Origin of the sequence: Acinetobacter nosocomialis NIPH 2119 (assembly GCF_000368085.1) — a bacterium.
Taxonomy (GTDB): Bacteria; Pseudomonadota; Gammaproteobacteria; order Pseudomonadales; family Moraxellaceae; genus Acinetobacter; species Acinetobacter nosocomialis.
The window spans coordinates 900268-940971 of the sequence record NZ_KB849239.1 but is presented as its reverse complement, the minus strand read 5'-3'; the positions used below and the strand labels follow the sequence as shown (position 1 = coordinate 940971).

Genomic DNA, 40704 nt, shown 5'->3' with positions numbered 1-40704 from the left:
TGTCCTGCGGTACCAAAACCACCAATCAGAATGGTTGCACCATCTTTAATCTGCGATAAAACCTCGCTTAGTGAGGACTTACTTTTGTCAATCATTAGACAACTCCATTGTGCTCATTGAAGAAGAGATAGGTAAGAGAGTTAGGCACACTGAGGCGAGAAGAATAGATAAATATTTCACTCAATCCCGAGTGTTTCCCTTAGATTTCCCTTTTAATCATTTTTGATAATTTTCGTATTTTGATCTAGTAAGCTATATATAGTTTTGTTCGATTTAGGATTTTTTTGTTCGACTATCGAACATTATCTCAGTAAATTACTTAATCTATCTTATAAACTCAAGTTGTAAAGAAATACCAATAATTTTGGATAGATATGTATAAAACAACATATTTGCTTAGGCTATTTCATAAATAAAATAACCATCAGCACTGTATATAAAACCTTAAGACTGTGATTGTAAAATTAAACGAGCAAGTTCCAAATCATCAGGATAAGTAATTTTTATATTATCAGAGCGCCCCATGACCACTTGTACACTTTCGCCCACAGATTCAAGTGCACTCGCCTCATCGGTAATGGTCAAATTATTTTTTAATGCTGTTTCTATTGCTTTTTTAAGCGTGCCAATTTTAGCAATTTGGGGAGTTTGTGCCTGCCACAAAAGTTCCCGACTCACAGTTTTATTAATTTGGTATTGTTTAGTTACTTGTTTTAGCGTATCGCGTACAGGAATTGCCAAAATAGCACTCTGGTTTGTTTCAACTGCGGTTTTAACAAGAGCACTAAGACATTCAAAAGTCACACAAGGTCGTGCAGCATCATGTACTAATACCCAGTCATTCTCATCCGCTATCTGCAATAGATAATTTAGAGCGTTTAATACTGAGTGCACACGTTCAGCACCACCATTACAAAAATGAGCCTTATATTTATCCTGAAAAGCTAAAGTCGAGGCAAAATTATCCTGTGCACCAATTGCTAAAACATAGCCACTTAATGGAAGTTGACTTAAACGTTTAACCGTATGTTCTAAAACAGTAGCGTCTTGAATGTATTGATATTGCTTTAATTCAGTTTTGGAGAACCGACTTCCCGAACCAGCAGCAGGGATAACTGCCCATAATTTAGTCTGGGATGTCTGGCGATGGAGGTGTCTCATTAGTTTCCAAATCTACTTTAGCGTTCGGGTCAATATAAATAGGCTTATAATTGGTACTAATTGTACTCATTTGAACAAATGTTTCATGAGGCTTAACTAAACCAAGATCAAGACGAGCATGCTCTTCTATTGCTTCTGTACCGTTTTTTAGGTCAAAAACCTCAGCTGCCAAAATGCGGTTTCGCTCTTTAAGCTCATCATTTACTTCGGCTTGCTGTTGGATCTGTTGCATAAGCGCTTGATGAGGAAAATAACCACCCTCACCTAACCAGAACTGATATTGCAATATAGCTACTAAAACAATAACCAGTAGCAATATAAGTTTGCTTGAAGTGGATCGAAATACTTCTAACATAGCATTAAGAGCTTTAATTAAAAACTTTTATTAAGTTTTTGTATTGTATGACAATTTACAAGCGACATGCAAAATTCCTGCAAAATTCCTGCAAAACGATGAATGATCATATTACTTTAAATTGACCATCGTTACATGTTTCATTTTGTCAAAATTAAACTCAATTGGAAAGGAAAATAATGTTTATAAACACAACTGTTTATAAATCAATCTATGCATATAAAAGTTACTCTTAAGAATGAGTAAAAACTGCAAATATCATAGAAAAACCAGCAACCGCTAACATACAATCTAGCAATAAATTAAAAGTTTCCTCAGACATCTTTATTACAAATGTTTTACCAATATAATTACCAATGATTAAAGAAAAACCAACCGCAACTCCCGCAATTAAAATATTTTTCTGTAAAACACCTAGCACACCAAAAGTTAAGCTTTTTGTTACGTAAATTCCAAATGAAGCTGCCGCCTCTGTTGCCAAGAGAGCTCCCTTAGTTAAACCAAAACCATTAAAAACCGGAAGTAATAATGGACCTGTGGAGAATACTACACCAGTGATATAGCCAAGCACTCCACCTGCGACTATCATTTGCCATGAATTAAATTTAAAATTATGGCGTTTGGCATAATGCCTAATCGGTATTAAGCAAAAGAAAAAGAAACCTATACATAAGTTGGATAATATCGGTGACATAACCCATAAAGTATTGGCTCCCAGTATCGTTGCGGGTATGCCCAGACTCGTAAACAACATAAATGCTTTAATATTAAGCTCTTTACGCCACATCACTACACGTGAAATATTCCCCATGATTGCGGCAATTGCCATAATAGGTACTGCAAGCTTCGCCCCAAAAATATAAGAAAGTATAGGCAACAAAATAATAGATGACCCAGTCCCTACTACCCCACTAATCAGTCCTGATAGAACCCCAATAACAGCAAGTGCTACATAGATCATAGGCCTAACCAAAATAATTATTCTTAAGAGTCTACAATAGTCTAGGTTTTAAAATGGTACTATAGCTCTGTTCTGTTTTAGTATTTAAAATTTGCATTTTAAAATACTTAATTACTTATCCAATTAGCCCTATAAAACTTATTAAATTTTTATTTGAAGCTATATAAAATCACATATTTCTTATATTTTTAACCAATAACTACCTAAAAAGTATACTTTTTTGCTTTCCATTTTGATAAGAATTTTAAATGTATTTTTGATACATATTTTAATAAGTGAGAAGAAGATGGATCTTTCTAACATTTTTATAGGTGACACAACGTGGACCTTTGTTTTAGAAATTTTAATCCGATGTACTGTGATGTTTATTATCATTATTACTTTTTTAAGACTATCTGGTAAACGTGGTATTCGACAACTTTCCTTATTCGAACTGGCTATTATTTTATGTTTAGGATCTGCTGCTGGCGACCCTATGTTTACTAAAGACTTACCTATTGCTCATGCATTTGTTGCTTTTGTAGCTATTATTTCTTTATACCGCCTCGTTACTTGGGGTATGGTAAAAAATAAAAAAATTGAAAATTTATTAGAAGGACGAGCGCTCTGTGTCGTTAAGGACGGTCTCTTAGTTTATAAAGATTTCCAGAAACAAACATATTCTCATGACGAGTTTTTCTCGGAAATGCGCCAACAAAATGTAGAGCATTTAGGTCAAGTCCGAACAGCCTTACTTGAATCTGATGGTATTTTGAGTTTGCTTTATTATGAAGATGAAGATGTTAAATGGGGACTTCCTTTATTTCCAGATGCTTACCGCAAAGCTGATGTACTTAAAATTAATACTTTTTATTCTTGTATGAAATGCGGTGAAACAAAAATTTTAAACAAACTCGACCAAGAATGTTCTCGCTGTCATCATCATAGTTGGGCTGAATCTTTAAAAACTCGACGTTTAGGATAAATAAAAAAGTGCTATTCCCAAAAAAGAAATAGCACTTATATTTTAAATATTAATTTGTCATCAATATTTAAATCAGCAAAGTATTATTCAAAAGATTAGTTTAAACCTTTGAACTCAGCTTTACCGCGGTAAACCGCTTTAGTCAACTCTTCAATACGAAGTAATTGGTTATATTTAGAAACACGGTCAGAACGGCAAAGTGAACCAGTCTTGATTTGACCTGCTGCTGTACCAACTGCTAAATCAGCAATAGTTGAATCTTCTGTTTCACCAGAACGGTGAGAAATAACAGTCGTGTAACCATTTGCTTTAGCAAGGTAGATTGCATCTAAAGTTTCAGTCAATGTACCAATCTGGTTATATTTGATCAGAATTGAGTTACCTACTTTCTCATCAATACCACGTTGTAAAATCTTAGGATTAGTTACGAATAAATCGTCACCAACCAATTGGATTTTATCACCAAGAATTGAAGTTAAATAGCTCCAGCCTTCCCAATCAGACTCATCTAAACCATCTTCAATAGAGATAATTGGATATTGCTTAACAAGACCAGCTAAGTAATCAGCAAATTGATTGCTTGTAAAAGACTTGTTGCCTTCACCTTCAAGAATATATTGACCATTCTTGTAGAATTCTGAAGATGCACAGTCAAGTGCAAGCATCATATCTGAACCAGCTTTATAACCCGTTTGTTCAATTGCTTGAAGAATTACAGTAATTGCTTCTTCGTTTGAACGAAGGTTAGGTGCAAAACCACCTTCATCACCTACAGCTGTATTCAAACCTTGTTTTTTAAGAACTGATTTCAAAGAATGGAATACTTCTGCACCAGCACGTAATGCTTCAGCAAATGAAGTAAAACCAACTGGCTCAATCATGAACTCTTGAATATCAACAGTGTTGTCTGCGTGAGCACCACCGTTCAAAATGTTCATCATTGGTACAGGCATAGTCAAAGTAGTTTGACCACGTAAGTTAGCAATATATTGGAACAATGGAAGTTTTTGTTCAGCTGCTGCTGCGTGAGCTGCTGCCAAAGATACTGCCAAAGTTGCATTCGCACCTAATTTAGATTTGTTTTCAGTACCGTCAAATGCAATCATTTTTTCATCAAGTGCTTTTTGATCAAAAACACTCTGACCAACAAGCAATTCATGAATTGAGCTATTTACATTCTGAACAGCAGTACGAACGCCTTTACCCAAGTAACGTGATTTGTCACCGTCACGAAGTTCTAAAGCTTCACGAGAACCAGTTGAAGCACCAGATGGTGCACATGCACGACCAACCACCCCAGATTCTAAGATGACGTCTGCTTCGATGGTTGGGTTACCACGAGAGTCCAAAATTTCACGTGCACGAATGTCAACGATTTGGCTCATGAACAATTCCTCAGTTGAATGAATAACGCGATGCAAGTTCCTGCATCAATGAGTATCTAACTTTTTGAATCCTTTAACTAAAGTATCCAATTCTTTTAGTTGTGCCAAGAATGGCTCAAGCTGCGACAGGCGCAATGCAGATGGTCCATCACATTTTGCTTTGTCTGGATCTGGATGAGACTCTAGGAATAATCCCGCTAAACCTGTTGCCATACCTGCACGCGCCAAAGTTGTAATTTGAGCACGGCGACCGCCAGCTGAGTCAGAACGACCACCTGGAGTTTGTAAAGCATGAGTCACGTCAAAGAATACTGGTACATTCATTTCTTTCATGATGTCAAAGCCAAGCATATCTACAACTAAATTGTTATAGCCAAATGCTGAGCCACGCTCACAAAGAATAAGTTTGTCATTTCCAGCTTCCAAACATTTATGCAAAATATGACGCATTTCATGAGGAGCTAAAAACTGTGCTTTTTTAATGTTGATAATAGCTTGAGTTTTAGCCATTGCTTCAACAAGATCAGTTTGACGACTTAAGAAAGCTGGAAGCTGGATAATATCAGCGACTTCGGCAACTGGTGCTGCCTGATATGGTTCGTGAACGTCGGTAATAATTGGAACATTAAAATGCTTTTTAATGTCACCTAACCATTCAATACCCTTTTCAAGTCCAGGACCACGGAATGAATGCAAACTAGAACGGTTTGCTTTATCAAAGCTCGCCTTAAATACATAAGGAATATCTAGGCGTTTACAAATATCAATATAAGTTTCAGCAATTTCAAAAGCTAAATCTTTTGACTCAAGTACGTTCATTCCGCCAAATAATACAAATGGCAAATGATTTGCCATTTGTATATCGCCTAAACGTACAACTTCTTGTGGTTTTAATTGTGACATTTAAACTTTCCCAGTTTATTTAAAATCGCATTACTTACTTTTTTGATGCTGTGTTTTTGCAGCGTCAATAAAACTAGCAAATAATGGATGTCCATCACGTGGTGAACTTGTAAATTCCGGGTGGAATTGTACAGCAATAAACCAAGGATGGTCAGGAATTTCTACAGTTTCAACCAAATGTTGTGCTGAAGAATAACCAGAAATCTTCATGCCCGCTTTTTCAATCGCCTCAATGAAACGATTATTCATTTCATAACGGTGACGATGACGCTCAGTAATTTCAGCTTTTCCGTAGACTTCACGTGTTTTTGTGCCTTCAACCAATTCTGATTTTTGTGCACCTAAACGCATTGTTCCGCCTAAGTCAGACTCAAGGCTACGCTGTTGTAATTCACCACGCTCATCTAACCATTCAGTAATTAAACCAATGAGTGGATATTTTGTAGAACGGTTAAATTCTGTAGAAGATGCTTCTGGCATACCTGCAACATGGCGAGCATATTCAATAACTGCCAATTGCATACCTAAACAGATTCCCAAGAAAGGAATACGATTTTCACGTGCGTATTGAATAGCTTTCATTTTGCCTTCAGTACCACGTTCACCAAAACCACCTGGTACTAAAATTGCGTCAGCTGTACTTAAAATAGATACGTCTTGGCTTTCAAGCTCTTCAGCGTTGACATAATCAATTTGTACTTTTACACGATTTTTAATACCCGCATGTAACAATGCTTCGTTTACAGATTTATAAGCATCTGGTAACTCAACATATTTACCAACCATAGCTACACGTAAAGTGTATTCAGGGTTCAGTAATGCTTCGACTACATTGTCCCAATCTTCTAGATTTGCTTCTGGAAGATCATTAAATCCAAAACGCTCACAAATTAGATCATCAACGTTTTGTTCATAGAAGGTACGTGGAATTTGATAAATCGTTTTTGCATCTTTACATACCACTACAGCACGTGCTTCCACGTTAGTGAATAATGCAATTTTGCGTTTAGTATCAACATCCACATCATATTCAGTACGGCAGATAAGAATGTCTGGCTGAATACCGATTGAAAGTAACTCTTTTACAGAATGCTGAGTTGGTTTAGTTTTTAACTCTGCTGCCGACTTAATATATGGCAATAAAGTTAAATGCATAAGCATGGTACGTTTATGACCAAGCTCAACCATTAACTGACGAACCGATTCCATGAACGGTAAAGATTCGATATCACCTACGGTTCCACCAATCTCTACGATAGCAACATCGTAGCCCTCACCTGCGCGAAGAACACGTTCTTTAATATTATCGGTAATATGAGGAATAACCTGAACTGTACCACCTAAGTAATCACCACGACGTTCTTTATTTAAAACGTCTTGATATACACGACCACTAGTGAAGTTATTTAGTTTGGTCATTTTCGCGCGACGTAAGAAACGTTCGTAATAACCCAGATCCAGATCGGTTTCTGCACCATCTTCGGTAACAAAAACTTCACCATGCTGGAATGGGCTCATTGTCCCTGGATCGACATTAATATAAGGATCCATTTTAACCATTGTGACTTTTAAGCCACGAGCTTCCAAAAGTGCAGCAACAGAAGCAGCAGAAATACCTTTACCTAGCGATGAAACCACACCACCAGTGACAAAAATAAAATGGGTCATTAAGTTTCTCGTACAATCAAGCCGAAATCGGCCTACAATGTTTGGCAATTTTACTGTACTCTGCCCCTATAAAGCAAAGTCAAACCGCATCAATTCAAAGAACAATAAACAACTGGTTATTCTATCAGCATTTTTAATAAAAAATTAGCTCAATCTGACATGATTTTTTCATTGCTATTTACTGTTATAATGCCAATTCCTCAATTAAATGTTGTTTAGGGCAATGGCAAATAAAAAACTTTTAATCTGTGCTGCAATTGCGGCTGGACTATTGTTAACCGCATGCGTTAAAAAAGAGACACCGAAAGAAGAAGAGCAAGACAAGGTTGAAACTGCTGTTTCAGAACCTCAACCAGAGAAGCCTGCAAAATTTGAATCTTTAGAGAGTGTAGATACTCATCAAGAAGCTCAAGTTCCAGCGCAACCACAAGTTGAAGTTGAACGTGAAGAAACAACTAATACTACAACTGAAATTCGCCGAGAAACCCGTCCTGCGCATTCTGCTGAATCTTCACAGACACAAGTTGCTGAACAACCTAAATCTGAGACACCAAAGGTAGAACCTAAACCTGAAAAAAAACCTGAGCTTAAAGCAGAACCTAAACCTGAAAAGGCTCAGTCTAAACCAGCTAAGGCAACTGAGCCTGCGAAGACAGAAGATGACGCAGTTGCTGCTGCAATTGCTGCTGCAACACCAGCACTTAAAAACTAAGCTTCTGTTTTATAAATGCCCAAATTAATTTTTTGATTTGGGCATTTATACAAAATTCATAATAAAAACAGATTAAATTCATTTAAATTTCAATTTAAACACTTGGAAAAATGAAGCAATACCGCTCTTATTTTAAGATATAAAAATAAAGCCCAAAATTTGAGCTTCACTTATATATATTCAATAATTATCTATTTATTACGTTCAATTAGAAAATAATCAGACATAAGACGTGCTGCCCATGACGTACTGCGCCATCCTTCATAAAATGCACAATGACTTCCCTTTTTAGTTGTGACTACAGCAACAGTACTCATTTGCTGAATTGGCTCTTTATAAGGTTCTAAATTTTTAATAGAGCAAACAGGGTCATCTTCTGCATTAAGAATCATTAATGGAATTTTGATATTTTCAAACACATAAATCGGGTTAATAGATTTACAGTAAGTCTCGTAATCTTGAAAACCTGCCATTTCAAAGTATTCTTTTTCAAATTCTTCTAAATTGGTCGTCGATAAGACTTTTTCTAAAGATGCTATTTTGCTCCACGTATTTTGATACGGATAAATAAAATACTTGAAGAGTTTTTTCGTCATCATTTTACTGTAAAAAGGATGAACATTTTTAAAACCAATTTCCGTGTTATAACCCGGGCACATCGCAAAAGCAGCTTTAAAAGGTGTATCTTCGCCTTGTTCACCTAAATAACGAACAAGCAAGCCAGTACCTGCTGAAGAACCTACTGCATATAAATCTGATGTCGGAAATAAACTTTGAATATAGTTAAGCTGTTCTTTTAAATCACTGGTAGATCCAAAAAGAGAAATTTGCGGCACAGGCATTGGCAAACCTGCGTGCCCACGGCGCAGGCATAGTGCAATGCGCCAGCCTGTATATTGATTCAAATCACGTACTAACTCACGCATACTTTCAGGCGTACCTGTAATAGTATGCATAATTACAATTGTTGGAGTATCTGCCGGTAAGTCATATCCATACCAAGCTATAGCAGTAATCCCACCATCACTCATGGTTAGTTGATCAATGCGGTCATACTCTAATTTTATTGATTGTTTTCTAATAAGATCAAAATAGAGTAAATGGACATGACTGTTGGTTAACCAAGGCGTAGGTCGATATTTCTGTTTGAGTTGAGGAAGCTTCTCCAACACATCTTTTATTTGCCCTTGAGGATCATAATAAACTTTTGGATGCTCAGCACCTAACACTAAATCAAACAGCTCTGAACCGAAATCTTTAATTTTACTAAAAACAGATATGCCCATGTCCAATGACTACCTCTGACTATGAGTTAAATGATTGCCGCACTAAAGCAGCAACCTGCCTTCCCCAAATTGCGTAAACTTCTTTACTTGGATGAAAACCATCACTTGCCATTGTCAAATTCATGGCTTGAAAAGTTTCAATATCGTATTGAAGAAACTTAAACTGGCTCTGCGGTGCTAACCATTGTTGTAATTTTTGATTCATTTGCTCTGCATATTGCCCAAATAACCAAGCTAGTGGATTGGGTAAAGCAGGGAAATGTTGCATTGGAGGCACACCGGAAACGATAATCAACTTTGGCTGAAAACGTTTCTGTATGTGCTCAAATAATTGCTTCTGTTGTTTAATCCATGATTTAGCAGAAGTAAGTTTCGTAACATCGTTTACACCAATAGATGTCACAATCACATCATACTTCTGCTCGTCTAAATGCTGTAAAGCATTAAAAACTTGTCGAGTTGTATCACCAGTTTTAGCATGAAGTTTCCATTGCAGGGCAAATTCATTTTGCAGTTCTTGAATAATAGCACCAGACAAGGCATCTTTCTGATTTTCTACACCAACACCTGCTGCAGCAGAATCTCCCAAAATAAGCATGGATAAAGGCTTGCCTTGACCAATACAACCTTCTCGTTCACCTTTGGCTTCTGCTAAACGTGGCGTGTTCTTTCGAACTTTACTACCTTGTACAAATAATATGGGCAATAAAAGCAATGTTGAAAGTTTTAACCACATTTTATATATCTCAATACTCTTAGGCTATTTAACAAAATTATTGAGGTTTAAATTGAGCTATTCTTATACCCATTTGCTCAGCTAATGCAGCTAAACCACTCATTGGACGAATCATTACTTCAAAATCAATAATTTTACCCTGTTCATTAAAACGAATCATGTCAATCCCTTTTAATGATTTATCACCTACATTCGCACTAAACTCCAGTACTACATTTTCACCATCTTCTGTGTAAAACTCTCTGTGATAGGTAAAATTTTGGAATACTTGAATCACATTAGTAAGAATAAAGAAAACAACTTGTCTTCCCTCATAAGGTTTATAAGCGACTGGTGAACGGAAAACGACTTCATCTGCCAGCAAATCATTTAAGTTCGATAAGTCATTTGATTTAACCATGTGATGCCATTTTTCTAATGACTGTTTAGTTGTTTCGAGTGTCATTTTTTATTTTTCCTTCGAATAGTTTTTAGTCATGAGCACTCTCTTACCCAAGACAGTGCTCATTGAAATCATTAAAGAACCGCTGCTAGTTCAGCACCTTGACGAATAGCACGTTTAGCATCTAGTTCACCTGCTTCTTTAGCACCACCAATCAAATGAACATTCTTACCATCTGCTTTTAATTGGTCATACATTGCAGTAAATGATTCTTGGCCTGCGCAAATCACTACGTTATCAACTTCAAGCACTGTTGGTTTTCCATCAACAGTAATATGAAGTCCTTGATCATCTACTTTGTCGTACTGTACACCTGCCAACATTTTCACATTTCTGTTCTTAAGCCCTGTACGGTGAATCCAACCTGTTGTTTTACCTAGTCCCGCACCGACTGAAGAAGCTTTACGCTGTAACAAATAGATTTCTCGTTCAGAAGCTTCAACTTTCGGCTGCTTTAAACCACCAACGTGCTCATAGTGAGTATCAATCCCCCATTCTTCATAGAACTTTTCAGGATTTAAACTGCCACTTTCACCTTCATGGGTTAGGTACTCAGCTGTATCAAAACCAATACCTCCTGCACCAATAATGGCAACACGCTGACCTACAGGTACACGCTCTTTAAGTACTTGTAAGTAGCTCAGTACTTTTGGATGATCGATACCTTCAAATTGCAATTGACGAGGCGTTACACCAGTTGCAACTACAATTTCATCGAAGCCTGATTGGCTTAACTCTTCATAAGTTGCTTTATGATTTAATACGAGCTCAATGTTTGGGCGTAATTCAATTTGACGATTAAAATAACGTAGTGTTTCGTAGAACTCTTCTTTACCAGGCACAGTTTTAGCAATATTAAACTGTCCACCAATTTGATGACTTGCTTCAAAGATTTTAACTTGGTGTCCACGATCTGCCGCATATACAGCAAAACTTAAACCTGCTGGTCCTGCACCAATGACAGCGATATTCTTCTGATTTTGAGTTTCTTTAAAAATCAGTTCAGTTTCATAACATGCACGAGGGTTAACTAGACATGTTGCGATTTTCATAGAGAAAATATGGTCGAGACAGGCTTGGTTACAACCAATACACGTATTGATTTCATCACTACGGCCTTCACTGGCTTTTAAAACAAACTCGGGATCTGCAAGCATTGGACGTGCCATTGAAACCATATCTGCATGACCCGATGCCAATACATGTTCAGCCATTTCTGGGGTATTAATACGGTTTGAGGTAATTAATGGAACGGAAACTTCACCTTTTAATTTTTCAGTGACCCAAGTAAATGCAGCTCTTGGAACTTTAGTGGCAATTGTTGGTATACGAGCTTCATGCCAGCCAATACCCGTATTAATAATCGTAGCGCCAGCTTTTTCAATCGCTTTAGCAAGTTGAATCACTTCTTCTAAAGTAGATCCGCCTTCAACTAAATCAAGCATAGATAAACGGTAAATAATAATAAAGTTTTCACCCACTATTTCACGTGTACGTTTTACAATCTCGATAGGAAAACGAATACGGTTTTCATAGCTACCACCCCATTCATCATCACGATGGTTTGTTCTTGCTGCTATAAACTCATTAATTAAATAACCTTCAGAACCCATAATCTCAACGCCGTCATATCCAGCGTATTGAGCAAGCTTCGCACAGTTTGCAAAATCATCAATCGTTTGTTGAACCTCTGCAGAAGTCATTGCTTTAGGTTTAATTGGATTAATCGGTGCTTGAATTGCCGAAGGTGCAACAATCTCTGGCTGATAAGAATATCGACCCGTATGTAATATCTGTAAAGCAATCTTTCCGCCAGCAGCATGTACAGCTTCGGTAATGACTTTATGTTTTTCGGCTTCTTCTGTGCTATCTAGCTTAGAAGCATGAGCAAAGGTTAAACCTGCCTGATTAGGTGCAATACCGCCAGTAACAATAAGACCAACCTCTCCTTTAGCACGTTCCGCATAAAAAGCCGCCATGCGCTCATAACCACCTGGCGCTTCTTCTAGACCAACGTGCATAGACCCCATCAATACGCGATTTTTTAATGTCGTAAAACCTAAATCTAATGGTTTTAATAAATGTGGATATAACGACATAACAACTCCTTGGCTTGCTAATCTGCTTGCTTAATGCAACTTGTTGCACAAATTTATAATCAAATTTTGACTTTTATGCAACATGTTGCATAATCTTATGAGTCACACTTTACTTTTGCTTACAAACGGATTGCCATGTCACTTCCCCATGTTTTACTAACCAGCTTACTAGAACGTCCAAGCACTGGCTTTGAACTCGCTCGCCGTTTTGACCGCTCTATGGGCTTTTTCTGGAATGCCACACATCAGCAAATTTATCGTGAACTCAATAACATGCTAAAAAAAGGCTGGGTTTCTACTTTAGAAAATGAGATGGATAGCGGCCGAAAAAAAACTTATCAAGTCGAACAACTTGGGCGTATAGAACTTGCTTCATGGATGACACAGCAAAGTGAACCCGCTCAGCTTAGAGATGACTTAATGGTAAGATTGCGTGCCGAGGCACAATTGGGCAATAATCAAATATTACCCGAACTGTTACGACATCTTGGCTTACACCAAGAAAAGCTTAAGCTTTACCAAAATATTTACGATAAAGATTTTAAAGATAGTGATGACTTGAATAATCGAGTGTTATATATCCACAAAATGATCTTGGAACTCGGTATCACTATGGAAACTGAGTGGATCAAATGGTTAGAACAGGTCATCCCACAATTAAAACTTTTTGCTCAAGATAACGCATCTGGAGAATAACCATGCCTTATTACACCATGCCCGATCAGGAAAAATTATTTGTACGCCGTGTTGGTCGTGGTGAACCAGTATTAGTATTATCCGGTCTAGGTATGCAAAGTTGGCAATGGCTACCGTTTATCTACGCAAATCGTAAAGAATATGAGTTCATTATTCCTGACTGGCGTGGTTTTGGCGGTTCAAAAAACTGTGCTATTCCCGAGCAAGATGCCATATCAAGCCACTGGCAAGATGTTGCTCATTTAATTGAACAACTAAAACTTGATAACTTTATTTTAATGGGCTATTCAATGGGTGCTACCACTGCAATGCATGGTATGAAGCATGCTCATCTTGCTCAGCAGTTAAAAGCTTATTTACATATTGATCAAACGCCTAAAATATCTGTAGATGCGACATGGCAATATGGTTTATTCGGACCATTACATGCCCAATTTAAACAATTACTCAATGATATTTATCAATTATTATCAAAACATAAAAATGCTAAATATCTTTATGAGTTATCACTTCCAGACCGTCAAAAATTGGTACGTTTGTGGGTAGATTTTATTGAATTGCAAAGTAGCAATCCTTTTAGTCCATTCGTTTTTAAAACTGCGTTAAAACAGCCATTTTTACAGAAATACTTATTACCGATTCAACGCTTAGACTACTTATTTTGGTACGTCGAAAATTATCTTTTTCACAATGAAGACTATCGTGAGGCATTGCAACAATTACAGTGCCCAACAACTTTCTTTATTGGCCGTAATTCAACACTCTATCCAGAAACTGGTCAGACACTGATTGCACATAGTGTCGAACATGCAAAAACAATTTATTTCGAGCGTTCTGGCCACACGCCATTATTAACCGAACCGAAAAAATTCGGTCATGAAATCACTACATTCTTATCCGAACTCAAACATGCTTCATAAAAAAAGAGATCTGCAAAAACAGATCCCTTTTTTAAACCATAAATCATTAAGCTGAATGAGCTAACTCATTTACTTTTAACTGTTCAGCAACATTTAACAAAAGTTGTTCAGTTTTATCCCATCCTAAACAACCATCTGTCACAGACTGACCATAAGTCATTTCACACGAAATTTTCTGATTACCATCAACTAAATGACTTTCAATCATGACACCCTTTACCTGAGTTTTTAAGCGTTCAGCAACGATTTGCTGCAAAACCTCTGGCTGACGTAAAGGGTCTTTACCACTATTGCCATGACTACAGTCAATGACTAAAGGAGGAAGATTTTGCTTATGTTTTTCACGTATTGCCTGAATTGAAGCTAAATCATAATTAGGGCCATGATTCGCTCCACGCAAAATTAAGTGTGGTAATGGGTTGCCGGCACTCTGAATAACAGAAGGTAAACCTTGCTGATTCATTCCTAGAAATTGATGCTCATTTTGTGCCGACTGAATAGCATCTAAAGCAATTTGAATCGAACCATCTGTACCATTTTTGAAACCAATACTGTATGGCATATGACTTGAGATTTCACGGTGAATTTGAGACTCGCTGGTACGTGCACCAATTGCGCCCCAAGCCAACAAATCATCAAAATAACCAGTTGCCATTGGACTTAAAATTTCGCTCGCAATCGGCAAACCCTTTTCAATAATTTGCAAATAAAGCTCGCGTGATTTTTCTAAACCTAATTGTAGATTAGATGAACCATCAAGGTTTGGGTCATACATGTACCCCTTCCAACCTACAGTTGTACGCGGCTTTTCAATATAAGCACGCATCACAATGAATATTTGATCTTTAACTTTTTCTTGTAATTTTTGCAGTTTTTCTGCGTATTCAAGAACCGCAACTGGGTCATGAATTGAACATGGTCCTGTAATAACCTTTAAACGCTGATCTTTACCAGCAAGAATATTTTGAATAATTTGACGGTGTTCTGCAATTTGACGTGCGAAGGTCTGCACAAGCGGATATTTAGCTTTTAACTGAAGAGGTAAACTAACTGGTGTTTCTTTTGTATTACTTTGAGTTAGTAAAGTATTTAAAGCATTCATTGGTCTTTTCCTTTGGACTGAAACCGAATCAGTCCGATCATTTATTTGAGCGTTTTGGATCTATTCGTTGGCAAAGGTAGGCAAAAGTAAAACCAATAAAAGTTGCTAAAGTATGAATAAGTCATGTTGTTCATTTTGAGTTCCTCGATTTGAAAAAGATAAAGCATAAAAAAACCTGATCGGGGTTGCCGATCAGGTATTAACTGTGATGGGCAACTTTCATGCCCGAATACGCTCAGGCAACTATCTAAATTGCCAGAAATAAAAGTAAGCGTTAGAATTCACAGATTGATTTAACATCTTTATCTCAAATATTAAAAAATGTTCCTTAAATCTAAAATACGCATTGTTGATGAATTTGACAAGTATTTTTTGCGAAAAAATTTCTTATTTTTTAGTTAAAATTTAATTGCTCACTTCATTATTAGCGAATTAATCCTTGCGGCTGCAAAATAATCAAACTTGCACCACAAAGCACTATAAAACCACCTAAAACATCCCATCTCGTTAAAGCGACCTGATCGACAAAACGAAGCCACATGAGTGCAGTAAAAATATAAATACCGCCATAAGCCGCATAAATGCGCCCAGAAGCAGCTGGATGTAATGTAAGTAACCAAACAAAGATCGCTAAGCTTAAGGCTGTAGGGATCCACAACCAAGCAGACTTCCCTTCTTTTAAAATAAGATAAGGAAAGTAACAGCCTAAAATCTCAGCGATCGCAGTAATAATAAATAACCCGAACACACTAAGTATTCGGGTTATAGAAAGACTATCAATTAACATAAATTAAGCTGGTTCTGCCGTATGGTGATCTTCAAAAACTTCAAGTTTTAGACCAACTGCCTTGCCATCTTCTTTCTTCACTGATACCGCCACATTACCACCATGATCTGCAAGTTCACCAAACAGAATCATTTCAGCTAATGGTTTCTTCAAGTGTTCTTGAATGAGACGTTGCATTGGGCGAGCACCCATTAAACGGTCATAACCATTGGTTGCTAACCAGTCACGCGCACTTTGATCTACATCTAGAACTACACGTTTTTCATCTAACTGTGCTTGTAATTCTGTTAAGAATTTATCAACTACAGATTCAATCACTGTGGTTGGTAAAGCTTTAAACTGAATAACACTGTCTAGACGGTTACGGAACTCTGGAGAGAATGCACGCTTCATAGCTTCTTGGTTATCCGAGCTATGGTCTTGCTCAGTAAATCCAATGCTTGCACGAGAAATGCTTTCTGCACCAATGTTTGTCGTCAATACAATAATGACATTTCTGAAGTCTGACTTACGACCATTATTGTCAGTTAACGCACCATGGTCCATGATTTGCAACAACAGGTTAAACACATCTGGATGTGCTTTCTCAATTTCATCGAGCAATAAAACACAATGCGGATTTTTATGAATCGCATCTGTGAGCAAACCACCTTGGTCATAACCAACATAGCCTGGAGGAGCACCAATTAAGCGTGAAACAGCATGACGTTCCATATATTCAGACATATCGAAACGGACAAGCTCTACACCTAAAAGTTTTGCTAATTGCTTAGTGACTTCCGTTTTACCAACACCCGTTGGACCAGCAAAGACGAAGCTACCAACAGGCTTGTCTGGTGATTTCAAACCAGCACGTGATAACTTGATTGCAGAAGCCAATGCAGTAATTGCCTCATCTTGACCAAATACAACACGTTTTAGGTCACGCTCAAGATTTTCAAGTACTGATTTATCATCTTTAGACACTGTCTTAGGCGGAATACGCGCAATTTTAGAAACGATGTCTTCGATATTTTCTACAGTAATTAAGCTGTCTTCACTTTCTGCTTTTAAGCGGCGTTGTGCACCTGCTTCATCAATGACATCAATCGCTTTATCCGGCAAGAAACGATCATTAATAAATTTCGCAGAAAGCTCAACCGCAGAAACTAAAGCTTTGTCGTCATACTGTACGTGGTGGAAATCCTCAAACTTCGTTTTCAAGCCACGTAAAATATCAATAGTTTCAGAAATGCTTGGTTCATTTACGTCAATTTTTTGGAAACGACGAGATAACGCATGATCCTTTTCAAATACCTGACGATATTCTTGGAAAGTCGTTGAACCGATACAACGTAAAGTACCATTTGCCAATGCTGGTTTAATAAGATTCGATGCATCCATTGTGCTGCCCATACTTGAGCCTGCACCAATGATCATATGAATTTCATCAATGAATAAAATCGCATTTGGATTTTTCTTCAAAGCATTTAACAGTTGTTTTAAACGTTTTTCAAAGTCACCACGGTATTTTGTACCAGCAACCAATGCGCCTATATCTAGGCTATAAATCTCTGCGTTGCTAAGTGGTTTTGGTGCTTTACCATTTACAATGAGCCATGCAAGGCCTTCTGCAATTGAAGTTTTACCTACCCCTGGATCACCGACTAGTAATGGGTTGTTTTTGCGTCGGCGGCAAAGAATTTGTGCTGTACGCTCAATTTCTTTTTCACGACCAATGAGTGGGTCAGTTTTACCCTTTTGCGCTTCAACATTTAAATTAAGCGTATAAAGTTCTAATGGCCCAGCATTGCCTGAGTTGCTTTCACCCTCAATGTCTTCAACTTCTTCTTCAACCTGCACTTCGTCTTTACGTGTCCCATGAGACAAATATTGAGTCAAAGTAAGTCGATTAATTTGATGACGTTTAAGTAAATAAACAGCAAAAGAATCACGCTCTGAGTACATTGCGACCAAAACATCCGCACCTTCAACAGTACGATCACCACCACTTGATTGTACATGGAAAATTGCACGTTGCAAAATGCGGTCAAAACTTTCTGTTGGATGTGGAGCTTGCTCGCTATTTTCGCCAAGCTTAGGAGTATGTTGTTCTACATATTCTTCTAATTCTTTACGTAAAGAAACAATATCAGCGCCGCATGCTTTTAATGCATTCACAGCCGAATCGTTATCGAGTAAGGCTAATAGTAAGTGTTCAACTGTAAGAAACTCATGTCTCTTTTGACGAGCCATGCTAACAGCCAAACGTAATGATACTTCTAATTGACGACTGAGCATGTGACCCCCTTATGCTTTAGGCTCAATCTGGCAAAGTAATGGATGACCTTGCGATCGAGCGTAATTATTAACAAGGTTTGCCTTGGTTTCCGCGATGTCTCTTGGATATACCCCGGCAGTACCTTTACCTTCATAGTGTACTGTTAGCATTACTTGAGTTGCTTGGTCAAGATTCATTGCAAAGTATTGTTGTAAAATTTCAATTACAAAGTCCATTGGCGTGTAATCGTCGTTCAATAATACTACCGCATATAAAGGAGGACGCTTGAGTTCGGGAGGTGCTGTTTGAACAACAACCTCTCCGTCATGATCTTCGTTTTGCGAATCACTTAAGCGTGGATTGAAGTGCCAATCGACATAGCCAGACTGCTGAAAAGAAGCCTTAATATCTTTTAAATTTGTTTGACGCTTATTTGTTCGCATATGATGTTACTATTGTGAATTTGCTTCAGCTTGAGGAATTTCTGCAACAAAAGCAGAAGGTGTTTCGACAGGTTTACCGCGCTGCCAACTAAAACGTTTAATCACTGGTGTTTCAGAACCACCTATTAAACGTACTTCAATATACTGAGGTGTGAAGCCCTTAGGCATTGTCCATCGGCCAGTCAAACGCTCAAAATCAGTGAAGTTAAAGTTCTTATCTTCAAGTGGCACAACCAAGACTTCAGTATCTTTAATCAGTCTTATTTCAACTGAACCTGAAGCACGGCGTTTATTTGGACTCACCTGCACCAAATCAAGCTGATATTCATAAGCGTTTTCTGGTAACGGTTTAATTGCCAAATCCTGAATGGTTAAGCTTAATCCACCACGTTGTCTTAAAATTTCACGGTAGATATTACTCATACCTTCTTGTTGCGTTTTATCAGCATTGGCTTGATTAAGTGCTGTAAACAAGTCATTTGCATTTGTAACAGCAACATCACGCTCTTGCACAGCAGCATTCAGGCTTTTGTTAACTGCATCTAACGCTGTTTTTTGTTTTTGCACTACTTCAACCAATTGCTCTGCATCTGCATCGTAACCTACAACAGTTAAACCTTGACGGTGCCCAATTGTATAGCCGAGCGCAAAACAACCACTCATTAAAATAGCAGCACCAATAAACAAAGGCTTATTGGTGTTTAAAAATTTTTTCTTTTGCAACGAACTTTCTACAGAAGTCGTCTGTTCCGAGTTTTGCATCGTCATCTCAGTGTTTAAGATCAGAGTCAAGACACACATTTAAATCGAAATTTAAATGTGTGTGAAGCAAAAAAGAGTTTTTTATGGTAATAAACCAATCCCTTGTAAGCCTTCATCTTCATTAAAGCCAAACATAAGGTTCATATTTTGTACAGCTTGTCCAGATGCTCCTTTTACAAGGTTATCTTGAGCGGCCAAAATAATGAGTTTATTTGGTTGTGGTTTATACAAAGCAATGCGTAATTCATTTGCCCCACGTACACTACGTGTTTCAGGTGAACTATTGGCAGGCATGACATCTACAAATTTTTCATTTGCATAGAAGTTTTCATACAAAGCTTGTATATCTGTTTGTTTCCCTGCCTCTGTCAAGTCCACATAAATTGTACTCAACATACCGCGAATCATCGGTACTAAGTGTGGAACAAACAAAAGACCTTCAAAAACATCTTTTTCGCCTGCAATATTTTCCAAAGCTTCTACAATCTCAGGATGATGGCGATGTCCCGCAACACCATAAGCTTTAAAGTTATCCGCATTTTCACTGTAAATCATGCCCAAACTTGCTTTACGACCAGCACCAGAAACACCAGATTTTGCATCAATAATAATATTCTTTGTTTCAATTAATGCTTGTGCTGATTTTAAAAGTGGAGCCAAGCCCAGTTGAACAGTAGTTGGGTAACAACCCGGATTACCAATGACTTGAGCTTGCTTAATTTTTTCACGATTTAACTCGGTTAAACCATAAACAGAATCTTTTAGCACGTCTGGGCACGCATGTTCCATACCATACCATTTTTCAAACTGTTCAAGATTTTGTAAACGAAAGTCTGCTGCCAAATCAATAACTTTAGTTCCAGCTTCGATCAAATCTTTTGCGTGCTGCATTGCAACACCATGTGGAGTTGCAAAAAATACAACATCACATTCTTTTAATGCATCAATATTTAAATCTGAAAATTGAAGATCTGTATGTCCACGTAAGTTTGGGAACATATCAGCAACTGGTTTGCCTGCTTCTGTACGTGAAGTAAGAACTCGAACCTGCGCTTTTGGATGTCGTAATAAAATACGTAATAGTTCAACGCCTGTATAACCAGTTCCACCAACAATTCCGACAGAAATCACGTGCATTACCTCAAATATTGAATCTATACTTGCGGTAGTATGACAGGATGTCCAGGCTTACAAAACCATTTCATGCTTGGTAATTTTAATTTTTTTATTTTTTAGCGTTAATTACATAGCACTTGCTGGTCTGTCAGAACCAAACAAATATCAGTAAATAAATACCAGATTCATTTGTGGAGAGCTAGCATGCTTAATCAATCAAAACAAACAAAGTTGTGCACTTATCTCGGCCTTAGTACTTTAATTTTAAGCGCAGCCCTTGTTGGATGTGGTGGTGGCAGTAGTAGTGGAGGTTCATCTAGCACTCCGACACCAACTGTGCCAACTCCTGAAGTCACGACAGATTTTACACTTAAAACCCCTGTCGAAATGCGCAATGTGCAACTCAAAGTCTATGACAATACCGACAATAGTATTTTGATTGATACCCAAGTTGCCAGTTTAACAAATTATAATATTAAACTTCCAAGTACCAAGTTGAATCGGCTTTATCGAGTAGAAGTCACAACTCAAGCCTCATCTCAGGTATTTGATCCAATTAATTCTAAATATGAGAACATTTCTGGCGTCTATCACGCTTTTATTACTCCAAGTTCAATAAGCAATAAAACGCAGCCGATTAGCCCAAGTTCAGAGGCGATTTATCAGCGTGCCGTAATTCGTTCAGGCCAACTTCCACAAGAAACGATAGACCCGACCCGTATTGAACAATCACATGTTGATTTGGCTTCTCAAGATGTTTACACCGCTCTTATTAGTGCGTTTAAAGATGCTGCCATTCCAAGCTTAAGCCCAGCTAGCCCGCTGACTGTACTAAATTTATTACAGTATTCAACTAAACAGCCTAGTACTTATGTAGATAGCTATCTGAGTTTTGGATATTTACAATATTGGAATACGATTCATGGTAGTACCAATGCATATCAAGAACTTACAAATAGTCTTGCCACCGATTTAAAAGATGGATATTTAGACGGCAAAAAGCTTAATGGTGACAATACAACCATGACACCTATTTTTAGTCCATCGCCAGATAATATTGACCCTGTAAAAAATACGCTTTTGGACATAGCAGCCAATCAAAAAGCGACTCGCGATTATTTTGCTACCAATTTAAAAGCTGCCACATTGCAACTAGCAGATGCACAAAGTCAGTCCAGTTTAGATCAAACAGGATATGTTCTTTTGCAGAAAAAACTCTATTCTGGAGTTGTGCCCTCTGGAAATACAACTGACTTTTTCCGTATAGATGGTGCTGGTGACTACCGACGTGCCGTAGGATTTAGTGGTATTACCACAAGTTGTAATGGTTCGGCTTATCCATGTAAACAAGGCTTAACTAGCATCAATATATCTGACCCTAAACTGCCTGCTACGGACTATTTAGTTGGTCACTATGAAAACAGCGCATCGGGTTGCCAACTTAATTTCCGTGCTAATGGCCAAATTGAGTTAATTCAAGGTTCACTAAGTTATCGCTCAGCCTTAAGCGCAGATAGTACAGATAATTTACTGCAAACTGACGCTGCAAGTTATAGCTACTTACTTAACTCAAGTTCATCCGAACCTAACAATTCAACACAGCAATATAATTTTATACAGCTACATATTAAAGCGAATAAGATTGTCAGTGCTCAAGCTGGTCTTGATAGCCGTAAGGCACCAGATGTCTTACAAACAACACAATTAGAATGTAGCTTTAGCTAAGCTGTCACATACCACCACGCAGGCAATGGGTTACCTTTTAATTGTCTGCGATGCTGCATATAGTTTGGGTCGAACTTTGCAACTTCGGCCCAAAATGCAGGACTATGGTCGAAGTGTTTGGTGTGAGCTAATTCATGAATGCAAACATAACGAGTAATTTGAGCAGGCATAAGAACCAGACCTGCATGCAGCATAATATTATGTTGACTACTGCAACTGCCCCAACGAGTTTTAGGACGTCGGATAGCACACTCTGCATAACTCAACCGAGTTTTTTGGCTAAGCTCTGACAAAAGTGCTGGTAACTCTTGTTTGGCATAAGCAATAACGGCGCTTTGTAAAGCTTGATAGGTTTGCTGGTCTTTAATAAATAAACGATTATTTTCCCAATCAAATTGAAAAATGCGATGTTGCTTCTGTACAACAATTTGAAAAGGCTGCTCTCTATTAAAAAAAGAAATTTCTGAAGGAATCGCAAACGAGGTAGATTGAGCGTGGTGCTGTTTATTCCATGTCTCGATCAACCATTGTTCAGACTGAGCCAAAAACTGCTGAATTTGTTTCTTACTACAAAATAGCGGGACAGTAAGTCGTATAGACGCAGGCTCAACACGTAAGCGCAATTTTCTTGCCCTTACGTGACGAACAATTTTAATTTCTGGCATTTCCACAGACATTACTGTGCAGTACGCTCTTCAATACCATTATTTGTTGCAACAATTGCAATCGTTGCTGGATTTAACGCAAAAATACCGTTAGTCACAACACCCGGAATATTGTTGATTGTCTTTTCCAAATCAATTGCATTTAAGATGTTCAAATTAAATACATCTAAAATAACGTTTCCGTTATCAGTTACCACACCTTCACGATAAACCGGATCACCACCTAAGCTAACCAATTTACGAGCTACAGCAGAGCGCGCCATTGGGATAACTTCTACTGGTAATGGGAAATCACGACCAAGTTGATCAACCCATTTTGAATCATCAACGATACATACAAACTTTTTAGCAATTGAAGCTACAATTTTTTCACGAGTTAATGCTGCGCCGCCGCCTTTGATCATATGCATGTGACGATCAATCTCATCTGCACCATCAACATAAGCATCAAGGTTACCTACATGGTTCATATCAACCACTTCGATACCTAATTTTTTAAGACGGTCTGCTGTTGCTTGAGAACTTGCTACTGCTGCTTCTAATTGTAGTTCAGGCAATAAGTCAATTAGAAAATTTACAGTACTACCGGTTCCTACTCCCAAAATGCCACCTTTGGGTAAGTGTTTTAAAGCAGCTTTCGCAGCAGCTTGTTTCTTTTCATCTTGGGTTGCATATAGGCTCATTACATCACTCAACTATTTTTTGACATTTATGCGCCAATAAACGGCGCAAATGCACAAGGGTTTGCTACAATAATTTCCTATTTTAAACTGTTATAGGGAAGATGAACATGCTGTCTCGTGTGGTACGACAAATTTTACAAGCAACGGTTTATGATGTTGCAATTGAAACACCTCTCGAAGCAGCTCCACGAATTAGTCAAAAATTAAATAATACAATTCGTTTTAAGCGTGAAGATTTACAACCGGTTTTTTCTTTTAAATTACGCGGTGCTTATAACCGTATTAGCCAATTACCGAAAGAACAGCTTGAACGCGGTGTAATTTGCGCCTCTGCTGGCAACCATGCACAAGGCGTAGCATTGTCTGGTCAACGTTTAGGAATTCCTGCAATTATTGTTATGCCAAGTACTACTCCTGATATTAAGGTTCAGGCAGTTAAGCGTTTAGGTGGGCAAGTTGTATTACATGGTGATAGCTTTGATATTGCAAATAAATACGCTCAGCAGCGTGCCGAAGCAGAAGGATTAGTTTTTATTCCTCCTTATGACGATGAATTGGTTATTGCTGGTCAAGGTACTATTGCAAATGAAATATTGCGCCAATGGCGCGATGTGGAATACGTGTTCGTTGCTGTAGGTGGTGGCGGTTTAATTGCGGGTGTAGCAGCTTACTTAGGTGAAGTTGCACCACATGTAAAAGTCATTGGTGTTGAATATGAAGAGTCTGCATGTTTAAAAGCAGCACTTGAAGCCAATGAACGTGTAATCTTGCCACATGTAGGTTTATTTGCAGATGGTACTGCTGTTGCACAAATTGGTGCTTTACCATTTGATATTGTTCGTCTTCGTAAATCAGATAACTCTGGCCCAATTGTTGATCCAGACATTGTTACTGTTAATACAGATGAAATCTGTGCCGCAATTAAAGATACTTTTGATGAAAACCGTAGCATTGTTGAACCATCAGGTGCAATGGCCCTAGCTGGTATCAAAAAATATGTAGCGGAGCATAAAATTAGCGGTAAAAACATGGTATCGATTGTTTGCGGTGCCAACATGAACTTTGACCGCTTACGTTACATTGCAGAGCGTACTGAGCTCGGTGAACAACGTGAAGCAATTTACGCAGTGACACTTTCTGAAGAAAAAGGCGCATTCTTAGGTTTCTGCCGTGCTCTACAGGGCCGTAATATTACCGAGTTTAACTACCGTGCAAATAACACAGAAGAAGCACAAGTTTTTGTGGGTATTAGCTTAAAAGGTGGTGACGCTGAACGTCATGAAATTTTAGAACAACTTAAACAGCAAAATTATGTTGTAGATGATTTATCTGATGATGAAGTTGCTAAATTGCATATTCGTTATTTAATTGGCGGTCATGCTAATCTAGATGATGAAAGATTGTTCCGTGTTGAATTCCCTGAACGTCCGGGTGCATTACTCACCTTCTTAACTCGTTTAGGTCCAACCCACAATATTACACTGTTCCATTACCGTAACCATGGTGCTGCAGAAGGCCGTGTATTGGTTGGCTTACAAGCAACAGATGCCAAACAAAATCCAGATGGTTTAATTGAAACCCTAGAACAAATTAGCTATCCATACGCAGAAATTACTGACAATGTGGGCTATAAACGTTTCTTGAAATAATCTTTGTTTTATAAAAAAGCTGACAAATTTGTCGGCTTTTTTATTATTTGAGCCCAATATTTTCTATATTTACATTGCTTCTCTTTATCTCAAAGAAAATATCATTAAAAATAAAGCCCTAATTAAGTATAAAAGGTTATTTATGGCACAGTTCGCGGTCATCGGCTTGGGAAGTTTTGGAGCAACAGTTGCTCAAGAACTCACAAAATTAAATCATGATGTTATTGGCATTGATACAGTCAAAAAGAATGTTGAAAATCTTGCCGATGTTTTAACTCATGCTGTCATTGCTGATGCTACTGATGAACATGTACTGGATGAATTAAACATTCAAAATTGTGATGCGGTTGTTGTTGCAATTGGTGAAGATATTGAGGCCAGTATTTTATGTGTGCTGAACTTAAAAAATCTTGGTATTGATAAAATTTGGGTAAAAGCAAAGACAAAGGCCCATCACACAATTTTGTCTCACCTCAATATCAATAAAATCATTCATCCTGAAGAAGACATGGGTGTACGTGTTGCGCAAGCACTTAATTATCCAATGGTAAGTCGTTACATGTCTTTAGATGATGATCACTATATTGTGAAAATCGATATTCCCGAGAAATTAAATGGCATTAATTTGTATGGGATTATGCAACAAGCACCGCAAGTTAAAACTTTACTTGTAAAACGACAGCAGCAAATTTTATTTGAAACTGAAGAGACTTTTACCCTACAAACGCATGATATTCTTATTTTAGAAGGTCATTTACAGCAACTTAAAAAGCTCTCTAATTGTTTCCTATAAGAACGAACCTAAAAATATGTCTCTTAAGCCTAAACCACATAAGACATTAAACCTAAGCCCACCTTCTCTTTTAGCGCTGGGTTTTCTAGGCTTTATTGTCTTTGGCACATTATTACTTAAACTTCCCATTGCCAATAACGGACATGTCAGCTGGATGGATGCACTATTTACAGCAACTTCGGCAGTCACGATTACAGGTTTATCCGTTCTAAATATTCATGAATCTTTTACACTCTTTGGGCAAGTCATTATTTTATTGTTGATTCAGTCAGGTGGTTTAGGCTTCATGACTTTTGCTATTTTGGCCGCACTAAGCCTTTCGCCTAAAATTGGCCTTAAGCAGCAAATGATGGCTCAGGACAGCCTAGGTCAAACGAGCCTATCAAAAGTGACCTTCGTAGCGAAAGGAGTAGTGACTTATACTCTCCTATTTGAACTGATCGGCATAGTCATTCTCACCTGTGCATTTACACCCGCTTTTGGCTTCGCTCGTGGTTTGTATTATGCAATTTTTTATAGTATCTCTTCGTTTAATAATGCCGGTTTTTCATTATTTAATAATAGTTTAATAGGTTTTCAAAACAACTACGTGATCTGCCTTACGGTAAGTTTGCTTTATACAATAGGTGGACTTGGCTTTTTAGTTCTCATGGATATTAAACAAAATAAAAAATGGAAAAAACTTAGCCCAAATAGCAAACTGATCTTAACGACTATTGCCATTATTAATTTAGTGGCCTTTATTTTAATTTGGGCAATGGAAGCACAAAATCCTCATACGCTAGGAATGCTAAGCGTAGGTGATCAAGCTTTACATGCTTGGTTCCAAGCGACTGTTCCAAGATCTTCAGGGTTTAACACCATTGACACAGGTGCAATGACTAATAGTAGTTCTTTGCTTATGATGCTACTTATGTTTATTGGCGGTGGTTCATTAAGTACTGCTGGCGGTATAAAAGTAGGTACTTTTGTCATATTGGTTTTAAGTGTCCTGTCCTTTTTAAGACGTACTGATGAAATCAGGGTTTTTAATCATTCTGTTTCTCACGAAACTACTTATAAGGCCTTGGCTGTTACTGCGATTACCAGCATTCTTATATTTATTGGGTTCTTTATACTTTTGCTTTTAGAACCAAAAGCCGACTTTATGAACTTACTATTTGAAGTCGTTTCAGCCGCCTGTACGGTAGGCCTTTCTCGTGGTATCACGCCAGATTTACATAACGATAGCCTGTTTATATTAAGTTTACTTATGTTTGCTGGGAGACTTGGACCTTTAACACTGGCGTATTTAATTGCTACTCCTAAAAAGAGTCGTCTCAAGCATCCTCAAGCCAACATTCAAATTGGTTAATAAAAAAGCCGCTGTTAAAGCGGCATTTTTATGGGTTCGAACTTAGTACCAGTTCATGAGTGAAACACCCAAACCTGCATAAGTTGCACGGTGGTTATAGTCAATTAAGCTTTCACCATATCCATTAAATAGCTGGAAGTGACCACGTAACTTACCACTAATTGGGAATGCCCAGTCAAACTGAACAGCTCCATGAGAGTCATCTCCACCTTTTAAAGAGTGACGTAACATTAGGGAGAAGTCGTTATCTTTCCACTTATAAAAAGCGGTCAAATCGCCTCGTCCAATATAATCCTCAATATCGGGGTTGTTATCATCTTTGGCAGCTTCATTAATACGTATCCAAGGACGAAGCATTACAGCAAAATTGCCACGCTCTAAGCCGACATTAAAGATAACACGGTTCCAACTACGAGATAACGGATCTGAACGACCATTCGATTGGTGATTTAAAGTGACACCAAGCAAGCGACCATCTAAACCGAGTAACTCATAGTTTGTTCTAAACATTAAGCTAGCTTCAGGCTCATAGTTTGTTTCACGGAAAGGCCGAGATTCTTTAGAGTTAAAGGTCTGCCAACGTGAAGATTGGGTATAACCTACCCACAAATCACCATTGTTACCAAAAATATTTTCCCAAGCTTTAGTTTTCAAAGAAATTTGAAATTTAGTTTCGGTAGATTTCAAATCTTGAGCTTCTTTAACTGTGTTATTGGGATTTGGGCTAGTTGGAAATTCATTTTTATCGCTGGTCCAAAATACAGGTAGCAAATAGACAGGCTGATAAGCACGAATGTTCCAAACACCAAGTTTACTTTTTTCAGATAACTCCCAACGTTGGTCTAATAAAGAAGTAGTAGGTTCAATTTTCGGAGCCTTCCCTATTACTTTAATATTACTAACCGTATCTACAACCTTCTCTTTAAATGTTTCAGGCTGAACAGCAGGTTTATCAATTTTTTTAACAGGCTCTGGTACTGCGGCAGCTTGAACAGCGGGTAAAGCTGAGGGCTTAAATACAGAGTCATAACAAGCTAGGCGATCAGCATTTGAAGCGAGGGCAACACATGCATCTACGGTCGCAGGTTTTACAGGGGCTAAGGTGTCAGCATATGCCACCGACGCACATAAACAGCTAAGCAGGGTCCCCATACTTAGCTGTAAAGATGTGCGTTCAAATTGTCTGAACGCCATGTTCATCTCCAATTTTTATTTTAATTAACTTGTTTAATCGTAAAGCCCAGTTGTTGCAATTCATCACGTTTTGCAAAAGGTGCAACCACAGCTTTTACAGGTGTTTGTTCAATTAAATATTGACGTGCAACACGTTGTAAATCATCTAAAGTTACATGCAATAATCTTTCACGTAAGGTACGACGGAAAGTTGGAGTTCTTGCATGTAACAGTGCATAACACGCTGTAATTGCCTCACCTGCTGGTGAACCAGGTTTATCCATACTCGCCACCAAACCAAGAATTGCTTCTTCAAGCTGATGAGGTTGTTGCTCTGTATTTAACAACCATTGCACACTCGCTTCAAAGTCTTTAAACGTGTCAGCTAAACGAGGATCACGGTAACTAAAGAAACGGAATGAACATGCATTTCCATCATAGCTAGCACCACCACCATAAGCACCACCTTTTTCACGGATAGCGCTGTGCAAGAAGCCATTACGCAAGTAGGCTGCCAATACCATTAAAGGTGCCGCATCCGGATGAGACACTTCAACTGCTTGATATGCAGAGGCACAGAACTGAACATTGGTTTGAATTAACCAAGCTTCATGTTCATTATCATTTTCTTGCTCGACTTGGGTTAACTCAGCCGCTGCTGTATCAACGTTTAATTTATCCCAAACGTTTTGAATTTCTTCAACTAAACGCTCTGACTGATGCTCTTCACATACAAGCAAGAACTGTTTAGGCGCTTGCAATAGTTTGGTATGGATATGCTTCAATTCAGCAATCAGGGCATCATAAGCAGCATCGTCTTGAGTAATGTTAGTAACAAGCTCGCCTAACCAGTTCAACGCACCTAAACCTGTGTTTTGATAGTCACGTTGAGCCAATGCACTCATATTACGAGAAGCGATCTGCATCGCGTAGCTATGACCAGCACCAGATAAACGAGACTGCCAGCGTGTCTTACGTTGTTGCAACAACTCAATAATTCGCTCTTTTTCATCAAAGCGGAGTTGTTCAAATGCTAATTTCAATAAATGAATTGCATCAAACTTCTGCGTTAGAGATTTAGTCGTTAATGTTAACCAAGCGCTAATTTTGTCTTTATCGTCAACTTTGCTACGCAACGAAGCACCCATTCCCAAACCACCACTTACAGCTGTTTGTAAGTTTTGTAGTTCAAGATAATCATACTCACCTGCACCAACTTCACCCATTAAGATAGAGAGCAAATTAAAGTATGGCGATTTAACAACATCATCAGGAATCTGAATGAGAACTTGTTGATAGTAAATACCATTCGTTCCTGCATGATACAAATTCAACGGCGTATCCATTCGATTACAGATAATTTCGCGCAATTGACCTTGTACAATATGCAAGTCAGCTGGAACGTCTTCTAGGCCTACTTTTGGTAATAGCTCAAGATTATCTGGCGTATCTTGACGTTCTTGTAACGCTTTGGTTTTAGCAACGATCTCTGCTTTGTCTTCTTCAGTGAGCTTTTCACCAATCGCAGCTAAACGTGCTTTTTCAGCTTCTTGCTCTTTCGCTGACTTAGTTGCATCAGGTACTAAAGTCATTTGTACGCGGTGCGGATTATCTAACAAATGTGTTTGAATTAAATTAGATAACCACATTGGGTCTTGAAGTTCTTCTTTAACCTGAGCAATAGCACTGTCAACATCCCAAATTTGAATCGGGTCGTTATGGTGAATAGCACCACTTAAACCATTTAAGATCAGGCTTAAGCCATATGGTGTGCCATCACCATTAATTTCACGTTGATGCAATTCGATTTGATGCAAAATTGCATCAACTAACGATGAGTCAATTGGTTTTGCAGCCACTTCACGTAAAACATTTAAGACACCATCTCTAAAGCTTTGTGCATGCTCTGGATTTGAACCTTGAACGCCGCAATAGAATGTCATTTCAAAATTACTGTCGTCTACTCCCATTAAAGGACCAGTCGACTGAGCATAACCACAAGTTTCTAAATAATGACGTAGTGGTGAAGCAGAGTTTTCTAGTAAAACACCTTCGACCAAACGCATACCTAGACGTAGTTTGATATCACTTGCTTGTGGTAACAACCAAGACAACACATGGTAAGTTTTGTCTTTTAACTCATCACCATCAACAGCATAGGTTTCAGTGACTTCAACAGGAGCTGTTAAACGTTTTTCTGGTTTTGAATATAAAGTTGTACCCGCAGTAAATTTATGTAGAGCTAGTTTTTCAAATTGCTCTTGTAACTCATACGCCGTTTGGTTACCGAAAGTCATAAATACCGCATTACTTGGATGGTAATGGGTTTTATAAAATTCGACTAACTGTTCATAGGTTAAGTCAGGAATGTCTTTTGGATCACCACCTGAGTTGTAGTGATATGTAGTTTCAGGGAATAGATGATGAGCTAACTGATGATAAAGCTGGTCAGACGGCGCACTCATCGCACCTTTCATTTCATTGAACACTACGCCTTTATATACAGGCTGACCGTTTTCAAGTTCAATACGGATTCCTTCTTGAGCAAAATCAAGAGGATTCAAATTTGCCGAGAAAGCTGCATCAAGATAAACAGAGAGTAAGTTTTGGAAATCTTTCTTATTTTGAGTTGCAAATGGATAGGCTGTCCAATCTGCTGCTGTAAACGCGTTCATAAATGTATTTAATGAACGGCGAATCATTAAGAAGAATGGATCACGAACAGGAAACTTTTCAGAGCCACATAAAGCAGTATGCTCTAAAATATGTGCAGTTCCTTTAGAGTCCATAGGTTGTGTTCTGAACGCAACAAGAAATACATTTTCATCATAATCAGTTGCCAAGTGATAATGCACCGCACCTGTGACTTTATGCTTATATTCAGACACTAAAATATCTAATGCTTCAACATGGTGCTGACGTAGCAACTGAAACGCAGGGTGAACAGTTTGAGAAATGGTTTCAGTGACATCTACAGTCATGTGATCTCCTAACATATCGGATAAGTGAATAAGTCTCATTATAGCCTGAGTCGGCTTGAGATTGGCGAACAAAAGCCAAGTAAAATACTATGTTTTTGTTGAGTATTAGTTTTCATGGGCATAGCTTTGATATCAAGCACATAGCCAGCTTAGTTGTATCCTACCAGAACAAAACCTTTTAATACTATCTATATGCTACACGACAAATAAAAAAGCTCACCAAGATGATGAGCTTTTTAGACTTTTTCAATTAAAAACGATAGCGAAGTGCGACTTGAGCATTTAAAGGGTCACCCATCATATTTGAATCATTTGCTCCACTATGGCCTGAAACAAAATAATCGCGATCAAACAAATTATTTAGGTTTAAGTTCACATCATAACGTTCACTTTGATAACCTAAAGCTGCATTTACAACCGCATATCCAGGTAAAACGTTTTTGTTGTCTGGCGCACTAAAGCGTGATGATTCACCACGACCACCTACAGCTGCATACCAATGATCATTAATTTGATATTTTAACCACAGGTTAGCTGTGTTGTTTGGCGTAAGCGCTGAGTGATTACCCGTAAATCCAACAGTCGACTTTTCAATCTTACCATCCATATAAGAATAGCCAGCTAGCACTGACAACTGATCAGTCAACTGACCTGTTAATGAAAGTTCAACACCTTTTGTTTTTTGCTCGCCTGCCAATAATGCTTGATTTGGATTAGCTGGATCTTGGTTTTGAATATTGGTTTGGCTCATTTCAAATAAAGCCAATGTCACGTTCAATTGATCATTCACATCCCATTTTGCACCGACTTCAACATTTTCAGTTTTTGTAGGACTTAAATCAGCACTATTTGTATATAAAACAAATGAATCAGCTAAAGGCTGGAAAGAACGGTTATATGAAGTGTAAAGTGAAAGATTGCTCAATGGCTGATAAACCAACCCGATTCGTGGAGAGTAAGTGTTATCCGTTCTATTTAATATTTGAGACTTCACTTTATTATTACGATCTTGTGATAGATTGTCGTAACGTAAACCAACTAAAACTTTCAGCTGATCTGTAACTGTCATTAAATTTTGTAAATAGATACCATAGGTTTCAAAAGTATTACTATTATTAGTTTCCGCAGCAATACTTGTATCTAATGGAGCCCAATTTTCAAGCTCAGGGTTGAATATATTGATAATTTGGCGAGCTTTGCTCCACACAAGTTCATCTTTGTGCTGCTTACTATATTCAGCACCAATTAATGTATTGTGCTTTAAAAAACCTGTATTAAATAAAGTACTCAGTTCTTGCTGAATATACACGCCATCTTCATTACGTATCCGCTTACTTTGACTTAATTGAATTTGATCAGCTGGCAATTTATTTTTTTTAGAATCTTGATGAGAAGCTACACTATATTGACGGTCTAACGAGTAGTTATAGTGGCGAACTGCACCATGATATTTGAGTTGATTATTAAACTCATGATCCAAGCTGATAGTCTGGCTTGAGATTTCAGTATCGACATCCCCAACTTCTTTACCGTTTAATGCACCATAAAAAGTTTTAGGATTTGTCTTAACTGGTTTACCTGTAATTGGATCTGTCGGGAAACCTTGATCAGCTAGACGATCATCGTGCAAGTAGTCGGCCTGAAGTAAAAGTTTGGTTTTATCAGTAATATCCCACTGTACAGATGGAGCCACCGCCTGTCGTTTTAAAAATGCCTGATCGCGATAACCATCTGAGTCTTCAACTGCACCAGTTAAACGAACTTTAACATTCTCGGCTACTTTTTCATTTACATCGACTTCTGCACGACGTTGCCCTGTAGTACTGCCAATCAGGCTCACTTCACGCAAGGATTGATCCATTGGTTTTTTATTAATTTTATTGACTAAACCTCCCGCCGAACCACGTCCATATAATACAGAAGCAGGTCCTTTTAGTACCTCAACTCGTTCAACATTCGACATATCACGAAAATACAAAGCATCATCGCGAATACCATCTACATAATTATCTGTGATTGCAGAGAAACCGCGAATCATGACCTGATCACGTTGCCCATCCCCCACACTAAAGCTCAAACCAGCAACGTTTTGCAAAGCACCTTGCATAGAAGTCACTGTCTGCTCTCTTAGAATTTGTTTCGGTACAACATTTACAATTTGAGGAACATCTTTTAATTGCATAAGTCCTTTAGTGGCACTTGATGCTTGTCCTACCTCTTGTTTTAAACTGTTTTCCTTCTCAGCTTTTACTGAAATCGTTGGAAGGTTGGTTACAGCCTGTAAGTCTGTCTCTGCAGCATATACTTGGCCTGTTATAACCCCAACTGATGAAATAAATAAAATAGAACGTTTCATGTAAGTTCGCTATGAATAATTTCAGGCGAAGTTTCAATGAAATACTATACATTTGTAAATATTATCAAGAATCATTATTAATTGATAATATTTATTAAAAAGAATATTTCGATTGCTTAGGCAAACAATAAAACTCTACTAACTGCTGAATTACCTGAATTTTATTCAATAAACTACAGCAAATGTGAGCAATGGTGTAAAATTATCAGTCTGATTTTTTATTCTGTGACAACACATATGGCAACTGTAGATCTTTTTGCAATTGGTAATGCATTAATCGACCAAGAATTTAAAGTGTCTGATGATTTTCTTAGTCAGCAAGGCTTACAAAAAGGCACCATGCAGTTGTCTGACGGTGAAACACAATCTGCCCTTTATGAAAAATTAAAGCAAACTCAAGACTACAAAGGCCAAGCAAGTGGTGGTTCTGCTGCAAATACAACTGTAGCTTTTAGTGCATTAGGTGGAACTGCTTTTTATGGTTGCCGCGTTGGCAACGATGATTTGGGTTCAATTTATCTGCAAGGTCTAAATGATGCAGGCATTCAGACTACGCCAAAGTCAATCAGTGAAGGTGTAACAGGCACCTGTATGGTACTTATTAGTCCAGATTCTGAGCGTACCATGCATACCTATTTAGGTATTACAGCTGAACTCTCTCAAGACCAAATCGATTTTGAGCCATTAAAAACAGCAAAATGGCTTTATATTGAAGGCTACCTTTCTACGAGTGAAACGGCACGTAAAGCAGTAAAACAAGCTCGAGAAATAGCTAAAGCTCACGGCGTTAAAATTGCATTATCTTTATCAGACCCTGCAATGGTTCAATACGCACGTGAAGGCTTAGAAGAGCTTATGGATGATGGTGTAGATTTATTGTTCTGTAATGAACAAGAAGCTTTAATGTATACCAATACTTCTACTATTGAGGATGCACTCACTCAATTGCGTTTTAAAAACCATACTGTTGTGATTACACAAAGTGCCAAAGGTGCTTTAGTTGCAAATTCAACCCAACATTTTCATGTACCTGGCCGTCACGTAGAAGCTGTAGATACGAATGGTGCTGGTGATGCTTTTGCTGGTGCCTTCCTCTATGCATTAAATCATCATGAAGATTTAACTGCTGCGGCGCAGTTAGCCATCTTAATTTCTAGTGAAGTTGTGTCTCAATTTGGTCCTCGTTTAGCCATTAATGACTATGCTAAACTTCTCGAAAATTTTCAGAAGGAATGTGCTTGAAATGGAAAGGATCTGTATGACGGAAGAAGTTCCTGAGCGTGAAGCTAGAGCTTTTGACACTTTACAAGGAACGACTATTTTCATTACACAGCGTGATGGCTCATTCTATGCCTATCAGAATTTATGCCCGCATTTGCAAACCGAACTTGAGTATTTAGAAAATCAATTTCTAGACCAAGACAAAGAATATATTCAATGCTCTACTCACGGTGCTTTATTTAACGTGGAAACTGGCGAATGTATTTCAGGTCCTTGTTTAGGTGATTTTTTAAATAAAGTTGAGATTAAAGTACATTCAGATGGCGGTATTTATATCGTAGACTGAGATCATCAACATTAGAGTTTCTACCATGGCTGATTTCTTTTTTAATTATTATCTTATGCCATTTCATTTAAGTGTTGTGGCTTTGATATTGCTCAGTGTGGTAGAAACTATTGGTATGTATATCGGGTTACGGCCAAGTCAACTCCTAAAAAAAATTGCACCAGACTGGCTTACTAACTCACCTATACTTAATGTTAAGTTTTCTAAAGCTCTAATTTTTGTTTTTTTACTCATTAATTTCAGTTTTGCTGGTTACTTCTTACAGCTGTCTTTCTTTGCTATACAGCATTACTTTATCACCCCGTTTTACTTAATCATCCCTGCACTGGTCATTGCAATCTTTTTTACCGTATTTATGATTCATTGTCTTGATCAAGTGATTAAACCAAAGCATACACATACCAATTACAATCTTTTAGGGCGACTAGCAACTATCTCTAGTGGTAGTGCCAGACCCGGTTTTTCAGCTCAAGCACGTGTACGTGATGAGTTCGGCCAACTACACTACGTGCAAGTTGAACCAGAATATGGCGAGCTAGAATTATATTCACAAGTCATTCTTATTAAAGTGCATAAGAGCCATTATGTTGCCAAAAAAATCTCCTTATCAAACGATCTTTTTGCACCCGATTAATTTTCCATAATTTTTGTCTTTTATCAGTTTAATAACTTTATTATTCCCTTCTATCTTTTTATTTTTTAATTAAAATTAATCCAACTATTTTAGTTAGAAATAAAAATAACTTTATTATATCCAACCATTTTAATCAGAATTAAATTTAACCATACCATTTTAATCAACTTAAAATATTTATTTACAAGTGTTTTAGTTGGATTTAATAATCAATCCAAACTATTTTAGTAAGATATTTTATTTAAAATTATTTAAATACATAAGATACTGTTTTATATAAAAAAGATAATTAAGTTTTTATTTAAAATATATTTATTGTTTATTTTTAATATATTTTGATTAATAATGAAATTAATATGTATCGAGGTTTATTTTATGAGCCTTAAAAATCCAGATATTAATGCCAAATTAGTTAGAGAAATTACGATTATTCTAATAATTAAAGTCGTGCTTCTCTTAACAATCAAACATATTTGGTTTGACGCTCCCACTATCCCCAAAAATTTCGACAATCAAGTCGCTGAGCATATTGCAGGCGATAACACTTCCCACATTAAGGAGACACGTTGATGATTTCTGAAAGCGTGGTTGATCTTTCGCGGTTCCAATTTGCCATGACCGCAATGTATCACTTTCTTTTCGTACCTTTGACCCTAGGCCTTGCATTTATTCTGGCTATTATGGAAACAACTTATGTGATATCTGGTAAAGAAATTTACAAAGATATGACTAAGTTTTGGGGAAAATTATTTGGTATTAACTTTGCCTTAGGTGTAACTACAGGCTTAACCATGGAGTTCCAATTCGGGACAAACTGGGCATATTACTCACATTATGTAGGTGATATTTTCGGTGCACCATTAGCAATTGAAGGCTTAATGGCATTCTTCCTTGAGTCAACATTTATTGGTTTATTCTTTTTCGGATGGGATCGCCTGAGCAAAGTACAACATTTAGGTGTAACTTGGTTAGTTGCTCTTGGCTCTAATATGTCAGCGCTCTGGATTTTAGTTGCGAATGGCTGGATGCAAAACCCGGTAGGTGCAGCATTTAACTTCGAAACCATGCGTATGGAGCTTGTCGATTTCGGTGCACTTATTTTCAACCCAGTTGCACAGGTTAAATTTGTACATACTGTTTCTGCCGGATATGTAACAGGTGCGATTTTCGTACTTGCCATTTCAAGCTACTATCTACTCAAAAAACGTGATCTTCCTTTCGCCCGCCGTTCATTTGCAATTGCTGCCATTTTTGGTCTTGCCTCTACACTTTCAGTGATTTTGCTTGGTGATGAATCTGGTTATGAGCTAGGTGATGTGCAAAAAACTAAACTCGCTGCAATTGAAGCCGAATGGGATACTCACCCTGCTCCAGCCCCATTTACATTATTTGGTGTACCCAACCATGAAGAAATGCGAACAGACTATGCAGTTAAAATTCCATATGCATTAGGTCTAATTGCAACTCGTTCAACAACTAAAGAAGTCACTGGTTTAAAAGACTTAATGCAACAGCATGAAGTGCGTATTCGTAACGGTATGCTTGCTTATGCTGAACTTGAAAAACTACGTGCTGGTGATCGCTCACCTGAGTTGTTAGCTTCATTTGAAAAAAATCAAAAAGATTTAGGTTATGGCCTACTTCTTAAAAAATATGCACCAAATGTTGTAGATGCAAGCGAACAAAACATTCAAGCAGCTGTGAAAGATACTGTTCCAAATGTTACAGCGTTATTCTTCTCGTTCCGTGCAATGGTTGCATCTGGTTTCTTAATGTTGCTTCTTTTCATTTTAGCGACTTGGGCTGTTGCGAAAAGAAATGCTGAGAATAAACCTTGGCTACTTAAATATGCATTATTTGCCTTACCACTTCCATGGATTGCTGCACAAACTGGTTGGTATGTAGCTGAGGGCGGCCGTCAGCCGTGGTCTATTGGTGAGATTTTACCAACACACTTATCAGCTTCAAGTTTAAGTACAGGCGATGTGTGGGGTTCCATCCTCGCGTTAGCAGCGTTCTATACCGTCCTTTTAATTATTGAAATGTACTTAATGATTAAATTTGCTCGCTTAGGACCAAGCTCACTTCACACTGGTAAATACCATTTTGAAAAACAAGAGCCAAAAGCAGCTGTTAATGGGGAGGCTTTATCATGATTGAATACGAACTCCTGAAAATCATATGGTGGGTGTTAGTTGGGGTGTTGCTTATTGGGTTTGCTTTAACCGATGGCTTCGATATGGGCTCAATGGCACTCATGCCTTTTGTTGGCAAGACTGATAACGAACGACGTGCTGCTATTAATACCATAGCACCACACTGGGATGGCAATCAGGTCTGGTTTATTACAGCAGGTGGCGCCTTATTTGCTGCGTGGCCAATGGTTTACGCGGTTGCATTCTCCGGAATGTATTGGGCCTTATTACTTGTGCTATTTGCCCTGTTCTTACGCCCTGTAGGTTTTGACTATCGTTCTAAACTCGAAAATAAAAAATGGCGCAACTCTTGGGACTGGGGCCTTTGTATTGGTGGTGCCGTGCCTGCTCTAGTTTTCGGTGTAGCATTCGGTAATTTATTCTTAGGTATTCCTTTTAGTTTAGATAGCACATTGCGCTCTGAATATTCGGGTAGCTTCTTTGCTCTTCTTAACCCGTTTGCTTTAGTTTGCGGCATTGTCAGTTTATCTATGTTGTGTGCGCACGGCGGTGCTTGGCTTATGCTTCGCACAGACGGCGCTTTAAAACAGCGTTCTGCTAAGGCCACTCAAATTATGGCAGCAGTATTCTTGGTTTGCTTTCTTGTTATTGGAGCTTGGTTATACTTCGGTCAAGTTCCTGGTTATAGCTATGCTGCAGCAATTGATACAAATGCTGCACTTAACCCTTTAGCTAAACAGGTAGTCACAAATAACAACCCAGGTTGGATGAACAATTACACTAATTATCCAATTACCAAGATCGCTCCAGTTCTCGCGATTTTAGGGGCAATTATTGCATTCTTTACAGCATCAAAAGCAAAAGCAGGCTTAAGCTTTGCTGGCACAAGCTTAATGATTGTAGGTGCGATCTTAACTGCTGGTTTTGCACTCTTCCCATTTTTATTGCCATCAAGTGTTAATCCAAACTCTAGCTTAACAATGTGGGATGCGGTATCAAGCCATCGTACTTTAGGGGTTATGACTGTTGCTGCATGCATATTCGTTCCGATCATTTTGCTCTACACCAGTTGGTCGTATTACAAAATGTGGGGCGTGATTACCAACAAACATATCGAGTCAAACTCGCACAGCTTGTACTAATAAGGAGAAGCATATGTGGTATTTCGCATGGATTCTTGGAATTTTGATGGCATGTTTTGCGGGTGTACTCAGTGCACTTTATATCGAACATCATCAAAATTTAGATGAGGAATAAATCATGGCAAACGCAATGACAGCACCAAATCAACGAAAAGCTCAAGCATTCGCAATGGCCATTTCATTTCTGTTGGCATTGCCGCTTGCTGTAATTTTACTGGTGCATCCTTCCCTCATGTTAGATGCAAACGGACACTACAATCATAGCCAGCTTATGCTGGTGATGGTGGGTATTTCCGGAGGCTTCATTTACGGGGTTGGTTTTGTACCACACTTCTGGTTATGGAAATGGTTATTTAGCCCATGGGTAGCTTGGCCTCTCATGTTGCTAGGCTATTACATCTGGTTTTTAACCTAAAAAAAGGACCTCATTTGAGGTCCTTTTTCATTTCAATTAGTTTAATTGGTATAAGTGGTATTCCAACGTCTGCTTCAGTCGGATATGGTTCTACATGACCTGTTTTTGCATAACCACGTCTCTCATAATAAGCAATTAGCTCCGAACGTACATTTAAAACATACATGAGTGCACTGTCCAATTCTGGTGTTTTTTGCAAAGCGAACTGTTCAGCATACTCCAGAACCGAACGACCTACTTTCATATTCTGTAGATTAGGATCTGTACAGAATGTTCCTATCTCAACAGTATTGTTTTGAAATATAAGACCAATACATGCAACAATTTGTGAAGAATCTATTTCTGCAACCAATAATATTGAGTTAGACAATTTCAATTGCTGTGTCAATTGTTCTTGACTAATACGTTGGCCTTTTACGAATTCAACTTCAGTTGTCCAGCTTCTACCTTGTTGTGTTCTATAAGAATGATTAATCAAGTCTACAAGTAATGGAATATCACTTAGTTCAGCTAAACGGAAATTTAAATTCATCATAAATATGCTTAGGCTATTTTAAATATTAAAAAAATAAAGCCGATATTAAATCGGCTTTATCTTGAATAGCAATTGCTTAATTTGATTGTTCAGCTAACCACGCCATAAATTTTTGACG

At 37.9% G+C, this 40704-nt stretch carries 39 protein-coding genes and 1 pseudogene (1 of these 40 only partly in view); 16 read left to right on the top strand and 24 right to left on the bottom strand.

Annotation, left to right across the window (positions count from 1 at the left end; translation table 11 throughout):
- From F984_RS23010 to F984_RS08485, 4 genes and pseudogenes are all read right to left on the bottom strand, one after another.
- Positions 1 to 95, bottom strand: a pseudogene (locus tag F984_RS23010) (hypothetical protein); the annotation flags it as partial.
- Between the two features lie 349 nt (positions 96 to 444).
- A complete protein-coding gene (gene ispD, locus F984_RS08495; protein WP_004708526.1) occupies positions 445 to 1161 on the bottom strand; it encodes a 2-C-methyl-D-erythritol 4-phosphate cytidylyltransferase in 717 nt (238 codons plus the stop codon).
- Positions 1127 to 1516 carry a cell division protein FtsB gene (gene ftsB / locus F984_RS08490; RefSeq protein WP_004701341.1) on the bottom strand — a complete coding sequence of 130 codons (390 nt, stop codon included), beginning with the start codon at positions 1514 to 1516 and terminating at the stop codon, positions 1127 to 1129. Before ftsB ends, ispD begins: the two co-directional genes overlap by 35 nt.
- A 232-nt stretch (positions 1517 to 1748) precedes the next feature.
- Positions 1749 to 2477: a sulfite exporter TauE/SafE family protein gene (locus F984_RS08485; protein ID WP_004708523.1), complete on the bottom strand. Its 729-nt coding sequence runs from the start codon at positions 2475 to 2477 to the stop codon at positions 1749 to 1751.
- Positions 2478 to 2763: 286 nt separating this feature from the next.
- Here F984_RS08485 and F984_RS08480 point away from each other — a divergent pair, with 286 nt between their 5' ends.
- Positions 2764 to 3441, top strand: a complete 678-nt coding sequence (locus tag F984_RS08480; RefSeq protein ID WP_004708522.1) for a DUF421 domain-containing protein — start codon at positions 2764 to 2766, stop codon at positions 3439 to 3441.
- A 95-nt stretch (positions 3442 to 3536) separates the two neighbouring features.
- On the opposite strand, the gene eno is transcribed toward F984_RS08480, so the two are convergent.
- The 3 genes from eno to F984_RS08465 are packed head-to-tail and all read right to left on the bottom strand — an operon-like array spanning position 3537 to position 7397.
- A complete protein-coding gene (eno, locus tag F984_RS08475) occupies positions 3537 to 4826 on the bottom strand; it encodes a phosphopyruvate hydratase (protein ID WP_004708520.1) in 1290 nt (429 codons plus the stop codon).
- A 45-nt stretch (positions 4827 to 4871) separates the two neighbouring features.
- Positions 4872 to 5729, bottom strand: a complete 858-nt coding sequence (gene kdsA, locus F984_RS08470; protein ID WP_000080538.1) for a 3-deoxy-8-phosphooctulonate synthase — start codon at positions 5727 to 5729, stop codon at positions 4872 to 4874.
- 30 nt (positions 5730 to 5759) lie between these two features.
- The gene (locus F984_RS08465; protein WP_002050609.1) at positions 5760 to 7397 is read right to left on the bottom strand and encodes a CTP synthase; all 1638 of its coding nucleotides are present in this window, start codon (positions 7395 to 7397) and stop codon (positions 5760 to 5762) included.
- A gap of 223 nt (positions 7398 to 7620) precedes the next feature.
- Here F984_RS08465 and F984_RS08460 point away from each other — a divergent pair, with 223 nt between their 5' ends.
- The gene (locus F984_RS08460; protein WP_004708516.1) at positions 7621 to 8109 is read left to right on the top strand and encodes a hypothetical protein; all 489 of its coding nucleotides are present in this window, start codon (positions 7621 to 7623) and stop codon (positions 8107 to 8109) included.
- A gap of 191 nt (positions 8110 to 8300) precedes the next feature.
- On the opposite strand, the gene F984_RS08455 is transcribed toward F984_RS08460, so the two are convergent.
- From F984_RS08455 to F984_RS08440, 4 genes are all read right to left on the bottom strand, one after another.
- The gene (locus F984_RS08455) at positions 8301 to 9395 is read right to left on the bottom strand and encodes a YheT family hydrolase (protein WP_004708515.1); all 1095 of its coding nucleotides are present in this window, start codon (positions 9393 to 9395) and stop codon (positions 8301 to 8303) included.
- A 19-nt stretch (positions 9396 to 9414) separates the two neighbouring features.
- The gene (locus F984_RS08450) at positions 9415 to 10131 is read right to left on the bottom strand and encodes an SGNH/GDSL hydrolase family protein (RefSeq protein ID WP_004708513.1); all 717 of its coding nucleotides are present in this window, start codon (positions 10129 to 10131) and stop codon (positions 9415 to 9417) included.
- A gap of 37 nt (positions 10132 to 10168) precedes the next feature.
- On the bottom strand, positions 10169 to 10576 hold the full coding sequence (locus tag F984_RS08445; RefSeq protein ID WP_004708511.1) for a nuclear transport factor 2 family protein: 408 nt from the start codon (positions 10574 to 10576) through the stop codon (positions 10169 to 10171).
- A gap of 71 nt (positions 10577 to 10647) precedes the next feature.
- Positions 10648 to 12672, bottom strand: coding sequence for an NADPH-dependent 2,4-dienoyl-CoA reductase (locus F984_RS08440; RefSeq protein ID WP_004708510.1), 2025 nt, complete (start codon positions 12670 to 12672; stop codon positions 10648 to 10650).
- A 135-nt stretch (positions 12673 to 12807) separates the two neighbouring features.
- Between F984_RS08440 and F984_RS08435 the strand changes: the two genes are divergently transcribed.
- A complete protein-coding gene (locus F984_RS08435; protein WP_002050679.1) occupies positions 12808 to 13368 on the top strand; it encodes a PadR family transcriptional regulator in 561 nt (186 codons plus the stop codon).
- 2 nt (positions 13369 to 13370) lie between these two features.
- Positions 13371 to 14288: an alpha/beta fold hydrolase gene (locus tag F984_RS08430; RefSeq protein ID WP_004708507.1), complete on the top strand. Its 918-nt coding sequence runs from the start codon at positions 13371 to 13373 to the stop codon at positions 14286 to 14288.
- A 46-nt stretch (positions 14289 to 14334) separates the two neighbouring features.
- On the opposite strand, the gene F984_RS08425 is transcribed toward F984_RS08430, so the two are convergent.
- The 6 genes from F984_RS08425 to argC all read right to left on the bottom strand — a co-directional run bounded on the left by F984_RS08425 (position 14335) and on the right by argC (position 20779).
- Positions 14335 to 15390 (bottom strand): 3-deoxy-7-phosphoheptulonate synthase, encoded by a 1056-nt coding sequence (locus F984_RS08425; protein WP_004708503.1) that lies wholly within the window; start codon positions 15388 to 15390, stop codon positions 14335 to 14337.
- A gap of 424 nt (positions 15391 to 15814) precedes the next feature.
- Entirely contained in the window at positions 15815 to 16177 is a 363-nt protein-coding gene (locus F984_RS08420; RefSeq protein ID WP_004708502.1) for a YnfA family protein, read from the bottom strand.
- A gap of 3 nt (positions 16178 to 16180) precedes the next feature.
- Complete coding sequence (gene clpA, locus F984_RS08415) at positions 16181 to 18457, bottom strand: ATP-dependent Clp protease ATP-binding subunit ClpA (protein WP_002050677.1); 2277 nt, start codon at positions 18455 to 18457, stop codon at positions 16181 to 16183.
- A 9-nt stretch (positions 18458 to 18466) separates the two neighbouring features.
- Positions 18467 to 18880, bottom strand: a complete 414-nt coding sequence (gene clpS, locus F984_RS08410) for an ATP-dependent Clp protease adapter ClpS (RefSeq protein ID WP_001260033.1) — start codon at positions 18878 to 18880, stop codon at positions 18467 to 18469.
- Positions 18881 to 18889: 9 nt separating this feature from the next.
- A complete protein-coding gene (locus F984_RS08405; protein WP_079377015.1) occupies positions 18890 to 19648 on the bottom strand; it encodes a DUF6776 family protein in 759 nt (252 codons plus the stop codon).
- Positions 19649 to 19723: 75 nt separating this feature from the next.
- Positions 19724 to 20779 carry an N-acetyl-gamma-glutamyl-phosphate reductase gene (gene argC, locus F984_RS08400; RefSeq protein WP_016805333.1) on the bottom strand — a complete coding sequence of 352 codons (1056 nt, stop codon included), beginning with the start codon at positions 20777 to 20779 and terminating at the stop codon, positions 19724 to 19726.
- Positions 20780 to 20962: 183 nt separating this feature from the next.
- Between argC and F984_RS08395 the strand changes: the two genes are divergently transcribed.
- Positions 20963 to 22483 (top strand): hypothetical protein, encoded by a 1521-nt coding sequence (locus tag F984_RS08395; protein WP_004708498.1) that lies wholly within the window; start codon positions 20963 to 20965, stop codon positions 22481 to 22483.
- Here F984_RS08395 and F984_RS08390 read toward each other — a convergent pair.
- Both F984_RS08390 and rpiA read right to left on the bottom strand, forming a co-directional pair.
- Complete coding sequence (locus tag F984_RS08390) at positions 22480 to 23160, bottom strand: YgjP family zinc-dependent metalloprotease (RefSeq protein ID WP_002050669.1); 681 nt, start codon at positions 23158 to 23160, stop codon at positions 22480 to 22482. The two genes, F984_RS08395 and F984_RS08390, sit on opposite strands and share 4 nt — an antisense overlap.
- Positions 23160 to 23831 carry a ribose-5-phosphate isomerase RpiA gene (rpiA, locus tag F984_RS08385; protein ID WP_004708496.1) on the bottom strand — a complete coding sequence of 224 codons (672 nt, stop codon included), beginning with the start codon at positions 23829 to 23831 and terminating at the stop codon, positions 23160 to 23162. The genes F984_RS08390 and rpiA overlap by 1 nt, the downstream gene beginning before the upstream one ends.
- A 101-nt stretch (positions 23832 to 23932) precedes the next feature.
- On the opposite strand from rpiA, the gene ilvA reads away from it, so the two are divergent.
- From ilvA to F984_RS08370, 3 genes are all read left to right on the top strand, one after another.
- Positions 23933 to 25480, top strand: coding sequence for a threonine ammonia-lyase, biosynthetic (gene ilvA, locus F984_RS08380; RefSeq protein ID WP_170318178.1), 1548 nt, complete (start codon positions 23933 to 23935; stop codon positions 25478 to 25480).
- Positions 25481 to 25622: 142 nt separating this feature from the next.
- Positions 25623 to 26273, top strand: coding sequence for a potassium channel family protein (locus F984_RS08375; protein ID WP_002050624.1), 651 nt, complete (start codon positions 25623 to 25625; stop codon positions 26271 to 26273).
- A gap of 16 nt (positions 26274 to 26289) precedes the next feature.
- Positions 26290 to 27627: a TrkH family potassium uptake protein gene (locus F984_RS08370; protein ID WP_004708493.1), complete on the top strand. Its 1338-nt coding sequence runs from the start codon at positions 26290 to 26292 to the stop codon at positions 27625 to 27627.
- Between the two features lie 42 nt (positions 27628 to 27669).
- On the opposite strand, the gene F984_RS08365 is transcribed toward F984_RS08370, so the two are convergent.
- The 3 genes from F984_RS08365 to F984_RS08355 all read right to left on the bottom strand — a co-directional run bounded on the left by F984_RS08365 (position 27670) and on the right by F984_RS08355 (position 34137).
- Positions 27670 to 28821 carry a phospholipase A gene (locus F984_RS08365; protein WP_002050661.1) on the bottom strand — a complete coding sequence of 384 codons (1152 nt, stop codon included), beginning with the start codon at positions 28819 to 28821 and terminating at the stop codon, positions 27670 to 27672.
- 20 nt (positions 28822 to 28841) lie between these two features.
- Positions 28842 to 31781, bottom strand: coding sequence for an insulinase family protein (locus F984_RS08360; RefSeq protein ID WP_004708492.1), 2940 nt, complete (start codon positions 31779 to 31781; stop codon positions 28842 to 28844).
- A 250-nt stretch (positions 31782 to 32031) separates the two neighbouring features.
- On the bottom strand, positions 32032 to 34137 hold the full coding sequence (locus F984_RS08355) for a TonB-dependent receptor (RefSeq protein WP_004708490.1): 2106 nt from the start codon (positions 34135 to 34137) through the stop codon (positions 32032 to 32034).
- Between the two features lie 237 nt (positions 34138 to 34374).
- On the opposite strand from F984_RS08355, the gene F984_RS08350 reads away from it, so the two are divergent.
- From F984_RS08350 to F984_RS08315, 8 genes are all read left to right on the top strand, one after another.
- Positions 34375 to 35379 (top strand): adenosine kinase, encoded by a 1005-nt coding sequence (locus tag F984_RS08350; RefSeq protein WP_004708489.1) that lies wholly within the window; start codon positions 34375 to 34377, stop codon positions 35377 to 35379.
- A gap of 16 nt (positions 35380 to 35395) precedes the next feature.
- On the top strand, positions 35396 to 35704 hold the full coding sequence (locus F984_RS08345) for a Rieske (2Fe-2S) protein (protein WP_002050689.1): 309 nt from the start codon (positions 35396 to 35398) through the stop codon (positions 35702 to 35704).
- A 25-nt stretch (positions 35705 to 35729) separates the two neighbouring features.
- Entirely contained in the window at positions 35730 to 36338 is a 609-nt protein-coding gene (locus F984_RS08340; protein WP_002050666.1) for an OB-fold-containig protein, read from the top strand.
- 375 nt (positions 36339 to 36713) lie between these two features.
- Entirely contained in the window at positions 36714 to 36908 is a 195-nt protein-coding gene (cydP, locus tag F984_RS08335) for a cytochrome oxidase putative small subunit CydP (protein ID WP_004708486.1), read from the top strand.
- Positions 36908 to 38494, top strand: a complete 1587-nt coding sequence (locus tag F984_RS08330; protein ID WP_004708483.1) for a cytochrome ubiquinol oxidase subunit I — start codon at positions 36908 to 36910, stop codon at positions 38492 to 38494. Before cydP ends, F984_RS08330 begins: the two co-directional genes overlap by 1 nt.
- Positions 38491 to 39636: a cytochrome d ubiquinol oxidase subunit II gene (gene cydB / locus F984_RS08325; protein ID WP_004708481.1), complete on the top strand. Its 1146-nt coding sequence runs from the start codon at positions 38491 to 38493 to the stop codon at positions 39634 to 39636. Before F984_RS08330 ends, cydB begins: the two co-directional genes overlap by 4 nt.
- A 13-nt stretch (positions 39637 to 39649) precedes the next feature.
- Complete coding sequence (gene cydX / locus F984_RS08320) at positions 39650 to 39751, top strand: cytochrome bd-I oxidase subunit CydX (RefSeq protein WP_000270276.1); 102 nt, start codon at positions 39650 to 39652, stop codon at positions 39749 to 39751.
- Positions 39752 to 40051: a cyd operon YbgE family protein gene (locus F984_RS08315; protein WP_079377014.1), complete on the top strand. Its 300-nt coding sequence runs from the start codon at positions 39752 to 39754 to the stop codon at positions 40049 to 40051.
- Positions 40052 to 40061: 10 nt separating this feature from the next.
- Here F984_RS08315 and F984_RS08310 read toward each other — a convergent pair whose 3' ends face one another.
- Both F984_RS08310 and F984_RS08305 read right to left on the bottom strand, forming a co-directional pair.
- Positions 40062 to 40586, bottom strand: a complete 525-nt coding sequence (locus tag F984_RS08310; RefSeq protein WP_004708478.1) for a GNAT family N-acetyltransferase — start codon at positions 40584 to 40586, stop codon at positions 40062 to 40064.
- Between the two features lie 76 nt (positions 40587 to 40662).
- On the bottom strand, positions 40663 to 40704 hold the end of the coding sequence (locus tag F984_RS08305; protein WP_004708477.1) for a YccT family protein. 630 nt of this gene lie beyond the right edge of the window; only the last 42 of its 672 coding nucleotides appear in the window; its start codon lies off the right edge, out of view; it ends in the stop codon at positions 40663 to 40665.

Excerpts from the sequence above, each read along its gene's own strand:
- F984_RS08350 (WP_004708489.1), top strand. The coding sequence starts at position 34,375 with ATGGCAACTGTAGATCTTTTTGCAATTGGTAATGCATTAATCGACCAA.
- cydX (WP_000270276.1), top strand. The coding sequence starts at position 39,650 with ATGTGGTATTTCGCATGGATTCTTGGAATTTTGATGGCATGTTTTGCG.
- rpiA (WP_004708496.1), bottom strand. The coding sequence starts at position 23,831 with ATGAGCCTATATGCAACCCAAGATGAAAAGAAACAAGCTGCTGCGAAA.
- F984_RS08435 (WP_002050679.1), top strand. The coding sequence starts at position 12,808 with ATGTCACTTCCCCATGTTTTACTAACCAGCTTACTAGAACGTCCAAGC.
- F984_RS08405 (WP_079377015.1), bottom strand. The coding sequence starts at position 19,648 with ATGACGATGCAAAACTCGGAACAGACGACTTCTGTAGAAAGTTCGTTG.
- F984_RS08360 (WP_004708492.1), bottom strand. The coding sequence starts at position 31,781 with ATGACTGTAGATGTCACTGAAACCATTTCTCAAACTGTTCACCCTGCG.
- eno (WP_004708520.1), bottom strand. The coding sequence starts at position 4,826 with ATGAGCCAAATCGTTGACATTCGTGCACGTGAAATTTTGGACTCTCGT.
- F984_RS08420 (WP_004708502.1), bottom strand. The coding sequence starts at position 16,177 with ATGTTAATTGATAGTCTTTCTATAACCCGAATACTTAGTGTGTTCGGG.
- F984_RS08460 (WP_004708516.1), top strand. The coding sequence starts at position 7,621 with ATGGCAAATAAAAAACTTTTAATCTGTGCTGCAATTGCGGCTGGACTA.
- F984_RS08355 (WP_004708490.1), bottom strand. The coding sequence starts at position 34,137 with ATGAAACGTTCTATTTTATTTATTTCATCAGTTGGGGTTATAACAGGC.
- argC (WP_016805333.1), bottom strand. The coding sequence starts at position 20,779 with ATGCACGTGATTTCTGTCGGAATTGTTGGTGGAACTGGTTATACAGGC.
- cydP (WP_004708486.1), top strand. The coding sequence starts at position 36,714 with ATGAGCCTTAAAAATCCAGATATTAATGCCAAATTAGTTAGAGAAATT.
- F984_RS08370 (WP_004708493.1), top strand. The coding sequence starts at position 26,290 with ATGTCTCTTAAGCCTAAACCACATAAGACATTAAACCTAAGCCCACCT.
- ftsB (WP_004701341.1), bottom strand. The coding sequence starts at position 1,516 with ATGTTAGAAGTATTTCGATCCACTTCAAGCAAACTTATATTGCTACTG.
- clpS (WP_001260033.1), bottom strand. The coding sequence starts at position 18,880 with ATGCGAACAAATAAGCGTCAAACAAATTTAAAAGATATTAAGGCTTCT.
- F984_RS08450 (WP_004708513.1), bottom strand. The coding sequence starts at position 10,131 with ATGTGGTTAAAACTTTCAACATTGCTTTTATTGCCCATATTATTTGTA.
- kdsA (WP_000080538.1), bottom strand. The coding sequence starts at position 5,729 with ATGTCACAATTAAAACCACAAGAAGTTGTACGTTTAGGCGATATACAA.
- F984_RS08425 (WP_004708503.1), bottom strand. The coding sequence starts at position 15,390 with ATGAATGCTTTAAATACTTTACTAACTCAAAGTAATACAAAAGAAACA.
- F984_RS08365 (WP_002050661.1), bottom strand. The coding sequence starts at position 28,821 with ATGGCGTTCAGACAATTTGAACGCACATCTTTACAGCTAAGTATGGGG.
- F984_RS08395 (WP_004708498.1), top strand. The coding sequence starts at position 20,963 with ATGCTTAATCAATCAAAACAAACAAAGTTGTGCACTTATCTCGGCCTT.
- F984_RS08340 (WP_002050666.1), top strand. The coding sequence starts at position 35,730 with ATGGCTGATTTCTTTTTTAATTATTATCTTATGCCATTTCATTTAAGT.
- cydB (WP_004708481.1), top strand. The coding sequence starts at position 38,491 with ATGATTGAATACGAACTCCTGAAAATCATATGGTGGGTGTTAGTTGGG.
- F984_RS08390 (WP_002050669.1), bottom strand. The coding sequence starts at position 23,160 with ATGTCTGTGGAAATGCCAGAAATTAAAATTGTTCGTCACGTAAGGGCA.
- F984_RS08310 (WP_004708478.1), bottom strand. The coding sequence starts at position 40,586 with ATGATGAATTTAAATTTCCGTTTAGCTGAACTAAGTGATATTCCATTA.
- ispD (WP_004708526.1), bottom strand. The coding sequence starts at position 1,161 with ATGAGACACCTCCATCGCCAGACATCCCAGACTAAATTATGGGCAGTT.
- F984_RS08330 (WP_004708483.1), top strand. The coding sequence starts at position 36,908 with ATGATTTCTGAAAGCGTGGTTGATCTTTCGCGGTTCCAATTTGCCATG.
- F984_RS08465 (WP_002050609.1), bottom strand. The coding sequence starts at position 7,397 with ATGACCCATTTTATTTTTGTCACTGGTGGTGTGGTTTCATCGCTAGGT.
- F984_RS08485 (WP_004708523.1), bottom strand. The coding sequence starts at position 2,477 with ATGATCTATGTAGCACTTGCTGTTATTGGGGTTCTATCAGGACTGATT.
- clpA (WP_002050677.1), bottom strand. The coding sequence starts at position 18,457 with ATGCTCAGTCGTCAATTAGAAGTATCATTACGTTTGGCTGTTAGCATG.
- F984_RS08345 (WP_002050689.1), top strand. The coding sequence starts at position 35,396 with ATGACGGAAGAAGTTCCTGAGCGTGAAGCTAGAGCTTTTGACACTTTA.
- F984_RS08430 (WP_004708507.1), top strand. The coding sequence starts at position 13,371 with ATGCCTTATTACACCATGCCCGATCAGGAAAAATTATTTGTACGCCGT.
- F984_RS08440 (WP_004708510.1), bottom strand. The coding sequence starts at position 12,672 with ATGTCGTTATATCCACATTTATTAAAACCATTAGATTTAGGTTTTACG.
- F984_RS08445 (WP_004708511.1), bottom strand. The coding sequence starts at position 10,576 with ATGACACTCGAAACAACTAAACAGTCATTAGAAAAATGGCATCACATG.
- F984_RS08375 (WP_002050624.1), top strand. The coding sequence starts at position 25,623 with ATGGCACAGTTCGCGGTCATCGGCTTGGGAAGTTTTGGAGCAACAGTT.
- F984_RS08480 (WP_004708522.1), top strand. The coding sequence starts at position 2,764 with ATGGATCTTTCTAACATTTTTATAGGTGACACAACGTGGACCTTTGTT.
- F984_RS08455 (WP_004708515.1), bottom strand. The coding sequence starts at position 9,395 with ATGGGCATATCTGTTTTTAGTAAAATTAAAGATTTCGGTTCAGAGCTG.
- ilvA (WP_170318178.1), top strand. The coding sequence starts at position 23,933 with ATGAACATGCTGTCTCGTGTGGTACGACAAATTTTACAAGCAACGGTT.